General features: G+C 54.2%; 59 protein-coding genes (1 of these 59 cut by a window edge). 31 read left to right on the top strand and 28 right to left on the bottom strand.

The window, feature by feature from the left end; genetic code table 11:
- Positions 1 to 435: 435 nt before the first annotated feature.
- From AC1931_RS05135 to AC1931_RS05190, 12 genes are all read left to right on the top strand, one after another.
- Entirely contained in the window at positions 436 to 2,178 is a 1,743-nt protein-coding gene (locus AC1931_RS05135) for an aldehyde ferredoxin oxidoreductase C-terminal domain-containing protein (RefSeq protein ID WP_483876170.1), read from the top strand.
- 100 nt (positions 2,179 to 2,278) lie between these two features.
- Complete coding sequence (locus AC1931_RS05140; protein WP_483876171.1) at positions 2,279 to 2,926, top strand: hypothetical protein; 648 nt, start codon at positions 2,279 to 2,281, stop codon at positions 2,924 to 2,926.
- Positions 2,923 to 3,150, top strand: a complete 228-nt coding sequence (locus AC1931_RS05145; RefSeq protein WP_483876172.1) for a MoaD/ThiS family protein — start codon at positions 2,923 to 2,925, stop codon at positions 3,148 to 3,150. The genes AC1931_RS05140 and AC1931_RS05145 overlap by 4 nt, the downstream gene beginning before the upstream one ends.
- A 1-nt stretch (position 3,151) precedes the next feature.
- Positions 3,152 to 3,985: a HesA/MoeB/ThiF family protein gene (locus AC1931_RS05150; protein WP_483876173.1), complete on the top strand. Its 834-nt coding sequence runs from the start codon at positions 3,152 to 3,154 to the stop codon at positions 3,983 to 3,985.
- A 61-nt stretch (positions 3,986 to 4,046) separates the two neighbouring features.
- Positions 4,047 to 4,847, top strand: coding sequence for an ABC transporter substrate-binding protein (locus AC1931_RS05155; protein ID WP_483876174.1), 801 nt, complete (start codon positions 4,047 to 4,049; stop codon positions 4,845 to 4,847).
- 9 nt (positions 4,848 to 4,856) lie between these two features.
- Positions 4,857 to 5,543, top strand: a complete 687-nt coding sequence (locus AC1931_RS05160; protein ID WP_483876175.1) for an ABC transporter permease — start codon at positions 4,857 to 4,859, stop codon at positions 5,541 to 5,543.
- Positions 5,544 to 5,547: 4 nt separating this feature from the next.
- Complete coding sequence (locus AC1931_RS05165) at positions 5,548 to 6,207, top strand: ABC transporter ATP-binding protein (RefSeq protein ID WP_483876176.1); 660 nt, start codon at positions 5,548 to 5,550, stop codon at positions 6,205 to 6,207.
- On the top strand, positions 6,195 to 6,593 hold the full coding sequence (locus tag AC1931_RS05170) for a hypothetical protein (RefSeq protein WP_483876177.1): 399 nt from the start codon (positions 6,195 to 6,197) through the stop codon (positions 6,591 to 6,593). Before AC1931_RS05165 ends, AC1931_RS05170 begins: the two co-directional genes overlap by 13 nt.
- A gap of 53 nt (positions 6,594 to 6,646) precedes the next feature.
- Positions 6,647 to 7,306 carry an SDR family oxidoreductase gene (locus tag AC1931_RS05175; protein ID WP_483876178.1) on the top strand — a complete coding sequence of 220 codons (660 nt, stop codon included), beginning with the start codon at positions 6,647 to 6,649 and terminating at the stop codon, positions 7,304 to 7,306.
- Between the two features lie 28 nt (positions 7,307 to 7,334).
- Positions 7,335 to 7,940: a methyltransferase domain-containing protein gene (locus tag AC1931_RS05180; RefSeq protein ID WP_483876179.1), complete on the top strand. Its 606-nt coding sequence runs from the start codon at positions 7,335 to 7,337 to the stop codon at positions 7,938 to 7,940.
- Positions 7,941 to 8,257: 317 nt separating this feature from the next.
- On the top strand, positions 8,258 to 8,743 hold the full coding sequence (locus AC1931_RS05185; RefSeq protein ID WP_483876180.1) for a SixA phosphatase family protein: 486 nt from the start codon (positions 8,258 to 8,260) through the stop codon (positions 8,741 to 8,743).
- Between the two features lie 83 nt (positions 8,744 to 8,826).
- Positions 8,827 to 10,293, top strand: a complete 1,467-nt coding sequence (locus AC1931_RS05190; RefSeq protein ID WP_483876181.1) for an esterase/lipase family protein — start codon at positions 8,827 to 8,829, stop codon at positions 10,291 to 10,293.
- Positions 10,294 to 10,658: 365 nt separating this feature from the next.
- Here AC1931_RS05190 and AC1931_RS05195 read toward each other — a convergent pair whose 3' ends face one another.
- The 4 genes from AC1931_RS05195 to AC1931_RS05210 form a co-directional block, all read right to left on the bottom strand.
- Entirely contained in the window at positions 10,659 to 10,859 is a 201-nt protein-coding gene (locus tag AC1931_RS05195) for a hypothetical protein (RefSeq protein ID WP_483876182.1), read from the bottom strand.
- Between the two features lie 36 nt (positions 10,860 to 10,895).
- Entirely contained in the window at positions 10,896 to 11,108 is a 213-nt protein-coding gene (locus tag AC1931_RS05200; protein ID WP_483876183.1) for a hypothetical protein, read from the bottom strand.
- 419 nt (positions 11,109 to 11,527) lie between these two features.
- Positions 11,528 to 12,022 (bottom strand): class I SAM-dependent methyltransferase, encoded by a 495-nt coding sequence (locus AC1931_RS05205; protein ID WP_483876184.1) that lies wholly within the window; start codon positions 12,020 to 12,022, stop codon positions 11,528 to 11,530.
- A 156-nt stretch (positions 12,023 to 12,178) separates the two neighbouring features.
- Entirely contained in the window at positions 12,179 to 14,608 is a 2,430-nt protein-coding gene (locus tag AC1931_RS05210) for a glycosyltransferase (RefSeq protein ID WP_483876185.1), read from the bottom strand.
- A gap of 293 nt (positions 14,609 to 14,901) precedes the next feature.
- Here AC1931_RS05210 and phnD point away from each other — a divergent pair, with 293 nt between their 5' ends.
- The 6 genes from phnD to AC1931_RS05240 are packed head-to-tail and all read left to right on the top strand — an operon-like array spanning position 14,902 to position 20,057.
- Complete coding sequence (phnD, locus tag AC1931_RS05215; protein WP_483876186.1) at positions 14,902 to 15,876, top strand: phosphate/phosphite/phosphonate ABC transporter substrate-binding protein; 975 nt, start codon at positions 14,902 to 14,904, stop codon at positions 15,874 to 15,876.
- Between the two features lie 3 nt (positions 15,877 to 15,879).
- Positions 15,880 to 16,713, top strand: a complete 834-nt coding sequence (gene phnC / locus AC1931_RS05220; RefSeq protein WP_483876187.1) for a phosphonate ABC transporter ATP-binding protein — start codon at positions 15,880 to 15,882, stop codon at positions 16,711 to 16,713.
- On the top strand, positions 16,710 to 17,528 hold the full coding sequence (gene phnE, locus AC1931_RS05225) for a phosphonate ABC transporter, permease protein PhnE (RefSeq protein ID WP_483876188.1): 819 nt from the start codon (positions 16,710 to 16,712) through the stop codon (positions 17,526 to 17,528). Before phnC ends, phnE (AC1931_RS05225) begins: the two co-directional genes overlap by 4 nt.
- Positions 17,528 to 18,343, top strand: a complete 816-nt coding sequence (phnE, locus tag AC1931_RS05230) for a phosphonate ABC transporter, permease protein PhnE (protein WP_483876189.1) — start codon at positions 17,528 to 17,530, stop codon at positions 18,341 to 18,343. The genes phnE (AC1931_RS05225) and phnE (AC1931_RS05230) overlap by 1 nt, the downstream gene beginning before the upstream one ends.
- A complete protein-coding gene (locus AC1931_RS05235; protein ID WP_483876190.1) occupies positions 18,330 to 19,049 on the top strand; it encodes an HAD family hydrolase in 720 nt (239 codons plus the stop codon). The genes phnE (AC1931_RS05230) and AC1931_RS05235 overlap by 14 nt, the downstream gene beginning before the upstream one ends.
- Positions 19,050 to 19,073: 24 nt before the next feature.
- Positions 19,074 to 20,057 (top strand): 3'(2'),5'-bisphosphate nucleotidase, encoded by a 984-nt coding sequence (locus tag AC1931_RS05240; protein WP_483876191.1) that lies wholly within the window; start codon positions 19,074 to 19,076, stop codon positions 20,055 to 20,057.
- Positions 20,058 to 20,071: 14 nt separating this feature from the next.
- Here the strand turns inward: AC1931_RS05240 and AC1931_RS05245 are convergent, their stop codons facing one another.
- From AC1931_RS05245 to AC1931_RS05255, 3 genes are all read right to left on the bottom strand, one after another.
- On the bottom strand, positions 20,072 to 20,488 hold the full coding sequence (locus AC1931_RS05245; protein ID WP_483876192.1) for a hypothetical protein: 417 nt from the start codon (positions 20,486 to 20,488) through the stop codon (positions 20,072 to 20,074).
- Complete coding sequence (locus AC1931_RS05250; protein ID WP_483876193.1) at positions 20,488 to 20,898, bottom strand: TraR/DksA family transcriptional regulator; 411 nt, start codon at positions 20,896 to 20,898, stop codon at positions 20,488 to 20,490. The genes AC1931_RS05245 and AC1931_RS05250 overlap by 1 nt, the downstream gene beginning before the upstream one ends.
- A gap of 64 nt (positions 20,899 to 20,962) precedes the next feature.
- A complete protein-coding gene (locus AC1931_RS05255; RefSeq protein WP_483876194.1) occupies positions 20,963 to 21,142 on the bottom strand; it encodes an SAP domain-containing protein in 180 nt (59 codons plus the stop codon).
- Between the two features lie 234 nt (positions 21,143 to 21,376).
- On the opposite strand from AC1931_RS05255, the gene AC1931_RS05260 reads away from it, so the two are divergent.
- From AC1931_RS05260 to AC1931_RS05275, 4 genes are all read left to right on the top strand, one after another.
- Positions 21,377 to 21,865 (top strand): gamma-glutamylcyclotransferase family protein, encoded by a 489-nt coding sequence (locus AC1931_RS05260; RefSeq protein ID WP_483876195.1) that lies wholly within the window; start codon positions 21,377 to 21,379, stop codon positions 21,863 to 21,865.
- A gap of 544 nt (positions 21,866 to 22,409) precedes the next feature.
- Positions 22,410 to 23,735, top strand: coding sequence for a serine hydrolase domain-containing protein (locus tag AC1931_RS05265; protein ID WP_483876196.1), 1,326 nt, complete (start codon positions 22,410 to 22,412; stop codon positions 23,733 to 23,735).
- Positions 23,736 to 23,835: 100 nt separating this feature from the next.
- Positions 23,836 to 24,462 carry a DJ-1/PfpI family protein gene (locus AC1931_RS05270; RefSeq protein WP_483876197.1) on the top strand — a complete coding sequence of 209 codons (627 nt, stop codon included), beginning with the start codon at positions 23,836 to 23,838 and terminating at the stop codon, positions 24,460 to 24,462.
- Between the two features lie 130 nt (positions 24,463 to 24,592).
- The gene (locus tag AC1931_RS05275; protein WP_483876198.1) at positions 24,593 to 25,255 is read left to right on the top strand and encodes a class I SAM-dependent methyltransferase; all 663 of its coding nucleotides are present in this window, start codon (positions 24,593 to 24,595) and stop codon (positions 25,253 to 25,255) included.
- A gap of 76 nt (positions 25,256 to 25,331) precedes the next feature.
- Here AC1931_RS05275 and AC1931_RS05280 read toward each other — a convergent pair whose 3' ends face one another.
- From AC1931_RS05280 to AC1931_RS05300, 5 genes are all read right to left on the bottom strand, one after another.
- Entirely contained in the window at positions 25,332 to 26,048 is a 717-nt protein-coding gene (locus tag AC1931_RS05280; protein ID WP_483876199.1) for a YkgJ family cysteine cluster protein, read from the bottom strand.
- The gene (locus AC1931_RS05285; protein WP_483876200.1) at positions 26,048 to 27,004 is read right to left on the bottom strand and encodes a D-2-hydroxyacid dehydrogenase; all 957 of its coding nucleotides are present in this window, start codon (positions 27,002 to 27,004) and stop codon (positions 26,048 to 26,050) included. The genes AC1931_RS05280 and AC1931_RS05285 overlap by 1 nt, the downstream gene beginning before the upstream one ends.
- Before the next feature lie 2 nt (positions 27,005 to 27,006).
- Positions 27,007 to 27,717, bottom strand: coding sequence for a GGDEF domain-containing protein (locus AC1931_RS05290; RefSeq protein ID WP_483876201.1), 711 nt, complete (start codon positions 27,715 to 27,717; stop codon positions 27,007 to 27,009).
- A 37-nt stretch (positions 27,718 to 27,754) separates the two neighbouring features.
- Complete coding sequence (locus AC1931_RS05295; protein ID WP_483876202.1) at positions 27,755 to 28,201, bottom strand: DUF4019 domain-containing protein; 447 nt, start codon at positions 28,199 to 28,201, stop codon at positions 27,755 to 27,757.
- A gap of 92 nt (positions 28,202 to 28,293) precedes the next feature.
- Positions 28,294 to 30,663, bottom strand: coding sequence for a peptidase U32 family protein (locus AC1931_RS05300; RefSeq protein ID WP_483876203.1), 2,370 nt, complete (start codon positions 30,661 to 30,663; stop codon positions 28,294 to 28,296).
- Positions 30,664 to 30,899: 236 nt separating this feature from the next.
- On the opposite strand from AC1931_RS05300, the gene AC1931_RS05305 reads away from it, so the two are divergent.
- Positions 30,900 to 31,931, top strand: coding sequence for a TRAP transporter substrate-binding protein (locus AC1931_RS05305; protein WP_483876204.1), 1,032 nt, complete (start codon positions 30,900 to 30,902; stop codon positions 31,929 to 31,931).
- A gap of 117 nt (positions 31,932 to 32,048) precedes the next feature.
- Here AC1931_RS05305 and AC1931_RS05310 read toward each other — a convergent pair whose 3' ends face one another.
- The 3 genes from AC1931_RS05310 to AC1931_RS05320 are packed head-to-tail and all read right to left on the bottom strand — an operon-like array spanning position 32,049 to position 33,338.
- Positions 32,049 to 32,582 (bottom strand): rhodanese-like domain-containing protein, encoded by a 534-nt coding sequence (locus AC1931_RS05310; RefSeq protein WP_483876205.1) that lies wholly within the window; start codon positions 32,580 to 32,582, stop codon positions 32,049 to 32,051.
- The gene (locus AC1931_RS05315; protein ID WP_483876206.1) at positions 32,572 to 33,114 is read right to left on the bottom strand and encodes a MauE/DoxX family redox-associated membrane protein; all 543 of its coding nucleotides are present in this window, start codon (positions 33,112 to 33,114) and stop codon (positions 32,572 to 32,574) included. Before AC1931_RS05315 ends, AC1931_RS05310 begins: the two co-directional genes overlap by 11 nt.
- Positions 33,111 to 33,338: an FGGY-family carbohydrate kinase gene (locus AC1931_RS05320; protein ID WP_483876924.1), complete on the bottom strand. Its 228-nt coding sequence runs from the start codon at positions 33,336 to 33,338 to the stop codon at positions 33,111 to 33,113. Before AC1931_RS05320 ends, AC1931_RS05315 begins: the two co-directional genes overlap by 4 nt.
- A gap of 374 nt (positions 33,339 to 33,712) precedes the next feature.
- Here AC1931_RS05320 and AC1931_RS05325 point away from each other — a divergent pair, with 374 nt between their 5' ends.
- The 4 genes from AC1931_RS05325 (at position 33,713) to AC1931_RS05340 (ending at position 37,196) form a co-directional block, all read left to right on the top strand.
- Positions 33,713 to 34,747, top strand: coding sequence for a TRAP transporter substrate-binding protein (locus AC1931_RS05325; RefSeq protein ID WP_483876207.1), 1,035 nt, complete (start codon positions 33,713 to 33,715; stop codon positions 34,745 to 34,747).
- A gap of 161 nt (positions 34,748 to 34,908) precedes the next feature.
- Positions 34,909 to 35,418 carry a TRAP transporter small permease gene (locus AC1931_RS05330; protein ID WP_483876208.1) on the top strand — a complete coding sequence of 170 codons (510 nt, stop codon included), beginning with the start codon at positions 34,909 to 34,911 and terminating at the stop codon, positions 35,416 to 35,418.
- A gap of 1 nt (position 35,419) precedes the next feature.
- Positions 35,420 to 36,706, top strand: coding sequence for a TRAP transporter large permease (locus AC1931_RS05335; protein ID WP_483876209.1), 1,287 nt, complete (start codon positions 35,420 to 35,422; stop codon positions 36,704 to 36,706).
- A gap of 64 nt (positions 36,707 to 36,770) precedes the next feature.
- Entirely contained in the window at positions 36,771 to 37,196 is a 426-nt protein-coding gene (locus tag AC1931_RS05340; protein WP_483876210.1) for a universal stress protein, read from the top strand.
- Positions 37,197 to 37,356: 160 nt separating this feature from the next.
- Here the strand turns inward: AC1931_RS05340 and AC1931_RS05345 are convergent, their stop codons facing one another.
- Entirely contained in the window at positions 37,357 to 38,034 is a 678-nt protein-coding gene (locus AC1931_RS05345) for a YceH family protein (RefSeq protein WP_483876211.1), read from the bottom strand.
- Positions 38,035 to 38,244: 210 nt separating this feature from the next.
- Positions 38,245 to 38,820, bottom strand: coding sequence for a Spy/CpxP family protein refolding chaperone (locus tag AC1931_RS05350; protein WP_483876212.1), 576 nt, complete (start codon positions 38,818 to 38,820; stop codon positions 38,245 to 38,247).
- Positions 38,821 to 39,047: 227 nt separating this feature from the next.
- Between AC1931_RS05350 and AC1931_RS05355 the strand changes: the two genes are divergently transcribed.
- Both AC1931_RS05355 and AC1931_RS05360 read left to right on the top strand, forming a co-directional pair.
- Positions 39,048 to 39,761, top strand: a complete 714-nt coding sequence (locus tag AC1931_RS05355) for a response regulator transcription factor (RefSeq protein ID WP_483876213.1) — start codon at positions 39,048 to 39,050, stop codon at positions 39,759 to 39,761.
- Positions 39,761 to 41,134 carry an ATP-binding protein gene (locus tag AC1931_RS05360; RefSeq protein ID WP_483876214.1) on the top strand — a complete coding sequence of 458 codons (1,374 nt, stop codon included), beginning with the start codon at positions 39,761 to 39,763 and terminating at the stop codon, positions 41,132 to 41,134. Before AC1931_RS05355 ends, AC1931_RS05360 begins: the two co-directional genes overlap by 1 nt.
- 360 nt (positions 41,135 to 41,494) lie before the next feature.
- Here AC1931_RS05360 and AC1931_RS05365 read toward each other — a convergent pair whose 3' ends face one another.
- From AC1931_RS05365 to nadA, 11 genes are all read right to left on the bottom strand, one after another.
- Positions 41,495 to 41,974, bottom strand: coding sequence for a DUF1499 domain-containing protein (locus AC1931_RS05365; protein ID WP_483876215.1), 480 nt, complete (start codon positions 41,972 to 41,974; stop codon positions 41,495 to 41,497).
- Positions 41,975 to 41,989: 15 nt separating this feature from the next.
- On the bottom strand, positions 41,990 to 42,172 hold the full coding sequence (gene dmpI, locus AC1931_RS05370) for a 4-oxalocrotonate tautomerase DmpI (protein ID WP_483876216.1): 183 nt from the start codon (positions 42,170 to 42,172) through the stop codon (positions 41,990 to 41,992).
- A gap of 9 nt (positions 42,173 to 42,181) precedes the next feature.
- Complete coding sequence (gene cls / locus AC1931_RS05375) at positions 42,182 to 43,600, bottom strand: cardiolipin synthase (RefSeq protein WP_483876217.1); 1,419 nt, start codon at positions 43,598 to 43,600, stop codon at positions 42,182 to 42,184.
- 115 nt (positions 43,601 to 43,715) lie between these two features.
- Positions 43,716 to 44,060: a hypothetical protein gene (locus AC1931_RS05380; protein ID WP_483876218.1), complete on the bottom strand. Its 345-nt coding sequence runs from the start codon at positions 44,058 to 44,060 to the stop codon at positions 43,716 to 43,718.
- Between the two features lie 110 nt (positions 44,061 to 44,170).
- Positions 44,171 to 46,990: an excinuclease ABC subunit UvrA gene (uvrA, locus tag AC1931_RS05385; RefSeq protein WP_483876219.1), complete on the bottom strand. Its 2,820-nt coding sequence runs from the start codon at positions 46,988 to 46,990 to the stop codon at positions 44,171 to 44,173.
- 116 nt (positions 46,991 to 47,106) lie between these two features.
- Positions 47,107 to 48,111, bottom strand: a complete 1,005-nt coding sequence (pdxA, locus tag AC1931_RS05390) for a 4-hydroxythreonine-4-phosphate dehydrogenase PdxA (RefSeq protein ID WP_483876220.1) — start codon at positions 48,109 to 48,111, stop codon at positions 47,107 to 47,109.
- 106 nt (positions 48,112 to 48,217) lie between these two features.
- On the bottom strand, positions 48,218 to 49,057 hold the full coding sequence (locus AC1931_RS05395; protein WP_483876221.1) for a diguanylate cyclase domain-containing protein: 840 nt from the start codon (positions 49,055 to 49,057) through the stop codon (positions 48,218 to 48,220).
- 24 nt (positions 49,058 to 49,081) lie between these two features.
- On the bottom strand, positions 49,082 to 50,032 hold the full coding sequence (locus AC1931_RS05400) for a SurA N-terminal domain-containing protein (RefSeq protein WP_483876222.1): 951 nt from the start codon (positions 50,030 to 50,032) through the stop codon (positions 49,082 to 49,084).
- A 27-nt stretch (positions 50,033 to 50,059) separates the two neighbouring features.
- Complete coding sequence (locus AC1931_RS05405) at positions 50,060 to 51,067, bottom strand: peptidylprolyl isomerase (protein WP_483876223.1); 1,008 nt, start codon at positions 51,065 to 51,067, stop codon at positions 50,060 to 50,062.
- A 65-nt stretch (positions 51,068 to 51,132) separates the two neighbouring features.
- A complete protein-coding gene (mfd, locus tag AC1931_RS05410; protein ID WP_483876224.1) occupies positions 51,133 to 54,618 on the bottom strand; it encodes a transcription-repair coupling factor in 3,486 nt (1,161 codons plus the stop codon).
- A gap of 84 nt (positions 54,619 to 54,702) precedes the next feature.
- On the bottom strand, positions 54,703 to 55,620 hold the full coding sequence (nadA, locus tag AC1931_RS05415) for a quinolinate synthase NadA (protein ID WP_483876225.1): 918 nt from the start codon (positions 55,618 to 55,620) through the stop codon (positions 54,703 to 54,705).
- A gap of 241 nt (positions 55,621 to 55,861) precedes the next feature.
- On the opposite strand from nadA, the gene tatB reads away from it, so the two are divergent.
- Positions 55,862 to 56,233, top strand: coding sequence for a Sec-independent protein translocase protein TatB (tatB, locus tag AC1931_RS05420; RefSeq protein WP_483876226.1), 372 nt, complete (start codon positions 55,862 to 55,864; stop codon positions 56,231 to 56,233).
- On the top strand, positions 56,226 to 56,266 hold the 5' end (the start) of the coding sequence (tatC, locus tag AC1931_RS05425; protein ID WP_483876227.1) for a twin-arginine translocase subunit TatC. Its footprint extends 727 nt past the window's final position; 41 of the gene's 768 nt are visible here — the first part of the coding sequence; its start codon is at positions 56,226 to 56,228; its stop codon lies beyond the right edge, outside the window. The genes tatB and tatC overlap by 8 nt, the downstream gene beginning before the upstream one ends.

Here is a 56,266-nt window from a genome sequence, read left to right on the forward strand (position 1 = left end):
CTGTTCGGCATGACCAAAGCTGTCGCTCAGGGCTCACGCAAGACGGCTGCCGCTAAAAACTAAAATCAGACTCATCACTGTGCTTGACCTAAACAATGGCAGGTGACCCGCAGGTCACCTGCCATTGCTGTTGGCGCTGGAAAAACCGGCACAAACACTGAAACCTCTTCAACCCCCGGAGGCAGCTAGCGCAGGGTTCCTGATGGCTCTGGCACTCCAGGTCAATCCGGGTGGTTGCGAAAAAGGGTGATTGTAGTTTTTCTGGAAAAGCTGTTGTCACCTGCTACACTCAATACACACGCTTTTAAGTTCCTCTTTGCATCAGTACCGGGCGCTGTTGTGCACACACCCGAGACGCTGATTGAAGTCCTTTTGTCTCTCCCGATGCAGGGAGTTTTCACTTGGGCGGTTACCTACACATAAGGGAGGATGCAAATGGACAAGATTCTGCGTATTAACATGGGAGCATCAGGCGGTCCTTCTCAGAACATTGAAACGGCGGGGGAGTTCAGCGCTCTTGGTGGCAGGGCGACAACGTCAATGATTGTTGCTAAAGAAGTCCCTCCGGATTGCCACCCACTAGGTGCGGAAAACAAACTTGTCATTGCTCCGGGCATGCTCAGCGGAACGACTGCTGCTATGTCCGGCCGGATTTCCGTCGGATGTAAAAGCCCGCTGACCGGTGGCATCAAGGAGTCTAATGCCGGTGGGCAGCCCTCCCAGGTAATGGCCCGACTCGGTTATGCGGCGATTATTATCGAAGGTAAGCCGGCCACCGATGATCTGTACAAAATTCATATCGACAAGGATAGGGTCACCATCAGTATCGATAACAGTTTAAAGCTGATGGATAACTATCCGCTGATTGAAACATTGCGTAAAGAATATGGTGATAATGCTGCCTATATCTCCATCGGCTCAGCCGGAGAACGCAAAATGGCCGCCGCATCCATTGCCTGCACGGATACTGAATTGCGTCCCAGCCGTCACTGTGGCCGGGGCGGTGTCGGTGCGGTCATGGGCGCCAAGCAGGTAAAAGTCATTATTTTTGATGACAGTGGCTGCACCCATCGACAACCGAAAGATCCGGAAAAGTTTAAAACTGCCAACCGTGCCTATATCGAAGGGATTCGCAAGCATGCGGTCTCGGGCGAAGGATTGCCCGCTTACGGAACCAATATCCTTACCAACGTCATTAATGAGGCCGGTGGCTATCCAACCAGAAACTTTAAAACCGGTTTCTTTGAAGGAGGATCCAGCATCAGCGGCGAGACCCAGGCCGAGCTTGAAGTCAAGCGTGGTGGTCTTGCCACCCACGGTTGTCATCGCGGTTGCGTTATCCAGTGCTCAGGGACTTATAACGATAAGGACGGCAAGTTCCTGACCAAACAGCCCGAATACGAAACCGTCTGGTCCCATGGTGGCCATTGTGGTATCGACGATCTTGACACCATCGCTATGCTTGATTATCTGGATGACAATATCGGCGTTGATACCATTGAAATGGGAGTCGCCATCGGTGTCGCCATGGAGGGTGGAGTGATTGCATTCGGCGACCGCGAAGGCGCGATCAGGCTGGTTCGTGACGAAGTCGGCAAGGGAACGCCTCTGGGGCGGATTCTAGGTAATGGTGCCGAAATGACAGGTAAGGCCTTTGGGGTTGAGCGCGTTCCTGTGGTGAAGGGACAGGCACTGCCTGCTTATGACCCGCGCGCCGTACAGGGGATTGGCGTGACCTATGCCACCAGCACCATGGGTGCCGATCATACCGCCGGCTATGCGGTGGCTACCAACATTCTCAAGGTCGGCGGAGACGTTGATCCGCTCAAACCCGAAGGGCAGGTCGACTTGTCCCGCAACCTGCAGATCGCGACAACCGCTATCGATTCCACCGGCATGTGTCTTTTTATCGCCTTCCCGATTCTTGATCAGCCGGAAACCTTTGACGCCCTGCTTGACATGCTGGGGGCCTTTTACGGTATCGAGATGACCGGTGACGATGTCGTCGCGCTGGGTAAAAAGGTTCTTAACATGGAGCGGGAGTTCAACAAAAAAGCCGGTTTTGGAGCCGAAGATGATCGTCTCCCGCGCTTTTTCAAGACCGAACCGCTGGCACCACACAATATCACCTTCGCAGTCAAGGATGAAGAGCTTGACGAGCTTTACAACTGGAGTTGAAATCTGATGCCGATTTAATCCCGGGACCAGGAAGGGTCTCGGGATTGTTAACTGCTGCGGTCAGAGTAGTTTACAGACACTTTTCAACAGAAAGCCGACCATGCGGGCTGTTGCCGATCTGCAATTACAGTTCACCCTGGATGCTGACCTGATCAGCACATTCTACCCGCTGCTGCAACGGGGTGTCTGGTTGCCGGTGACAACCGGCTGCAGCGTCATGAAGCTGCTTAACGACCAGTTAGGTCTTGCTGAAACCTATGTGCAGGATCGGATCACGACCCTGTTTCTCGACGGCAAGCCGCTTGATGATCTGACATCTTCATTGGTGAACAACGGATCAGTCCTGGCCCTTTCAACCGCCATGCCCGGATTGGTCGGCTCGACCATGCGCCGTGGTGGGCACCTGGCTGCCATGCGCGAAGCGATCAGCTATCATCCCCCACCGGTAGTGACGACCGGTTCAGGCACGGTTAAAATCAAGCTGTTCAATATGCTGATGAAAGAGGTCGGCCCCTTGCTGCTGGAGCGAGGCGTTGTTCTTGCGGGGCCTGAGCTGATGACATTGCTGACGGACGGGGCGGCTTTATTCCAGGAGGGATGTGCCTCTGTAACCGTGAATGGCCGGTCTTGCTGCTGTGCTGAATTCATTGAAAGGTTACCGACCATCGTGGCTCCCCAGCAGACAGCTTTAGTAAAGGTAAGATGGAACCAGCCTGGTTGGCACCGGATCGGGGAAGGAGCGTCATGATAAAAATCACCGTCAAGCTGTTTGCCTCATTTCGGATCGGCCGTTTTGATAAGGAGATCAGGGAGTATCCACCAGTAACGACGGTCGGCGATGTTGTTCGTGATCTTAAGATTCCCGAAACCGAGGTTGGCATCCTGTTGCTGAATTTTGTTCATGTGAATTTGCACCGGCAACTGGCTGACGGTGATACCTTGTCGATCTTTCCTCTGGTCGGGGGCGGGTGAGATGAAGCATCTTGACCCGGACCCGCTAAAGGTTTTTTTAGCCGACCACGCCCAGAACGATCTTGTTTCCTGGCAAAATGAACTGAAATTAATGGAGCTTCTCGGGTTAAGCTGCCACGAAGCAGACGAGAAGATCATGGCGTCCGGTTTTCTGCCGGCCCGCTATCAGCGGAACCGTCAGATGATAACAACGGTACAGCAACTCAAGCTATTAAAATCACAGGTGGCTGTGGTCGGTTGCGGCGGCCTGGGAGGCTACGTCATTGAGCAGCTGGCGCGATTGGGGGTCGGTCGGCTGCTGGTGATCGATCCGGATGTTTTTACGGAACACAACCTCAATCGGCAACTGTTTGCCACTATGAACACCCTTGGCACATCCAAGGCTGTTGCCGCGTTTAAACGGGTGCAGGAGATCAATCCTGCGGTTTCTGTCGAGTCCCGGCAGATAACTGTCGGACTTGATAACGGGGTTGATTTGCTGACCGGCATGGATGTCGTTGTTGACGCCATTGACAACATCAATGGTCGTCTGGAACTGGCCCAGCTCTGCAGTCAAATTGGCGTCCCACTGATCCATGGCGCCATTGGCGGCTGGTTTGGACAGGTGGCTTGTATCAAACCCGGCCAATCGACGATGCAGAAGCTCTATCCCAATCCGACAGCAGAGAAAGGGATCGAGTCGAGGTTCGGCAATCCGTCCTTTACTCCAGCGGTTGTGGCAAGTATGCAATCAGCAGCAGTCTGCAAAACCCTTCTGGGACAGGGAGAGGTGCTGGATGAGCGGGTATTGTTAATCGATTTGCTGGAGTTGCAGTTTGATAACATTCCGATGTGATGAATCATGTTAGTCAGTTTGTTCACAGGCAGAAAAAGCTCAAAGTAAACAGGAGGATAAGATGTTCAGGCTGATTTCAATTGGATTAACCATTTTTTTTATGTGTGGTCTTTTCAGTCCGGTCGCGGCGGCTGAACGGTTGCGTCTGGCAACTACCACCTCCACCGAAGCATCCGGCTTACTGGCGGAGTTGCTGCCATCTTTTGAACTGGCCAACGACTGCAAGGTTGACGTGATCGCGGTTGGTACCGGCAAGGCCCTCAAACTGGGAGAGTCCGGCGATGTGGATGTTGTGCTGGTGCACGCCCGCAGCCTGGAAGACGCGTTCATGACCAATGGTTACGGCAGCGAACGGCGCGATGTCATGTACAACGATTTTGTTCTGCTTGGCCCGCCGCATGATCCTGCCGGCGTTCTGGGCAGCAGCGATCTGGCTGCAGTAATGGACAAGATCGCAAGGGCTGGAGTCAGCTTTGTGTCGCGCAGCGATGAGTCCGGCACCCATGTTCGTGAGCGACAGCTCTGGCAGGCTGCCGGCGTGGTTCCTCAGGGAGACTGGTATCTGGAGGCGGGGCGCGGTATGGGAGAAGTCATCATCATGGCGAACGAACGCCAGGGCTACACCCTCAGCGATCGCGGCACTTACCTGGCATTCAAGGACAAGATAGATCTCAAGCTGGTATTTGCCGGTGATCCGCGCCTGTTTAATCCTTACGGGGTGATCATGGTGAATCCGGCCCGGCATCCCCATGTTAAACAGGAACTGGCCGGGAAATTCCTTGACTTCTTGACCTCGGAGGAAGGACAACGCTTGATTAACGGTTTTAAAATGGCCGGAGAACAACTTTTTTATACGCACTAAGAGGTATGCGTGAACTATCTGTCCGACTCGCTGCTGGCCGCTGTTGCATTGATATTCAGTCTTGACCGGGAGGTCCAGCTTGCAGTCTGGACCTCCCTTTATACTGCCGGTGTTGCCATTGTCATTGCCGCTACCCTCGGCGTACCGATCGGTTTGTGGCTCGGATTGAAGCGGTTTCCCGGTCGCAGGGTGATGATAACCCTGCTGAACACCTTGATGGCGTTGCCGACGGTGGTCATCGGCCTGGTCTTGTTTGGTGTCTTCAGTCGGCAGGGTCCGTTGGGCGAGTTCGGGTTGCTGTTTACCCCGGTGGCGATGATTGCCGGACAGACCGTGCTGGCCACCCCGATTGTCGCCAATTACGTTCTCGCCTGTGTCACCGGAGCTGATCATCGGGTGATTGATACCGCCAGGACCTTAGGCGCTACTCAGTTCCAGGCGTCGATCCAGCTGATCAAAGAGATTCGCTTTGGTGTGATGGCCGCGCTGATCGCAGGATTCGGACGGGTGATCGGCGAGGTCGGCGTGGCAATGATGCTGGGCGGCAATATCCGTGGTTCAACCCGCACCATGACAACGGCGATTGCCCTCGAAACCAGCAAAGGAGAGTTTGTTTTTGGCTTGTCTTTAGGCATCGTCCTGCTTAGTGTCGCACTGATTGTCAACCTGTTTCTGAACATTCTGCAACAAAGGTAAGGTCATGGAGCCGGTTGTCTGCTTGAGGCATATTCTCTTTAGTCGCGGTGATTTTCGTTTGTCTGTGAACCTTCTGGAACTTTTTCCCGATAAGGTTTATGCCGTGATCGGGGCAAACGGTGCAGGCAAGAGCACCTTGCTGAGAATCATGGCCCTGCTGATCAACCCGCAACGGGGAGTTGTAGAGTTTCCCGGCTTAACATCCAGGGATCCTGAACAATTGCGCAAAAAGGTCACCTATGTTGAGCAGTCCCCGTATCTGTTTCAGGGGACCGTCAGCGACAACCTTGCCTACGGGCTCAAGTTGCGGGGAGTATCACGCAAGGAGCAGGGACGACGGATGAGGTTAACCCTGTCCATTGTCGGACTCGAAGGTTTTGAACATCGTAAAGCCAGAGAGCTTTCGTCCGGGGAAACCCAGCGCGTGGCATTGGCGCGAGCCCTGGTGTTTAAACCCGATTTGCTGCTGCTGGATGAACCAACAGCAAATATCGACGTTAACAGCCGTCCCGCCTTTGAAGCTCTGCTGGCGAGGTTGGCAAAGTATGGAATTACCGTTGTTTTTTCTACTCACGACCAGTTTCAGGCGCAACGTGTCGGCGCTGAGCTTCTGTCTATCCAGGAGGGTGTGTTACAGGATCCGGGTGCACGATGTCATTTCTGAACAACCTGCCCGATAACAGTGTGCGACGGCTGACCAAGGTTGCCGTCAGGACAATTCACCTGATCGGCATGGCGGGAATGTTCGGTGCCGCCATGTATGGTGCCGCGGAACCGACCTATTTTTATCTGACCATGTTGTCAGGTGTCGTTCTGGTCGCGATGGAGGCCTATTCCGGCTGGATCTGGTGTGTCCAGTTACGGGGTGTTGCCGTCTATCTGAAATTACTGCTGCTGGCGTTATTGCATGTTGCCCTGCAGCACACCATGGTCATCCTGATTGTGATGATTGCCGTCTCCGGTTTTATGTCCCATGCCCCAGGCTGGATTCGCTACTATTCTCTGCTGCATGGAAAGGTTGTATATTCACATAAGGACCTGCTCGGATAAAAACAGCTGAGCAATTTACCGAACAGTTACTATCCAGGCAACAGGAGGCAACAATGAAACATGTCGTTATTACCGGAGCGAACCGGGGCATTGGCCTCGAACTGGCACGTTATTACGAGCGTGAAGGGTGGCAGGTTACCGGTGTCTGTCGTGAATCCTCAACCGATCTGGCAGCCGTGGCCAAGGTCATTGACGGGATCGATGTTACCAGTGCTTCAGATGTGAAGCGTCTTGCCGATATGCTGCACGGTACAACTATTGATCTGCTCATCAACAATGCCGGGCTGTTACAGGACGAAGTGCTTGGCCGGCTTGATGTTGATTCCATCCGTCAGCAGATGGAGATCAATGCCTATGCGCCATTGCGCATCAGCGAAGCCTTGTTGCCGAATCTTGCTGCCGGCAGCAAAATTGCCCTGATTACCAGTCGCATGGGCTCGATTGCCGATAATGATTCCGGGGGACGTTACGGCTACCGTGCTTCCAAGGCGGCCCTCAACGCGTTTGGCAAGTCTCTGGCCGTTGATTTAAAGGATCGTGGCATTGCAGTGGCGCTGTTGCACCCCGGTTATGTTAAAACGCGGATGGTCAATTTCGGCGGCCTGATCTCACCGGAAGAGTCAGCGCTTGGGCTGGCGCAGCGGATTGCCGCGTTGACTCTTGAAAACAGTGGCTCTTTCTGGCACAGCAACGGTGAAGAGCTGCCCTGGTAGGGGGTGCGGCTTTTAATGGCAACATCTGATGGTTACTCTTCTTCATAAAGAACGTCTTGATAGCGTGGTTGATGCTCTCTGTGCCGGTGGTGCCGAATCGGTACTGGATCTGGGCTGCGGACCGGGTGAGTTGCTGTTGCTGCTGGCTCAGCAGCGGCAGTTTCGTAAGATTGTCGGGATTGATACCTCACAGGAGGTATTACAGGAAGCCAGGCATCAACTGGCGGTTCACCAGCATCCGCCGGATGGCCGGCGGTTGTGTCTCTATCAGGCTTCTTTCACTGACTTTATTGAAGATTTAAAGGGGTTTGATGCCGTAGCCCTGGTCGAGACCATCGAGCATATTCCGCCTGGACGTCTGTCTCTGGTGGAGCGCGCGGTGTTTTTTGGCTATGCCCCCCGCACGGTAATCATCACCACCCCCAACAGCGAATATAACCCCCTCCACGGCATGCCACCGGGGCAGTTTCGTCATCCTGATCATCAATTCGAGTGGGATAGACAGAAATTCCGCCGCTGGGCGCAGGGCGTTGCCGGGCGCACAGAGTATCAGGTGGGCTTTACCGATATTGGTGAAGTTGATCCGGTTGTCGGTGGTTCAACGCAGATGGCCGTGTTCAGCCGTATCTGTTAGGAGCGAATTCCATCACTTGGAAGGTTTTTTCTTCTCCTTGACTTTTTTTTCGTCTTTTTTCGACTTTTTTGTCTTTTCTATTTTTTCCGGCTTACAAACATCCCCTTTATCCTGGGTGAAGGCCTCGCATTTTTTGCAGACATACTTTGCCTTGTTTTTTTTGACATCGGATTTACCTTTTAAACAGCTCATCTGCTAACCTTTTAGACAGTCGTTGGGTAGTTGGTAGGTGCAGTCCTGTTAAGGCGTGCCTTGCTATAATCAACCAGAATGGTCAGATATTGCAAGCCATGCCGGCCTCTTGCGGGAGAATGAGAATGAAAAAACTGACCCTGATCCGCCACGCCAAGTCAGACTGGAACAGCGGCGTGGCAAGTGACTTTGATCGTCCCCTGAATCGCCGGGGGAACAAGGCAGCACCGATGATGGCCGCACGTATCCGTGAACGTAAGCGGATCCCCGATCTGCTGGTCAGCAGTCCGGCACAAAGAGCGGTAGAAACAGCCGAGCTGCTGGCACATGAACTGGATCTGCAGCAAGAACAGATTATCTATCAGCGGGATATTTATGCAGCCACCCCCGCCACCCTGGTCGAGATGATTCACCAGCTGCCCGGGGCGGAGCATATCGCGCTGATCGGACATAATCCCGGCATGTCTGAGATGGGCCTGTGGTTATGTCCGCAAGCCCCTGAATGGCTGCCAACCTGTGCGGTGCTGGAACTCGAACTTGCTGCTGATGACTGGTCGGCGGTTTCGGCAAATTGCGCTACCCTGCTTTACTACGATTACCCGAAGAAGTAAGCAGACGTTGCCTGCCATAACGACCGCCCGTCCGGTGAAGTATTCTTCCGTCGGCAACACCTTTGCGAGAGGGAGGTCAAATCATGAAATTACACCCTGGTCGTCACCCCATCATTTATGTCCGTGGCTTCGCTATGCGCGATGCCGATATCGAAGAGACCGTGAATACCCCCTACATGGGCTTTAACCTCGGTTCGACACGGATCAGGCAATCCCATGATCAATCCTTTCTACACTATATCTTCGAGTCCCCGCTGATCCGGTTGATGAAGGAATACGGCTATCAGGACGTCTATCTGGAGGGGAATATCCGCGCTGGTCGCATCCCCCAGCAGAGCATGGTTATCTACCGCTATTATGAACAGGCGCAAACCGGAGAAGGCCGGCGCCCGGGCATTATCGAAGCCGCCAGCGGGCTCAGCGATCTGATTGAGCAGGTACGACATCAAGTGTGCGACGGTGATCCCGAGGCCGAACGCGACTTCAAAGTGTATCTGGTGGCTCATTCCATGGGCGGACTGATCTGCCGCTGCCTGCTGCAGAATGATCAGGTCGGCAGCACAACGGCAAAACGCAGTGTAGATAAAGTCTTTACCTACGGGACCCCCCACAACGGCATCGAGATTGGCGGGATCAATGTCCCGAGGATGCTGGGACTGTGGGACATCAGCAACTTCAACCGCAAGCATATCGCCGAATATCTTGATCTTGCGCCACGTGACGACAAGGTGAATCATCTGAACGGCAAATTTCCCCCGGAACGATTTTTTTGCCTGGTCGGGACCAACCCTCGTGATTACAGCCTTGTTCGCGTGGGTGTCGGTTCGGCCAGCGATGGTCTGGTACGCATTGAAAATGCTTATGTGGAAGGTGCGCCACGCGTCTACTGCCATTTAAGTCACAGCGGTCATTACGGCATGGTGAACTCGCAGGAAGGCTACCAAAATCTGGTGCGCTTTCTGTTCGGTGACCATCGGGTGGTTCTGCGCCTGGTGCCGGAAAAATTACCGCTACCCCCCGCCATCCGGAAGAAATACGAGGCCAATCAGCAGGTGCGCGGATCCTACCTGTTTGAATGCACCATGATGCCGAGGGGGGAGGTTCCGATTCCCCTCACCGACCGCCGCACCGAACATGCCTCGGCGGTTTTTCGAACCTTTGACGAGATGTTTTATCCCCAGCGTGCGCAACTGACACGGCCCAGATACCCCGTGTTAGGCAGCATTTTTCTCGATTCCGCGAAGATCACCTCCGGGAAAACCATGGTATTCACTGTCGACCTTGCTGTACGCAGCACCGATTTCTGGGTTGACGGCATCCTCTCCATCAACAGGCGTATCCCGGATGAAAACCTCTACCGCGATAACATCGTACTCAATGTCGCGTTGAATAATGAGGGGTGGACGCTACGATATGTTGAATCCGATGACAACTGGGGTGAAAACCGGGGCACCGAGCTGAGTCACGATGAGAACGGGCATTATATCCCGCTCAGCAATCGCAAGGGATTTCGCGCGAAACTCTACTTTGATGTGACCTCCTGGGAATGATCAAATCCTGATGTGGGTGGATAATTTGATGGAGGCAATCAGCAATAACGAGTCGGGCAAATTGATGTATGGGGTTTGTCTGTCATCCTGTATAATATACTAAAAACTAACCAGGTCATCCTTGCAAAAGCCATATGCCAATTATCACAGCATCACCATTGGTGTATGGGTTTGCACCATTCAACAGACAGGAAAAGCCCACGATCACGTTACCGAGGGCTTTTCCTGAAATACGCTATAGAATTTTAGCATTTTGTGGCAATGCTGTTTTTTCAATCCGGGACAATCTCAGCCAATCTTTTTGGGGACACTTGATGGGCCGGCAGTCTACATGGCCGCTTTTTTTTGACTCATTTCAATGCAGATCAGCTGTGAACCGGTTCCAGACTGTGGTTCCACTCGAGAATGGCGGCTTCCAGCGTTTCGCCGGTCACCATATGCTCACAGTTGTCATGCGAGCAGTAAAGTCCCCAATGACTGTGGGGAGCAAAATCACTCGGTCCGAAAATTTTCACCTGACCACCACAACGACAAGGTCCCGCGACACTTAATTGATGTGCTTCCATAACATACCTCCATGAAGTTTTCTGCAAACAAAGGGCTCAGGCGGCCCATACATAATCGTCAGCTTCGACACATTCGGTCTGACGCGCCAGGAAACTCTGTGGATGAGCATCGACAACCATTTCTGCATGACCATGATTGATCGACCAGGAGCTGCCGCACACAGCACATTCCACCAATCCTTCAGCAAACTGGTGGGATTGCATCGATAAAACACTTTGTTCATAACTTCCGCACACCGGACAACGCATCTTAATCCTCCATTTCGTTATCTATTATTTTTTACCATAAAAGGTTTTATGTACAAATTGTGAACCCTCACCCCTCTCCTGTCAAGGTTTTATTTTAATTTTTTTCTTGTAAAACAGCATGTTACAGGATTTTCTATTTTACTGGGCAGATCGATAGTTTATTTTTTACTGTTTATGGTTTTAGATCAGTTCAGATTACCTTCTAAGATACTGATTTTATTTGACTATTAGAGTTTAAAATCGAGTTTGAGTTAACCGCTTCAATCTGTTGCCCTTTCATGACGTAGGTTTAAATCTCTCATGTGAACAGTAAAAAAAATTGACGGTGTTTCAGGATAAAATGGTGCCTCGCAGAAACAACTGAAAAAAGGTGACCTTGTTCTCTGGTTTCAGGATGTGCGCTAAATGGTCTATTTCCCTCAGGCATGATTTCGCTGACCGAAGAGGCGTTGATAACCATGGGCGAAAGGTAATTTGATATGCCGTGGCAGCTGCTGGTGCTTCTTTTTGAAGGTAAGGAAAATCCATTTGTGCTCCAGGATATTGAACACAGCCGCAAGGTCATACAGGGGCGGTACAACGAGGGTCACCTGCTTGCCGACACGTTGCAGTTCGCTATAGAAAAGTTCAGGGTCATCCACATGTTCCATCGTGTGTGAACAGAGGACGGTTTCGAAATGATCATTTCCAAAGGGAAGATTGTAGATATCGTTGACCTGGATAAACCGTGGAAGGTTCTGATGTTTGACAATATCAACATTCACCCCGCCGCCGTCGGTTCTGCCACAACAAATATTCAAATCCCATTTGTGACCATTGAGAATTCGTTTCTTTCCCAGAAAATAGCTCACATAGTTTGCCAGCAAAAGATACAGGGCGATGATCAGCGCCAGGATGATTGATTCGGTCAACATATTTCCCTTTCTTTCATGGTAGCCACAACAAATAAAAAAGCCCTTACCCCAAAAGGAGTAAGGGCAAATACAAACCTGAAGGGTCGAAGAAAAGTGACAAGAAGATATGGGGGCGCAATGGTTTAAACCTTGCGGGCAATCAAGGGAATCAACAAGTTAATGTACCATCATGTTGGACGCAAACTTCAGCATCCGCTTGATCGGTGAGGGCTGGCGGTGGCGCAGCGGGTGCATGGACGCAGTTTCCGGGCGCATCATATCCTGCAGGATGGTATTCCAGCTGTAGGTTGACTCGACCCGTTCACGTGCGTTGCGCGCCAGTAACCGGCACAGGCTCCCACCATTTGCCAGATCCGCCAGCATCTCCTCCAGCCGCGTTACCCAACCTTGGGTTGATGATACATCGAGGACGTAACCGGTTTGTCCGTCGCGGACGATCTCGCGTGGTCCACCGATGTCGGAGACCAGTGCCGGCAGACCGCAAGCCTGGGCTTCGAGGACCACCATACCGAAGGTGTCAGTAGTGCTGGGAAACAGAAACAGATCGTGACGATTGTAGAGCTCCGGCAGCTCAGTGTAAGGAACTTTTCCGGCAAAGGTGACATCAGGCAGATCGGTACAACTATTCCGCAAGGTTTCCAGGTAAGGGCCAATACCGACAATGGTCAGCGATATGCCGACATGCTGCCGGAGAATACGGCGATAGACGCCGATAAGAAAATCAAGATTTTTGTCTTTTGAAATACGCCCGACATAGAGCAACCGGGCATTACTGAGTGATTTGCCGATCATGATCGGCTGAGGCTTGAAATGCTCGGTGCGCAACCCACGCCGGAACAGTTCCATATGGCGGTGACGATAGCCACGCTTTTTCAGTAACTCCATGTATTCCGTGGTCGGCACCAACAGGGTGTCGAACTGATTGAAAAACCACTGGCTGTATTTCTCGATCAGTGCCGAAACCTCCGGCTGATCGATGATCGCCTCGGCCTCCATGGTGAAGTCGGTATGGTAGATCCCTTTCACCGGGGTTCCGAGCATCCGTCCGATGAGCACCCCGAGCAGACCGACCGGCCCCGGTGTCGAAACATAGATTTCGTCAGGGTCTTCCTCGTAGACCGCCTTTAGCATCCGCAATACCGACGGCACAGTGACGGTCAACTCCTCATAATGGGGTAGTTTGAAGGAGTGCATCGGTGGAATTACGAGGCTCGCTGCGGGCAGGTTTTCCACCTGCTGCGCTGGAGTCAGGCTCGAGAGGATACGAATGCCGTACCCCTTTTCGTCCGCCAGTCGGCCGATGGTCTGCAGGGTCATGGAGACCCCGTTCAGATCAGTATAGGTGTCGGTCATCCACAGGATTTTCTTGGCCCTGGGGGTCTTCACGTGGCCAAGGCTGGTGACCAGGCTGTTGATCAGCTGGCGATCGCCGAACATATGCTTGAAGGCGGAGAAGAAAGGGACGGAGAGAAAAATTCCCGGAATACTGGAGGAGAGGCCGGCGATAATCCGAATCAGATCCATCTCTTCCAGGTTGGTGGTGAGGGATTCCAGCAGGGAGCGGAAATACTGATCGGAAATATCGCTAAGACAGTCATAGAGCAACTCAAGACGCGTATCAATGTCGTCCTGGTCGAGGGTGCGGCTGGTTTCAATCAGTCGGACAATGCTCTGGTAGATGTGATTATTCTTCTGTGAACGCATACGGTTTAACCGCAGCCGATCCTTGAAGCTGAGCTTTTCTTCGGAGAACAGGTAACGGGTCAAATCGCTTAAGGTCGAGTGGGCAAAAGCGGTACTTTTTTGCTGGGAGAAATCGAAAGCGATCTTGTAGATCGCGAACGTCAGGCCCTGAAAGTTGTTCTGGCGCCCCTGCGGCAGCAAACGACCCAGCTTGATCTGCTCTATGAATTCTGCCGGGGTTTTTGCCACCGCCCTGGTGCTGGTTTTGGCGATAAAAAAACCGGCGTGGTCATCGGAACCGCCGGTTAATCCTTTTTTCCAGGGGCTCTCTCCCCAGGGAGCAATGCCGTGTTTTTGTTCCAGTCGCACGATATCGTTGGCGGTCAGCTGCGACAGAACCATGGATAACGAATCATTGTGCAATGGACTGCGACTGCCGTTACGCCCTTCAAAGTTGTTGAACAGCAGCAGCAGTTTTTCCAGATGATCCAGGGTCAGACGATCATTGACGGCATAGGTGGCATGGGCAACCACACAGGCCAGATCCTGTTGCTGCAGGTAATCGCGTAAATCGTAAAGGTTTTTACGCAACTCCTGAATCCGGGCAAACTGCTCACGATCAAGTCCATAAATCAGGATATGAACCTTGCAGCCATCCTCGGGAAAATAGGCGGTTGCTTCCACCCCGGTGAAGCAATGATCGGGGTGTTTCTCCACCAGTTCGAGGGAGCCCTTGATCCGATTATGATCGGTGATGGTGACAAAGTCCATGCCGCGCTGACGAGCGAGGGAATAAATGGTTTCCGGTTCGGTATAGGATTCTGAAGCGCCAAGCCGCTGCAGAAACCACTCGGAGGGGTGGTTGGAATATTTCGAGTGAACGTGTAAATCGGCCAGTGCCATACTGATTACTCTCCTTTTGTTTTTCACCGATTATCTGCCTCAGCGTTAGCTTTAGATAAGAAAATCATAAGGATTGTATTCAATGTGAGGGAGAACCTATTTGTTCATCAGTCAGCACATCTTTAAAAAACCAAGATCAACTCTGGGTAGACTCATCAATTTCTAACCGAGATCTTGCGTTGTCTTAACCCGCCACATCTAAAAACTCCTGATCAAAGCCTTTTACTGTTACTCCAATGTGTAAGGGCTATTGTTATTCGCGGCTATTCTTACTTTTTAAAGGAGACAACCCCATGACCAGGCACCTGCAAAAACACGCTACAAACTTAACCCTGTTGCTGTTTACCTTATTTCTGTTGATGGTGCTCAGCGCCGGCGCCGCTTCAGCTATGGATCCCCGCTTTAGCGATAAAGACGGCGACCTGGTGGCCGATATTCCCACAGACCCAACGCAGTGGGTCGATCCCGATACCCTGGTGTTTGCCTATACGCCGGTTGAGGACCCGGCCGTTTATGCCAAGGTCTGGGACGGATTCATCAAACATATGGAAAAGGTTACCGGTAAAAAGGTGCAATTCTTTCCGGTTCAGTCAAACGCTGCCCAACTTGAGGCCATGCGTGCCGGGCGTCTGCACGTGGCCGGCTTTAATACCGGATCCAATCCAATTGCGGTTAACTGTGCCGGTTTTCGCTCTTTCGCCATGATGGCACGGGCTGACAACAGCTTCGGATATGAGATGGAGATCATCACCTATCCCGGTTCCGGTATCAGTGAAATTGAGGATATCCGCGGTGGCAAGATGGCCTTTACGTCTCAAACCTCCAATTCCGGCTTTAAAGCCCCTTCAGCACTGCTGGCCGCTGAATACGGACTGGTTGCTGAAAAAGATTATGAGCCGGTATTTTCCGGCAAGCATGACAACTCGATCCTTGGTGTTGCCAATAAGGATTATCCGGTAGCGGCGATTGCCAATTCGGTACTGAATCGCATGCTGTCCCGCGAAGTGGTGAAACCGGAACAGATTAAAACCATTTATAAGTCGCAGACCTTCCCGACCACCGGTTACGGCGTGGCGTACAACCTCCATCCGGAACTGCAGAAAAAAATCCAGGAAGCTTTCTTCAGCTTTCCCTGGGAGGGATCGGCCTTAAAAGAAGAATTCAAGAATTCAGGTGAAGCGAAATTTATTCCTATCACCTACAAAGAGCACTGGGCCGTGGTACGTACCATCGATAAGGCCATGGGTGTCACCTATGATTGTCGTTGATCAATGCTGACCCTCACCCAACTGACAAAACGCTATAAAACCGGAGACCTGGCCCTGCAGGGAGTCACCCTTGAGATCCCTCAGGGGCAGGTGGTCGGCCTGATCGGCCCCTCAGGGGCGGGCAAATCAACCCTGATCCGCTGTATCAACCGCCTGGTGGCCCCGACGGCAGGAACCGTGCAGCTCAAAGAGCTCGAACTGACCGCGCTGAGCCAGTCGGCATTACGGCGTGCCCGGCGGCGCATGGGGATGATTTTTCAGGAATATGCCCTGGTCGAGCGCTTGACGGTGATGGAGAATGTGCTCTCCGGGCAATTGGGCTACGTCAGTTTCTGGCGCAGTCTGTTCCGCCGCTTTCCAGCTCCAGCAGTGCGGCAGGCCTTTGCCGTGCTTGACCGGGTTGGCTTGTTGGATCATGTCGATAAACGGGCTGATGCCCTGTCCGGTGGTCAGCGTCAGCGTGTCGGTATCGCGCGTGCCTTGTTGCAGAATCCGGATTTATTACTGGTTGATGAACCGACCGCGAGCCTCGATCCAAAAACCTCGCGCCAGATTATGCGCCTGATCACCGAGATCTGTGCGGAACGTCAATTAGCGGCGATTATCAACATCCATGATGTTGCCCTGGCGCAATTGTTTGTCCAGCGGATTATCGGGCTGCGTCAGGGGCAAGTGGTTTACGATGGCGCACCTGACGGCCTGACCGCTGAAGTGCTGACTGATATTTACGGCGCCGAGGACTGGAATGCCACTATCCGCAAAGAACCTGCCGAGGAATCCCCCGTGGAGGAGGAAGAAGAGTCACTGACCGAGAAAAAACTGGCGGTTGCCCGATGAATGTTTCAGCTGCCGTTGCCGGTGATTATCCGAGCCACTGGAAAAAGCCCCCATTTATCAGCAATCAGTGGTTGCGCTACGGGCTGTTGCTCGGCATTGTGGCTTATCTTGTTCTTGGCTTGAATTCCATCGAGATCAACTGGTCTCGGGTTTGGGACGGTCTGCCGCGCGGCTGGGCTTTTGTTTCCGGGTTTTTCACCCCCGATTTTCTTTCGCGCGGTGGGGATATCTGGGCGGGTATCGTCGAAAGCCTGACCATGACCCTGACGTCGACCGTCATCGGAGTGCTGATTTCAGTACCTATCGGTGTCGGTGCCGCACGCAATCTTGCCCCGGCACCGGTTTATCTGGTGTGTCGCTCTATCATCGCCCTGTCCCGCAGTTTTCAGGAGGTGATTATCGCCATCCTGTTTGTCGCGATGGTTGGCTTTGGTCCGCTGGCCGGATTTCTGACCCTGGCCTTTGCCACCATCGGCTTTTTATCAAAACTGCTGGCTGAGGATATCGAAGATATCGACGAATCCCAGACCGAAGCGATTCGGGCAACCGGTGCCGGTTGGCTGCAACTGATCAATTACGGCATTCAGCCGCAGGTGATGCCGCGACTGATTGGTCTGTCCCTCTACCGGCTCGACATCAACTTTCGTGAGTCAGCGGTGATCGGCATTGTCGGCGCCGGCGGCATCGGCGCAACCCTGAACACGGCTATTGACCGCTACGAATATTCATCCGCGGCCGCGATCCTGATCATCATTATCGGTATTGTTCTGCTGTCGGAGTATCTTTCCGGCTTTATCCGCAAAAAGGTGCAGTGATGCCGATACTTGATCGGGATGGAAACAACATCTGGCAACATCGCACCAGTCGCAAGCAATGGCTGGCATGGTTCGGCTGGTTGCTGCTGGTAGCCCTGTTCGTATTCTGTTGGCGCCTGATGAATGAAAATACCCTGTGGATTTTTGTCCAGGATGCCCCCCAACAGGTGATGGACATTACTGAGCGGATGACCCCGCCACGCTGGGGGTACATGGAACGCTTGTGGAAGCCACTCTGGGATACCCTCAATATCGCCACCCTGGGAACCCTGCTGGGCATTGTCATGGCCGTCCCGGTTGCCTTTATGGCAGCCCGCAACACCACTCCAAGCGAGCGTTATCTGCGACCTCTGGCGATACTGGTGATCGTCTCCTCGCGCTCCATCAACTCACTGATCTGGGCGCTGCTGCTGGTGTCGATTCTAGGGCCCGGACTACTGGCCGGAATTATCGCCATCGCCCTGCGCTCCATCGGATTTATCGGCAAACTCCTGTATGAAGCCATCGAGGAGATCGATCACTCCCAGGTTGAAGCGGTCCTGGCCACCGGTGCCACCGGATCGCAGGTGCTCGACTATGCCATCGTCCCCCAGATTATGCCGGCTTTTGCCGGGATATCAGTATTCCGCTGGGACATCAATATCCGTGAATCCACGGTTCTCGGCCTGGTGGGTGCCGGCGGCATCGGCCTGGAGCTGTCCCACTCCCTCAATACCCTGGCCTGGCCGCAGGTTAGTTTGATTTTTATCGTCATCCTGGGCACGGTGGTGGTCAGTGAGTGGGTATCCGCACGGGTGCGGCATGCCATTATCTAGAACAGTTAAGCCGCCGCCACAGCTGATCCTGTTTGACCTTGACCACACCCTGCTGGCAGCGGACACAAACAGCCTGTGGCTTGGTTTTCTCGCTGATCAGGGGTATCTTGATAAAGAATGGATCACTCGTGAGCAGCAACGCTGGTATGCCGATTATGTCAATGGTTGCCTGGATTTTTCGGCCTACATGAGGTTTCAGCTGCAGCCGTTATGTGGCATTCCACAAAGGGCACTGATGACGTTGCGAGAGCTGTTTAGTGAAAAAAAACTGGCACCGCATATTGCTCCCGGAGCCACTGACCTGGTCAGTGCGCATCATGATCAGGGGCACATCTGTGCCGTCGTGACGGCGACCCACCATTTTCTGGCCGAACCGGCGGCAAAGCTGGTCAATATCAAGCATCTGATTGCTAGCGAAGCGCAACTGATTGATGGCGTTTTTACCGGATGCCCGGGACAAACGCTCTGCTTTGGCGAGGGTAAAATCATGGCGGTCGAACAATGGCTGGAACGGACTGGAGTGGGACCCGCCCTTCTTGATGGCGCGTCATTCTACAGTGATTCCAGCAATGATTTACCGTTGCTGGAGCGCGTTGCCAACCCCGTTGCCGTTGATCCGGATGAGAAGTTGAGGAATATTGCTACACAACGTGGCTGGCCGGTTATCAGCCTGCTACGCCGATCTTCAACATTCATCAGGCGCTGAACAGCCTGAAATAACAGGAATATCATGTACACCAAGGAGCGTCAGATTGCTGTCGAGGTCATGCGTCAAGCAGCGCAAATGACCAGGCAGATACGGGAAAAATCCGGCAAGCCACAAACGATGCTGAAACCGGATACTTCGCCGGTGACAATTGCCGACTTTGCGGTGCAGGCTTTGGTATGTCACGTGCTTAACCGGGAATTTCCCGAGGATGCGATTGTTGCCGAGGAAGATGCGGGTTCCCTGCGTCAGGCAAATGGAGGTTCGGTCTTGGAGGAGGTGAGCGCATATCTTCAGCCTTATGTCTCCAACGCCGAATCGGAGACTGTGTGTGACTGGGTCGATCTGGGCAACGACGCACCGCAGGGGCGCTTCTGGGTGCTTGATCCGGTTGATGGCACCAGAGGCTTTATCCGTGGAGATCAATATGCCCTTGCGTTAGCGCTGATCGATAAAGGCCGGATTGTTCTCGGCATCCTGGCCTGTCCTGCGCTGATGTTACCGTCAGAAAGGTTGGCGGGGCAACTGTTCTATGCTGTTCGTGGTAGCGGGGCCTTTATGACGGCTCAGGATAGCGGTCCGGCGATCAGGCTTGGACTGACTGAATCTGTTGAGTCGGATCGTTATCGACTGCTGGAAAGTGTCGAGACGGACCATAACGATCGCCCCCGCCAGGAAGCCATCGCCCGATCGCTGGGAATGACTCTGCCTCCCATGCGGGTCGACAGCCAGGCAAAATATGCCCTGCTGGCCACAGGGATGGGGGCACTTTATTTACGTCTGCCGCAACAAGAGGCTGTCAGCCGGCACGAAAAAATCTGGGATCATGCCGCAGGTGTGCTGATCGTCGAGGAAGCCGGTGGCCTGGTCACGGATCTGGATGGTCAACCCCTGGATTTTTCAGTTGGCGCCCTGCTCGCTGCCAACCGGGGAATTGTTGCCGGTGTGACTTCGGCTCACGCTGAGGCAATCCGTGCTCTGTCGATCAATGGAAAACGGCCGGATTGATCAAGTCCGATCACTCACCACGGGACGGAAAGATCTGACCTGTCCGCTTCTTGCAATAACGCCTTGACCTTTCCCCGGATTCTACTGCTGCCGGCATGCAGCAGGGTTTCCGCACAGACCAGCGCCAGCGAGCGCTCCGGTTCATCAGGGGCCGGACAGGTGATACGATGATGACCCCGGTGGATCACCTTCACCGGCTCGGACAACAGCCAGCTCAGCTGAAACTCGTTGTCATAGGCGTCAAGAACGGTTGCCAACGACAGCTGCGGAATCGTTCTGGAGATCAGTTTGACACCGGATTTTTCTGCAAACTCAAGAAGATCAAAAAGTCTCTGCCGGTCAAGACGATGAACCAGTGACGGGCTCACCTCCTGCTCATCAGATTCATCAAGCAGCAGGCCGGAGGATGAACAGTGGTAGTTTTTCAGCATTACATATTCCAATGGCGCCGCCGTTCTACCAGTTCCTGTGACTCAACCGACAGGGTCGCGATGGGATAAGAGCGCAGCCGTTCAACTCCGATCTCTTCCTCAGTCATCAAGCAATAGCCGTAAGTACCGTCACTGATCCGTTGCAAGGCGGCCTCGACCTGGACGAGAAGGGAACGTTTACGGCGATAATTAATCATTTCCATGGTGGTTCCGCTTTCCTTGATACTCTGATCGACAATGTCGCCAACCCGCTCATCCTGAAGACGGATGCGCTGGCGAGATTCGTTGTACTCAATCTGTAAGCGCTTTCGCCAATCCGTTAAGATCATTAGAAAATAATCGAGCTGATCATTGTTCAGATAATGATCCTGGTTCCTCAATGGCAGTGCGATATTCTGTTGCATACTCATCGATTCCCTCCCGGCTGTGAATTTACGATGTTTTCATTTTTATTCCCGTTAACAGGCGGTGTACCTAACGACAGTCGGGACGCCACAGACAGCAGGTTTCTTCACAGTTATCTGCCTGATCAGTCATAAAGCACACCGGGTTCTTTTCCGCCGACTGGATCGACCGGATCAGCTCTGTTTTTCTCAATCGTCCTATCTGGACACCCTTTTGTGCTGCCAGTTTTTTTATTTCTTTCACGTTCATGAACTGCTCTCCTTTGCTTGTACCCTTCGGTCTGACAGGATTTTCGAACTTTTTAGCGCTAAATTATTAGGAAACGACCAGAAAGGGGTGATTTTTGTGTGAGAACCTGCCAGTTAGGCTCTGAATCGGCAGTGCACCGGTTACGTTGGTCGGTGGGTGCCTGTTGCGTGTATTGACTCCTGACAGGTTGCCGGGCACACTTGGACAAGGATTCGTAGCTCAGGGTTAAAAGACTTGAAGCAGCCTGAAGCAGCACGCAACCAGACCATCTATCGGATATCCTTTCCTCCACTGAAACTGGACAAATCAATGCATCTTTTTGCCTACGGAACACTTATGTGTCCGGACATTATGACAGAAGTATCGGGGCTGCAGCGGTCGGTTACCTTCGCGACTCTGCGTGGTTACCGGCGCTTGCGGGTCAAAGGCGAGGATTATCCCGCCCTGGTGCCGGACACGGCCGGTTTAGTTACAGGGGTGATTTACCGGGATATCACGGAGGCAGCCTGGACCCTGCTGGACCGGTTTGAGGGTGAAATGTACGCGCGTCTGGGCGCGCAGGTTGAACTCGCTGACGGCACCGTTGCGGCGGTGCAAACCTACGTTGTTAATGGAGGTTTCGGTACTTGCCTGGAGGAGGTTGAGTGGGATTTTGCAGAATTCCTGGGCAGCGGCAAAGAAAGGTTTCGCACGTCCTACAAGGGGTACCTGGAACTGTCCTGAACAATCTATCCTGATTAGTCCAGATCAAAAACCAGATCAAGGCCGCCGGTGCGCGGCCCCGCCCGCCGCCATCCTTTTATATCTTGCCACAAAAGAGGATGCGGAAAAAGGCGCCCATACTCCTGGTCCGCTGACGCGGATAGCGGTCAGCAAGCCGATTGCATGACGGGTCGGCAAAACCCGGCTCTTGCCTCAAACTGTTGCTTCCCTGTACCCGCCACCCAAGCACTCTCGTGCCCGCTGCGTCACAATGGGGAAGAAGGTCAAGTGCAACTGTAGGCGCGCGATTCATTGCGCCCTGTTTCCCTGGCATAAATTGACAACACCTCACTAATGGGGTATCAAGAAAATAGGTACATTTTCAGGGGGGCTGAGGATGAGGAACACCACACTGAAGATCAAACGCCACCGCGTCGGCATTATGCCGGTCGGTGGCGTTTGATACTGACAAGGGCCCTTCAATAGGCATTGTTGTACGGGTCCGTCTATATACAAGTTCGCCCTAAATTGTCGTCTCTGCTATGGCGCGCAAGGAGGAACAGCCATGCCGGATTCAGTACGCAGTGCATTCGTGATGATCATAGGCATACTTGTCTTGCTTGGCGGTTTTGAGCACGCTGCTGCGCAATCTGTCAGCCCATTGAGCGCTGAAAATTCAGACCCAAGGAAGTTGGGTTGGATGGCGGGTTTTCCCCCTCCGCCTGAAAAGCTGATTATGCAGCCGGAATCCGATTTCTTTAGCTTCCCTAAGTTGCGCTGGACGGTATGCCACATTCGGGAACTGATGCCGACAAAGCAAGTGAATAGAGGCATCGACGCGCCAGGCCGGCTGGATTACGCAGTTAAAGAAGGTATTGACGCCGTAACCTTCACACCTATGGGTGGAGGGAAATCGATGACATGGAAGGGGTCGCTTTCGGCCAACTACACCGATGGCGTGCTCATCCTTCACAGGGGCCGGATTGTTTACGAAAAGTACTTCGGTTGTCTCAACGAGATGGGCAAGCATGCCGCTATGTCGATGACCAAATCCATTACGGGACTCTTGGCCGAGATCCTGGTGGTTGAGGGACGGCTCGACGATACGGCAAAGGTCTCTTCAATTATCCCGGAACTTAAGGAAAGCGCGTTTGGTAGCGCGACTGTGCGTCAAGTCATGGATATGACCACGGCGCTTGACTACAGCGAGGACTACTCCGACCCAAAAGCGGATATCTGGGTCTATTCAATGGCAGCAAGCCCACTTCCGAAACCAAAGGATTATGAAGGCCCAAACGGCTATTTTGAGTATCTGCAATCCGTTAAGCAGGACGGCGTCCACGGTGAGGTATTCGGCTACAGAACCGTCAACACGGACGCATTGGGTTGGCTTGTATCGCGGGTCACGGGCAAAGACCTTGCGCACTTGCTGTCGGAGCGTATCTGGAGCAGGATGGGTGCAGAGCAAGATGGATATATGACTGTAGATGCTAAGGGAACGCCTTTCGCCGGCGGCGGACTCAGTGCCGGTCTGCGAGACCTGGGGCGCATTGGGCTTTTAATGCTTAACGGCGGAGAGATTAACGGGCATCGCCTGTTCCCGAAAGCCGTCGTAGAGAACATTCGAGGCGGTGGCGATAGGAACGCTTTTGCCAAGGCTGATTACAAAACGCTTAAAGGCGGTAGTTACCGTAGTATGTGGTGGATGCTTCATGATGAACATGGTGCTTTCGCTGCCCGGGGTGTTCACGGACAAACCATCTATATAGACCCAACCGCCGAGATGGTCATCGTTCGGCTTGCATCTTTTCCCACCGCTAAGAACGCACATATTGACCCAACCTCGTTGCCTGCCTATCAAGCCGTAGCTAAGTATTTGATGAAACAGTGACGGGCACATAGATATGGGTAAACAAGGCGTTCCAACGGACGGCAATGCTGCTACGCTATTTTGTCGCTGGTGTGCTAGACGTTATGCCTAGGAGATATTCATGAATTTTGGCATTCTTGTATTCGATCAGGTCGAAGAACTCGATTTTGTCGGGCCGTGGGAAATGCTCACCATGTGGAAAAAGCACGCCGATGGCCCTGAAAACTGCATTATTGTTAGCGAAAGGCTTGAGCCAGTCATTTGTGCAAAGGGGCTGTCGATCAACCCGCACGCTTCATTTACGTCTTGCCCTGTTCTTGACTATCTGCTCATTCCGGGAGGCCAAGGGACACGCACAGAGGTTGACAACCCGGTGCTCATTGATTTTGTTGTCAATCAAGCTAAGAACTGCAAGGCTGTTCTGTCGGTCTGTACCGGTTCCTTTGTGCTGCATGCCGCAGGGCTGTTATCCGGCAGGAAGGCAACAACGCATTGGGGGTCTTTGGAACGATTACGAGCACTCGGTGACGTAACGGTTGTTGAACAGCGCTATGTTCAGGACGGTAACCTATGGTCTTCTGCCGGGGTTTCTGCCGGCACGGATTTAATGCTCGCTTTCATTGCAAGTGTTGCCGGTGAAACAGCTGCCGGTAAAATACAGTTTGCAGCAGAATATTACCCCTCTTTGGTCAGGTACGGTGGCTTTGAAAACCACGCCGAAGCCCCTGCATATGTAAAAAATACCTGACAAAACGTGGATGACAGATAAGCCCCTGCAATGTTGCAAATAACAAAACCAGGTGCGGTGGGTTGCAAGCATCGTTTCACCCGCCGGTTATCGTTGAGCGCTTGTCAGCGCGCGAAGCTACCCACAAAAAATGGATAAAACAGCCGTTACAATCAGTGCCTACAATGAATCAGCGGAAAAATTCGCTGCGAAATTTATGGATTTTGCTCCGTATAAAAGCAGAATTCTGCATTTCCAGAAAAAGTACGCTTCTCAAGCTACATCAGTAATCGATCTGGGTTGCGGCCCTGGGAATGTAGCAAAAATTTTCTGCGACCAAAAGCCGGACTACGAGATAACAGGCATTGATCTATCTGAAGAAATGGTGAGGCTTGCAAGGTTAAATGTCCCAAACGGGGAGTTTCATGTCGGGGACCTGAGGTGCATTGACCTGCAAAACACCTACGACATCGCCATTGCATCATTTTGCATTGTCCATCTTTCAAACGAAGAAACCGAACAATTCATTCAACGTCTGAGCAACATCGTCAACCCCAATGGTTACCTCTACCTTTCCTTCATGGAAGGAAACGCAGCTCACTACGAATCAACAGGTTTTTCGCAAAAACACATCTATTTCAATTATTTTAAACGAGCATCGATAATCAAACTGCTGGGATCGGCGGGTTTTGAAATAAAAGAAATAACGGAACAGAACTACGAAGAAAACGACGGTGAAATCACAAAAGACCTTTTCGTTATTGCCCAGAAAAACACTCTGATGTCAACGCGGACGGGAAATACGTCAGCGTAATCTCGAACAACAAAACCAGGTGTGGTCGTGGCTGAACCGTTGCACCGCCGCCTTGACCTTCCCCTAGCGCAGATCGTCAAATAATCGCCGTTACCTGCAGCAGATACGGGTACCGCTGCTGCTGCTCCAGCAACCATTCAACAAGCCCCTGTTCCCGTTGCGCCAACCGCTCACTTACCTGTGAATTGAGCTCCAGTCCGAGGAGCCAGGTCAGGTTGCCGGTGATTTTTACCTGAGATTGGGCGGCGAAGTCGTCATCCAGGGATTTTTCCAGCGCTGCTGCAAGTTCCAGTGGCCGTGCCAGATAATGACTGGGATATGCGACAAGATTTTTATCGAGGCTGCTTAAAAAAGCCTGCTTTTCGTGGGGGTGAAGGGTCGAGAAGTCAACGCCGCACCAGGCCGGCGGACGCGTTGATAACAAAGCCCGGCACGACAACGGGCGTTCGCTGTAACTGGAACAGTTCTGCTGAGGATCGAGCAGGGGGCACCCGCCCCCCTGCTGACGGTAGGAGTGGAGAAATTCCTTGAGATCTCCGGCTTTGGTACACAGCTGTGCCAATACCGGCAAGCGGTCGTTGATTCGGTTGCGTTGTGCGACTGACAGGCCGGTTGCCAGCAGCACCGCTTCCGGGTAGCTGCAATGGACCGCCAGGGTGCAGCAGTTACCACACCCTGACCGGCAGTAAAGATCCCGTCCCTGATCCCGGCAGGAGTGCCGGATGTCGGCAATGGCGTCATCCAGCTGTTGGCGCGCAGATAGCAGCTGATGCCGGAGCCTGTTGTCGTGCATCAGGCTACCCGGTTGCGGGGTTCTCCCTGCAAAAAGGCGGTGATGTTGTCGACCACCATAGCCAGCAGGCGGCTGCGCGCTTCGGTGGTAGCCCAGGCGATGTGCGGGGTGATGATGCAGTGGGGGGCATTCAGCAGTGGATTGTCCGGATGCGGCGGCTCTGTCGCCAGGACATCGGTAGCATAACCGCCAAGATAGCCGTCTTCGAGGGCTGCAGCGACGGCCGCCTCATTCACCAGCTGGCCACGGCCGGTGTTGATCAGCAGGGCCCCTTGTTTGACCCGGGCCAGATGCGCGGTGTTGACCAGCTGGTCGGTTTCCGGGGTCAGCGGGCAGTTCAGGCTGATCACATCACTGTCGGTAAACAGCTGGTCAACATCGACAAAGGTGACCCCCTGCTCATTTTTATATTTTTCCGGGTGAGCGGTCTGGACCAGCACCTGCATACCAAAAGCGCGGGCAATGGTCGCCACCCGTCGGCCGATCTCGCCATAACCGACAACCCCCATGGTTTTGCCGGCCAGTTCGCACAGGGGGAGATCGCGGAAACTGAAATCCTTGCAGCTGACCCAGGCCCCTTCCGCCACCATTCGGGCATGATGACCAACCTGTTGCGCCATTTCCAGCAGTAGCGCAAAGACCATCTGGGCAACCGAGTCAGTACTGTAGCCGGGAGCGTTGGTGACCACAATTCCCCGATCCCCGGCAGCGTCAAGGTCGACCAGGTTGACCCCGGTAGCCAGCACGCCGATGTAACGCAGATTGGGAAGGGCGGCCATGGTTTCAGCGCTGATTGGCACCTTGTTGGTAAGGACGATTTCGGCATCCAGCGCTCGTTCAATAATCTGATCAGTGTCGGTGCGTGGATGGATAATACAGGTTCCCAGGGCTTTGAGAGGGGCCCAGTCAAGATCGCCACTGTTCAGGGTATGGCCATCAAGAACAACAATTTTCATACTCAATCCTTTTGGTTTGCGTCGCGCCCGAACAACTTGAGGAGGCTTTGCTTCTCCTCATTGCTGATACTTTCGGGTTGGGGCACGTCGGTATGGCAGAGTCGATTTCTACCACCCTGTTTGGCTTCATAGAGGTAGTGGTCTGCCTGAGAGATCAGCTCTGCTGCGGAGCTTAAGGAATAAGGCCGGTAGGTTGCCAGTCCGAGGCTGGCGGTTAATTTAAGCTGTAACCCGTCTTGTTGCAGGGGGGTTCCGGCAAGGGCCAGGCGGATGCGCTCGGCCACGGGAATAGCAGCATGAAGGTCGGTTTCAGGTAAAACGACAGCGAATTCTTCGCCACCGTAACGACAGACAAGATCGAGCTTGCGTACCTGTGTGGTGATCACCCTGGCGACATGAACCAGTGCCTGATTGCCGATATCATGGCCGTGGAGATCGTTAACCTTTTTAAAGTGATCGATGTCGATCATCAGCAGGCTGGTTGGGCGTCCGTTGCGGCTTGAGCGTTCGATTTCAAGTTCCAGCGTCTCAATAAAGGACCGATAATTGGCGACCCCGGTCAGGGCATCGGTACGCACCTGGAGACTGAGGTGATCAAGTTCCTGCTGCAGATCCGTCAATGCGTCAGGAAATGGGCACCAGAGCGCGCCAACAGGGCAGGTTGCGCGGGGTGGTTGTGCGGGTGATGCGGCTGAAGGATCGCTAGCGGTCATTGTTCTCTTCGCTTCATTGGTGGGTAATATTCAGGGATCACTCAATGAAATAACCTGCAACACGCCAGGATGTGGCGGCTTCATGGTACAGGGTGACCCGTTCGCGGGCCGTGTTGTGATGATCAAACCGGCTGGAGTAGAAAAAAGAGATATATTCCCCTTCAGGAATTCCTTCTATTGGTTCTTTCGTATAGTTGACGTCGGACTGGTTGCGTTCGCGCAAGGCTCCAACCTGGCTACGAACCTGATTAAGCTGCGCAAGCCAGGTTTCAAGCGGGATATCTTCGCGCATGAAGGTGGCACTCTGGATCCAGGCTTCTTCAAAACTGCCCTTGTCAAGGAGGTTAAGGAAGGCTACCGCTGCCGCAGAAGCCTGCTCTACCTTTTCCGGATCCGGCTTATTACTGAAATAAGGATAGATAATAATCATCAGGGCAACTATGGCCAGAGACACGTGAATCATTGAGCGGCGCTGCAGCATCATCTCCTCCATCGAGAAATTTCACAGTCAGGTACTATAGTCGGGTTTAGCGGTCAGGGCAATGTCGATCTGCCAGGTCCGCAGGACCGGAGGTGTCACTCCAGCCCGGCCTCGAAATTGAATTTGCTGCACTGTGCCGGGTCGCTGCCACGGCTTAAAGCTTCCAACACCAGCTTGCCACTGGTGCTGGAAGCACCACAATGTGATAGATCGATGATAAAACCGGAGCACCCGAGCTGCTCCAGTTCCTTGATGTTGCTTATAAATGAAAAGGGTGTTTCGCTGAACAGCCAGGTCAGCCCCTGACGTTGTTGAACCCGGTATGTATCATCACGGTCTGACAGAACTGGACCGTCGCTGCGCAACTGGCGCACGCGGATACGCGAGGTCAGCAACGGAACCCGACCGTATACCATCAAGCTGGCAGGCACCGGCAGTTGCCGGGAGAGGATAGCTGCCAAGTTGTGGCGGTCGTCCTCAATATAGAGTTCGACATCGGCGATGTGCAGTTCGCTTAAAGCGGCGACCGCCTGACTGTTAAGAGCAAACAGGCGATAACTGCTGTAAAGCTTGAGGCCGGTGAGTCCGTCAAACAGAGGGAAGTGACCGAGATTGCTCAGACGAAACTGGTGAAAACCCGCTTGTACCAGGGTGCGGATCGCCGTTTGATGTTCCTGCCAGTCCTGGTCAAAAAGGACGAAGGGCAGATCCCAGATGATGTTCGCGGCACGGCGGCATAATTTGTCGGCTTGCTGCAGGCTGTGACGGTTGATGGGAAGTAACAGGGTATTGACCCGCGCGTTATTGAGCAGGTGTTGCTCGCGGGTATCGCCGAGCACCACCCGCAAGTCGGGCACCTGACGAGAACTGCTGCCGACCGGTAGCAGGGAAGCGATGGCGGTCTCGCGTTGATCGCGGCGGCGCTGCTGCAGCTGCAGCTGGCGCGCCAGGCGTAGTTCGCGATAAAAGGTGCGGCGGATCTGCTTGAGCTGTTTGGGGGGGATAACAATCGCCGGCAGATCACCACAGGTCAATGATCCAAGCACGAAGGGTTCATCGGCAACAGCTGCGAAAACCTGTTCAAGTACTGCCGGGTCGAGGGGTTGACTGGTGGCAGCGAAGCTGGTGATGGGATAGGCAAAATCCAGATTCCGGCCGCTTACGATAGCAGTAAGGGCGATGCTGGTAGGGGTGACCTTGATGTCCAGGTCAACAATCTCTCCTCCAGTCCGGCGGTGTTCCAGTTTGCGGCGGGCGGCACTATCACTTAAGGTAAAGGCGTCGGCGCTGGCAACCATGAAGACGCTGTCGCCGGGAGTGAAGCGCTGGTCAAAGGGCGAGATGACAGTCACCTGTTTGCCGCCGGGAGATTTTTTTACCTGGTATGTCCCGCTGAACAGTTGGCGCAGGGTAAACGCACTGCCGCTTTTGTCGTTGGCAGGCTGAATTCGCAAGCGGTCGCCTACATGCAACGGCAGTGAGGAGGTAAAGCTCAAGCGACTGCCCTGAACCTGACGGATTTTACCGATAAAACGCCCGGTTGCCCCTTTTTGCGAGGGGATGGCGATATCATCCGGTTGACTGCCGGAGAGAAAGCCGCGGGTCGGCTGGCGGCCGAAGCTCTCCTTGAGCTGTTGTTTGGCCCCTGCAAGAACCTGTTTGCGCTCAGCATCAGAAGCATCCATGACCCGCCGGTAGGCACCGACCACTTTGTGTACGTATTCGGCGCTTTTCATCCGTCCTTCGATCTTGAAACTGCAGATTCCCGCGCTGGCAAGTTGCGGCAGCAGGTCGATTGCCGACAGGTCGTTGGGGGAGAAGAAAAACCCTTGCTGTTGATGATGGCGGTAATTGCGCCGACAGGGTTGGGTACAGCGTCCGCGGTTGCCGCTTTTACCACCCAGAAACGATGAGAAGTAGCACTGGCCGCTGAAGGAAAAACACAGGGCCCCATGAATGAAATGTTCGAGCTCCAGGCGGGTCCGGCTGCGGATATAAGAGATCTCTGCCAGGGTCAGTTCCCGCGCCAGCACCGCGCGCGTGAAACCGAGTCGCTCCAGCATGTTAACACCGGCGACATTGTGGATCGTCATCTGCGTTGATGCGTGGACTTCGAGACTGGGAAAATGCTCCCTGACGAGTTTCCAGATGGCGAGATCCTGAATAATAACAGCATCGACCGCAAAGGACTCCAGTGCTGACAGGGTGTCGATCAGGTGGGATAGTTCATTTTCGCGGATCAGGGTGTTGAGGGTGACGTAGAGGCGCTTGCCGTCGGCATGCAGGTAGCCGGCCATGCGCTCGATGTCGGCAAGGCTGAAATTCTTGGCCTTGGCGCGGGCGGAAAAGTCTTTCAAGCCGGTATAAACAGCATCGGCGCCGGCATCAACAGCGGCAAAAAAGGCCTCGAGGCTACCGGCCGGTGCGAGCAGCTCGGGCTTTCCAGATGTATCAGCTTGCGGCATAAGGTGCTTATCTCCACGATGTATGTGAGTCAGGTTACCATTAACACAGAGACTGGTACGGATGCAGCTGTTTTTCAGTTTGCCGGTTCACCACAGCTGAGTCAGTTGCCGCGATCAGATCGCCCCAAAAGCCCCTATCAGATCCCGGTATAGCGATCTAACTTATTGTTTCTAAGGCGAGATTATGTTCTACTGCGCCATTGATGTGGTGCTGATATCTAACAAGGAGAGAGACAATGAAACGAAAATTGACGGCAATTCTGTTTGTGGCTTGTTTGTTGCTGCCCGGTCCGGTGCTGGCGAATGATCCCATGGCCGAGTGGCAGCCCAAATTTGACCCTCGTGGAGCGGAACACACCTATCTGCTCTCCTGTGTCGGCCATCCGGCGATAGAAGGTGTTCGTGTCGGTTTTCGCATCCGCGACCGGGTGTGGGAAGAGACAAAGGGTCGCCTGTTCGTTGATTATCGTCCCATGTCCCAGCTTGGCGGCGAGATGGATGTGATCGGTAAGCTGAGGATGGGTGCCATCCATGGAATGATGAGCTCTTCGGTGGCTGCGCCCAACGTATCACCGCGCCTGGGACTCGTGAATTTACCATTTCTGGTCGGCAGTTTTGATCAACTGCAGCAGTTTCGTAACGATGCAGGGCTGTTCGAAGAGTACGGCGCCGAGGCGTTGCGCTCCGGTATCCGGGTTGTTGATTTTACCGCCTATGGTGGTTACGGCTGGGCGACCCGCAGCCCGGTGACCAGTCTTGAGCAGGCGCAAGGCGTGATCTTTCGGATTGCGCAAGCGCCGGTAAATATTGATATGTACCGTGCCTGGGGTTTGCAGTTCACGGTGATGCCCTGGCCCGATGTCCCCCAGGCCCTGCAGACCGGGGTTATTACCGGTCTTGACCATACCCCGACGGTGACCGGTACCGCTAACTTTTTTAATACCGCCAAACACTACACCCAGATTGACTATGCTCAGGGGCTTTACATCCACTTAATCAACGAACGCTGGCTGCAGCGCTTACCGGAAGACTTGCGGGAAACTCTGCTGCGCATTATCACCGAAGAAAGTCACAAGGCCCGGCTCGCCGGCCAGGAGCAGGATCAGCGGGAAATGGCCAAGGCCCGGGCCGCCGGCGTGTCTTTTTATCGCTTGCCGGAGCAGGATCTGGCTGCCATGAAAGATCAGGTTCAACCGGTGATCAAGCAGTGGGAGGATCGTATCGGTGCTGATTTCCTGAAACAGGTACAGCAGCGCTTGAATCATTAATTACCGGAAATGACAACTGAAAAGCGCCCCTTCGGAAAGTTTGCTCCGAAGGGGCGCCTGGTTTTCAGAGACCGGCTGCGTTGCCTACGAGGTGAACGGTCTTGCTGGTGTTTTCAGTTATTTCACACTACCAACCGGATAACCGGCACCTTTCCAGGCAAACACGCCCCCGGGGTAGCGAAAAACGTTATTGTACCCGAGTTTCTTTGCCCAGACCGCTCCGTTGTGGCTACGTGTACATGCGACAAATCCGCAATAAATGACGATCAGGCGATCTTTGTCCGAGCCCAGAAGGGCTTCATATTCTTCCTGAGTTTTGCCGGCGGTTTCGTTGTTGTTCCATTCGTTCATGTCCGGAATGGGAAACAGGAATTGGACCGCGCCGGGAACATGTGCTTTTTTATAACTGTCTTCAAGAGGCATGGTATCGATGATGAGCATGTTTCGTCCCTCATCCTGCCATTGTTTCAGCTCGGCAGTAGTGACCACGTCGTACCCCCCTCGTTGAACTTCCCGAGTCAGTTTAACAGCCTGTTTTTCAGCCTTTACCTCTTTTTCAAATTTGTTTTCAAAAAAACTGTGCGCCGGAAAACTAAATAGAAAAGATACGGCAATCAGAGTCAGCAGGATGGTAAAGCGCTTAACAAACATTTTTTTCCTCCTTGGGAGATGGACACCGCGACCACCAGGGTCGAGGCGTCAGCTGGTTAAAAAAACGCCACAGGTAGAGATACCCGATGGTCAGCAACAACAGAAGATCGCGATACAGAGCCGCCTGTAAATTATGGAAGGCATCCGCTTCCGGATCCTCGGGGCCAAAACAACCGCAATCAATATCCAAACCAAGAGCAATTCCATAGCCAAGAACAGCGATAAATAACAAGGTCATCAGTGCAATCACTGATAATGCACCGGTTTTTTCAAACAACAGTCCGACCGCCGCAATGATTTCTGCCAAAATCAGGACAATGGCGGCAACGCCCGTCAGCATGTCCGGAACCAGCCCATAAGCACCGATAATAGTTGCGAAATCAGCGGGGTTCAGCGCTTTAGTCACGCCCGACCAGAGAAAAACACCTGCCGTGAACAGTCGGCAGAGGTGGTAAAGACCTCGCGCCGGCGTTGAGGTGAACAGCACCCTGGTTGCTCCTGTCGGCTTATGAACGTGGGATACCATCTTCATTTTGGTTGCTTTGTCGGGATCGCCGCCAGGCGGAGGGCTGCACCGTAAGCACCGATAATTTCGGGAGACTCAGGTACATGAACCGGTCGCCCCAGTCGTTGCGCGAGAAGCTTTACCAGCACCTGGTTACGAGCGACTCCGCCACTGAACACCAGTTTCCCTTGCAGTCCGATCGGTTCCAACATGCTGCTCAAACGGTCGATAACTTTTATAGCGCTCACCATCCATTTCAAATTTTGCCCAGAGCTCATGATCAGCTTTGACGGAAAAATTTTCCTGCATAAAGTTCTCCGATAAATAAAAAGAAATAGCACGGTTATTTTGGTGGTATTGACCGGATGAATAGTCCGAACATCACGTCAAGTCAAATGGATAATATCTATTTGATGAATGCGGCATATCGGTAAAGCAGATACCTTGGGCCCTGTTACAGGGGATAGAAAAGCAGAACGCATCAGAAAGAATGATAATTGTTCTTGACCGGAGAGTAGTTCAGAGGTATACAGTCAACTTCTAACTAGTTGAATTTACTTATAATTAACTTTTTTTTGTGAAGATCAAACAAGGTTTGATCAATTTTATTCTTTCAGGAGGTTTCATGATGAAAAAAATGCTTGTAGCGGTATTGATGGTATTGATCATTCTGGCAGGCCAGGGTTGGGCGAATGATGATCCTCTGGCAAACTGGCAACCCAAGTTTGATCCCAGTGGGGCAAAGTATACCTACATTTTGTCGAATATCTCACATCCGGTTATTGAGGGGGTTGCTGCCGGCTATCACATCCGCGATGCGGTCTGGGAGCGCACCAATGGTCAGATCTATGTCGACTATCGTCCCCTGGCACAACTGGGGGGAGAGCGTGATGTAATCAGCAAGCTCCGCCTTGGTGCTGTCCACGGCATGCTCAGCTCTTCGGTTGCCGCGGCCAATGTGGCCGACACCCTGGGGATTGTCAATCTGCCCTATGTTGTTGATACCTTCGATAAACTCGATACTTTCAGATCGGATCCGGAAATCTGGCAACCTTTTGCCGACAGTGCTCTGGCCGGGGGCATTTATGTTGCCGATATTACCAACTATGGTCCTTACGGTTGGGCCACCACGGTCCCGGTAGACAGCCTTGAGGCCGCCAAAAGCGTCAATTTCCGGATTGCTGAAGCACCAGTCAATACCGATGCTTATCGTGCCTGGGGGTTGAAATTCACGGTGATGCCCTGGCCCGATGTGCCTCAGGCGCTGCAGACCGGGGTTATTACCGGTCTTGACCATACCGCGATTGTCTGCAATATCACGAAAAAGTTTACCGTTGCCAAGCATTTCACCGAGCTGAACTACGCTCAGGGGCTGTTCGTTCATCTGGTCAACAAGCGCTGGCTCGATCGTCTGCCGGAGGATCTGCGCACCATCTTCCTGGAGGTGGTCAGGGAGGAAAGTGCCAAATCGCGGGAAGCTACCCGCCGTCAACATGACGAGCAACTCGCGGCTGCTCAAGCCGCAGGGGTACAGATTCACCAGTTGTCGGAAGCTGATCTGAACCAGTTGAAAAAACTGTCCGAGCCAATTTTAGAGCGCTGGAGTGAGCGTATCGGAGTAGAATACCTGGAGTTGGTCCGGGCAAAGCTTGGCAGTTAGAGATAATCTCTGTATAATCGCCCTCGCCATGACGGGGCCGGAGAGGATCCCTCTCCGGCCCCGTCTTTCGTTTGCCCACCAAAAAGCGCAGGGACGATCTTCACCTTGACACCACCTTTAGCAGTGGAGATGGCAAGAGTGGGCGGAGCCGGACACGGACGATGCTGAAAAAAATTTTCAAAAAAATTGATCGAACATTTCTGTTTGTCGAAGAATGGTCCCTGTTTATTGCAGTCAGCGCCGCGCTGTTTGCGGCCATGGCCAATGTCATCCTGCGCAAGAGCGGGGGGGATATCAATATCTTCTGGTCGGATGAAGTGGTTCGTAAGGTCATCTTTTTTTCTACTTATATCGGCGCGGTAACGGCGATCCGCAGTCGTTCGTTGATCCGTATCGATGCCTTGCCGCAGATTTTCCCCGTGCTCAAGCGGCCCCTGAACCTGATCTCCCACGTTGCTGTTTTGTTTTTTTCCGGGGTGATGATCAAGCTGGGGTGGACGATGACAGTGATGATGTATCATGACCCCTTTGCCCGTACCAGCACCCTGCAGATCCCGGAATGGTATTTTTACGCGGTGCTGCCGATCATGGGGGTAATGATGTTTTTCCGTAGCCTGGTCGTGATGGTTGAAGACTGGCGCGGTATCCAGGATGTGACCGGGGAGAAATGACATGGAATTAAGCTATCTGTTGATTCTCGCCCTGTTGCTTGGTTGCCTGGCGGCCACCGTACCGGTGTTTATGGCGCTGTTTTTTACCGGCACTTTCGGGCTGGTATTTCTTCTCGATATCGATCCGCGCATCGTTATTGAGGTGCTGTATCGCAGCATGGACAAGTTTGCTCTGGTCGTCGTCATGTTTTTTGTTCTCTGCGGCAACATCATGACCACCGGAACCATTGTCAAAAAATTGATCAATACCGCTAATGTCCTGGTGGGTTTTCTGCCTGGCGGGCTGGCCATGGCGGGAATTCTTGCCTGCGGTTTTTTCGGCGCTATCTCAGGTTCCACCGTAGCGACCGTGGTGGCCATTGGTGGTTTTATGATCCCGGCGCTGATCAAGAATGATTATGATGAAAAGTTCTCGGTCGGAGTGATGACCACAGCGCCGATTCTTGGCGTTATTATCCCTCCGTCTATTGCCATGATCCTCTACGCCATGGTCAGCAATGACCCCCTCGAGGCCTTGTTTCTAACCGGTTTTATCCCCGGTTTGTTGATTATGATAGCCATGAGTGTCTACGCTTATATTGTTTGTAAAAAACAGGGTTTACAGACCCTTGAGCGTCCGACTTTCAGGGAAGCGGTCAAGGTTATCCGTGAAAGTATCTGGGCATTGCTGTTGCCGGTGCTGATTTTTGGCGGCATCTACTCCGGCCTTTTTACCGCCAATGAAGCCGCGGTGGTGGCCTGCTTTTACGCCTTCTTTGTCGAAATTGTTATTCATCGTGATCTGAAAGTGCGTGACGTCAAACGGATCGTGGTGTCTTCGGCGGTCACCTCCGCCACCCTGCTGATCATTGTTGCCGGAGCGTCGGTATTCGGTGAATACCTCACCTTTGAACAGATCCCCAACAAGATTGCCAACGCCGTCGTCAGCAGTATCGATTCGCCGTGGGTGTTTCTGCTGGCGGTTAATATTCTGCTGCTGGTCATTGGCATGTTCATGGATATTATTTCCGCCACCCTGATCCTGACCCCGATATTTCTGCCCTTATTGAGTCAGTTCGGTATTGATACCATGCACTTTGGCTTGTTGATGACCATTAATCTGGGGATCGGCTACTGTACTCCGCCGTTGGGCGTCAGCCTGTATATTTCCGGGGCGACGGTCAACCGGGATCTGGTCTATGTGTCGAAGGCGGTCCTGCCTTTCTTGCTGATCCAGTTTGCGATTCTGCTGCTTTTGACCTTCTGGCCGGATCTGGTGCTGTTTTTACCCCGCCTGGTGTATGGTTGATACGCCATTGCCAGAGTTCAGCGAACCGGTTTTCGTCATTGATGATGGTCCACAGGAGTAACCGATGAAACCTAAAATACTGATTCCGATTAATGACTCTCCGACGACCCACAAGACCATTGATGACATCATCAGTCAGCGTGAGCAGTTTCGCGCCCATCTGGTGCTACTGCACGTGATCAACGATCAGCTGGCCTATCGCATGATCCCCGATTTTCAGATTGAGATGGTGCGGGAAAATGCCATGCAGGCGGCAACCCAGCGGATGGAAAAGCTGGCCGACAGATTGCGTGTTGCCGACCTGGAGGTTGAACTGCGGATTGAATTTGGTATGCCGCGGCGGCTGATTCCGCAGATCGCTAACAACGAGGATTTTCAGCTGCTGGTGCTGGGGCGCCGTAGTGGCCGCGGCGAGATTCGTGATGTGCTGTTCGGCTCCGTTGCCAACTACGTATTGCACAATGTGCGTTGTCCGGTGCTGCTGTTCTAGTATCCTGTAACTCATAAAAAATCGCAAAGATTGCACCGGACTTTGGCACATCAACAAGGCATGATCGATGCTGCCTGGCCATAGCTAATAAGCGTTGGTCATAACGCAGTTGACGCGTCAAAAGACGAGCAAGATGCGATAGATTATGGGGTAGAGGGTACTATTCAAACTGTGACTTGAACTCGTCAAACTGGTTGAGAATACTGATCGTCTCCTCCTGCAGGCGGGAAAGCTTCTGCTCGAGCAGCGAGACTTTTTCCTCCAGGAGGGTAAGACGATCACTGCTGGCGACCTGTCCTTCCCGCTGTTCCGACATTGTCCCTTCCGTTTCCTCTGCAGCCGTGGTCTCAGCGCGCAACAGATCAATATAGCGGCTCTCCTTGCGGCCCGGCTGGCGGGGTAGCTGCGTGACCAGGGGCGGTTCCGCCGCCCTCAAAGTGTTAAGCACGGCTTCCACTTCGGCAAGGTCAGTAAAGGCATGCATCCGTTCACAACGGGTGCGGACTTCACCTATCGTTTGGGGTCCACGCAGCAGCAGGATCGCCAGCACCGCCAGTTCGGGGCGGTCCAGATGCAAGGTTCCTTCAAGATGATGACAATAGCGCAGGGTCCGTACCCCTTCAGCGGAACGATAAATCAGTTGCCGGCGCCGCAGATCATCGAGTCCTTGGGCAACCTCTTCTTCTGTCAGCGCCATGACCGGATCCCGATTTGATTTCTGGTTACAGGCATTGGTGAGGGCATTGAGACTCAACGGATAATATTCCGGCGTTGCCAGCTCTTTTTCGACCAGACAGCCGAGAATACGGATTGCAACGGGTGACAGTGGTTGATCCATGGTGACTCTTTCTAGCAAGTGGAGAGGTTTTTTGAATTTTAGACAGGATAGATGCTTTTGCAAAAAGTATCAATTTGGATGGAATACAACATAAACAGCCGGGGGTTGGCAACTGTTGAATACCGTCTGAACAGGTACAAAAATAACAGGCGATTACCACAATGGTCAATCGCCTGTTATTGAGCCCCAGCTGAAGTTGCTGATGATTGTCTAGATGCGTGGACCTTGACCACCGCGGCATCCTGATCTTTCACCGGGGGTGCAGTCACCGGCACCGCAATGTTTGAATTGCCCATGCTTGCTGCAGGAATTGTCGCCCTTGAGTTCACGCAGTTGCTCCAGCTTCTGCTGTTGCTCCGGGGTCAGCAAGGAAGCTACCTGCTGGCGGTGTTTGGCGCCAGCCACCATCATCCGGGTTTTCAATTCGGCGTGTTCCTGCACGGCGGCACGGATGCCGGCTTCATCAGCGTCATTGGCTCTGGCTACGTCACGCAGCTGCTCGCGGCTGGCCTGCATTTCGGTGCGCAGGGCCTGCTGTTGCTGCTGGTGCTGTTCGCGCAGGGCCTGCAGCTGTTGCTGTTGTTCTTCGCTTAAGTCCAGGATGACCGCCATTTTTTGTTGTTGCTGTTCCTGGTGCTGCCGGCGATGTTCGCCCATCATACCTTGCGTCGCCCGCTGGCCGTCTTGACAGTCGCGCATTCCCGTACCACCGGACCAGCCAAAGACATGGGTTCCGGCCAGCAGCACACCAACGATCAGCAAACTGAATATCATTGTTCTTTTCATGGTTTTCTCCTTTTATCTGTGAGTTAGAAGCGTCTGTTGGGCTTTGATGGTTGGACTATAATCAAAATAACGGTAAATGTGGGTTAAGAGCTGTGCGTTCTAGGTAAAGTTAGGTAAAGCTGTTGCGCCTGATGGGCTTTACATTTCTTTACAGCGCAGGAAATGGTCAGCAGGTATGATACGAAATGTATCAAAAAAGTCGAAGTCCAGGGCTTACAGGAGTCACTATGGAACGGATTCTGGTGATCGATGATGACACGGAGTTATGCGAACTGCTCCAGGATTATCTAGGTGGTGAAGGCTTTCAGGTTGACGGGGTTCATCGTGGCGATCAGGGTGCCGAGGTGGCGACCGGTCAGGCGTATGATCTGGTGGTGCTGGATGTTATGCTGCCCGGGCTGAATGGTTTTGATGTGCTGCGCAGGATTCGCGCCAACAGCCGCGTTCCGGTGATCATGCTGACGGCCCGTGGTGACGATGTTGATCGGATTGTCGGGCTCGAACTGGGCGCCGATGATTATCTCCCGAAACCATTCAACCCCCGTGAGCTGGTAGCACGTATCCGGGCAATCCAGCGGCGCCTTGAGGGCGCTCTGGGGGGCTTCAGCTCCAGATCCAGGGTGCAGACAGAATACCGGATCGGAGATCTGCTACTGAATGCGACCAACCGTACTGTCAAACAGAATGGCCAGGGGGTGGAACTGACCTCGGTGGAATTCAGCCTGCTCGAAGCGCTGCTTGCCCATGCCGGTGAAATTGTCAGCCGTGAAGATCTGGTGGAACAGGTTTTGGGACGGCAGCTTTCGGCCTATGATCGCAGTGTCGATGTCCATGTCAGTGCCCTGCGCAAAAAGCTTGGCCACAGCTACGGGCAGACCGAACGGATCCGTACCGTGCGCGGGGTCGGATATCTGTATTCCCTGCCGGAGAATGAATCCTGATGCGCAGTCTGTTTTTAAAGATATTTCTCTACTTTCTCCTGATTATTGTGCTGGTTACCGCGTCGGTGGTGGTGTTGACCTATTTTCGGGATCAGGAGTTTCCGCCCCTGGCGCATCAGAGCTTTAGCCGGCGCGCGATCACCGAATATGGCCGTGAAGCGATCCGTGCTTTCGAAACCGCGGGAGTTCCGGCAGTGGATCAGTATACGGAGCGTTTGCTGCGCGAATCAGGAATCGAGCTGATTCTTTTCGACCAGCAGGTGCAGCTGTTAAGCCGCCGTACGATCCATCGTCGGGCGCAACACATGGCATTACGCGCCCTGCGCAGTGGTGAAGTCGTGCTGCCGATGCAGGGAACCCGAAATGGGATTGCTGCCACGGTTAAGGGCGGCAGTGGCCATGACTATGTTGTTGTTATCACCCTGCCGGAGCGACCAGCCCCGCGCGATTTCTTCAAGATGATAACCCGTGGTTTTCTCGGCGTGCAGCTAATGCTGCTGCTTGCTATCACCGCCCTGGTCTGCTTTGTTCTGGCCCGCTCTCTGGCGGCACCGATCAGTCGTCTGCGCCATGCTACCCATCGTTTCGCCGCCGGTGATCTGGCAACCCGCATTGGTGACGAGATTAATGCCAAAAATGAACTCGGCGGTCTGGCACACGATTTCGATTATATGGCAGCTAAAATTCAAACCCTGATCTCCGATCAACAGCAATTGCTGCGTGATCTTTCCCATGAGTTACGCTCACCCCTGGCGCGCCTGAATGTTGCCCTCGAGTTGGCGCGTCAGCAATCAAGCAGCGATGCCGGGACAAAAGCCCTGGAACGGATCGGCCTTGAAGCACAACGGATGAATGAGATGATCGGCCAGCTGCTGGGGTTAACACGTATGACCAGCGGCCTCAATGAGCAAGGTTTTAGCCCCCTTGATCTACAGGCATTACTTGAAAAGTTGGTCCAGGACGCTGACTTTGAGGCGGCGGCGCGTCAGTGCCGGGTTGTTTTTGAATCACCAGGACCGGCAGCGATAACCGGCTCAGAAGATTTACTGGCACAGGCATTGGAGAATGTTATCCGTAATGCCGTTAAATATACCGTCGAAGCCGGAGAAGTTCGGGTTTCCCTGGGGTCGCAAGGGCGTTTCTGGGAGGTCAGGGTTTCCGACCGGGGCCCTGGTGTCCCCGCTGCCTCCCTGGAAAAGATCTTCGAGCCTTTTTACCGGGTTGCCGATGCTCGTGATCGCCTGAGCGGCGGCACCGGTATCGGTCTGGCCATCGCCAAAAGTGCCATTGCCCTGCACGGCGGCAGCATCCGGGCGGAGAATCAGCGGCAGGGAGGGCTGCTGGTCACGATCCTTATCCCCAAAAACATATAGATATATGAATATTTGACTTTATCTTGGGTTTAGTCTAAGATTGGTCTAACTGCAAACAAAGGAGTCAAGAGATGGAATGGACGCTTATCCTCGGCATCGTTGCCGTCTGGTTTATTTTGAATCGCTGGATTCTGCCGCGTCTGGGAATTCAGACCTGAATGTCCGACAGTTGTCAGCTTCCGCGTGACGGAAGCAAAAAGACCGATTCAACCGACGGTAAGTCCGCTGACGGCCAATAACAGGGGATCGCGACGGTCACGAAACACGCAAATAACATGTACCAATACAGCCCACGGGATATTTATCCTGTGGGCTGTTCATTTTTTTTCAGCGGCTGAGCCGATGGGGGTGATTCCCCTGTCAATGCACGATACCACGTGCCTGCAATGCTGAGCGCAGGGTCTCGATGCGTTTGCGATTGACACCGAAATCGTAATAACCCAGGCGCGCAGCGGAGCGCACGGCGATGATGCCCTTTTCCGGGCGCAGATGCCATTCCAGATCATCGACAAAACCAAAAACCGCGCTTCGGCATTCGGTATGGAGATAATTGTCACTGGCAGAAATAATCCGGGTGCGTGGTAGCGCGGTTATCTGTTCATAAACTGCCTCCCAGGCCTGCTGCGCCGAAGCGACAAGGATAAACGGGGCAATCTGGTGTCTGGCCGAGTCACAATCGCTGCAGACACAGTTGGGCGAAGCAGGGCAGGGGGATAGTTTGTCCGCCACAACACCAAGGTCGGTCGGGCGATTGCCGGCACAGGATAACAGGCACAGGCTCAGGGACAACAGCAGTGGGAAGGCTTTGAGGGGTAGTCGTCTGTCAGTAAAACGGGTCATGGTTTCCTCCGGCCGTCAGCGATCAGCAATCAGGGTGCCACCGACAGCAACCTGATCTGGAGCATTATCGCGCAACATGATGATCATCGTCGATTCGGGCAGATCATATGCCTTGGCCGCCAGGCTGGTCAGCTCTTTCGCCAGGGTACGCTTTTTTTCCAGGCTCAAGGGCGGGCCTTCAAGGGTGATAATCGGCATGCTTGTCTCCTAGAGATAAGGTGAAAAAAGCTTAAAGAAGGAGTCACGCAAACGTGTGGCCAGAGGACGGCTGTCTACATCCTTCAGGGTCATCTGACGGGATCGATCACGGGAGCGGTCGAAGTGTTCGCTGAGTTCGGCGACAGTCTGTTGATCAAACACCTCAACATTAAACTCAAAATTCAGCCGCAGGCTGCGCGGGTCGATGTTAGCGGAGCCGATCAGAGCATATTTATCATCAATCAGCAGCAGCTTGCTGTGGACAAATGGTGGAGGATGGAAATAGACACGGGCATCGTGTTCCAGCACCTCAAACAGGTAGGCGTTGGCGGCCCAGCCGACAAAGGGGAGGTTGTTCTGCGCCGGGAGAATAATCTCCACCCGTACACCACGCAGGGCGGCGACGTTGATAGCTGCCAGTTGCGCCCGTGAGGGAATAAAGTAGGGGGTCATGATGCGAATGTGGGATGTGGCACAGGACAGAGCGCCGATAATAATCCAGTTGAGTTTTTCGTGAGGTTCGTTAGGTCCGGCACTGATGCCGCGACAACAGGCATCGCCCATGGTTGCAGGCCGTGGCCATTGGCGCGGCTTGCGTTTTTCCTTGGTGGCATAGTGCCAGTCCTCCATGAAGGCATCCCGCAGTTGCTCGCAGACCGGTCCCTGCAGCCGGAAATGGATGTCGATAACCCGGATGGAGTCCTGTGCTGCTGCGACCAGATGGCGCTCCCGGATATTGATGCCGCCGGTAAAGCCGATGCGGTTATCAATCACCAACAGCTTGCGGTGGTTACGCAGGTTGAAATAGAGGCTGTGCAGCAAGCGTGGCGGCAGAAAAGAGACGACCTTCACCTTGGTGCCACGTAAATGGCGTCGCACCCTGCCACGTGAGTAGAACTCGCCAAAGGCATCGATCAGGATACGCACATCGACACCGCGGTCGGCAGCGCTAATCAGTTCACGGACAAATTGCATTCCCAGGCTGTCAGGCGCGAAGATATAGCTGGAGAGAAAGACCGATTCGCGGGCATTGCGGATCGCATCGAGCATGGCCGGATAGGCCTGTTCACCGTTGTGGAGGATCTCGACCCGGTTGCCGCTGACCAGCGGTCGGCGGGTGACGGCATCGGAAAGGGTGATCAGGGCACGGCTGGTATCGTCGCTCGGGTAACAGGCAATATCCTGCGCCGTCGGGGGGACGTTGACATGGAGCCAGGGCATCCCTTCTCCCTGTTCCTGCAGTTCACGAGCCCGCGTACGGATACGGTTGACGCCGAGGAGCCAGTAGCACAGAGCTCCCACTCCGGGCATGGCAAGACAGGTGACAATCCAGCCAAGAGCGGCGCGCGGATCACGCTTGGTGAGCAGCGCATGTCCGGCTGAGCCGACGGAGAAAGCCCAAAGGATGGCCACCAGTAAGGTCAGCATTGACGCTCCGGCAGTGAAAGGGAGTAATAGTTACGGCACGTTAGCAGTTATTATTAGAGAAGTCCAGAACGCTGTTTGAAAAGAAACCAGCACCAGTCGCTGCCGGATCTGGGTGTCAGCGCAAGGACGTGCCGCAGCGTGGGCACGTCAGGACAGTGTTGGTGGAGACCTTGTCACCACAGGTGGGGCAATTGAACCAGTGGCGGCAGAAGCGGCATTGATGTTCGGAAAGTCCCTGTTTTTTTTTGCACTTGGGGCAGCGCCGGTACATTTTACGTTGGGACAGATAATCTTCAAAGAACAGCCCGCAACGGCCACACTCCTGCGCCCCCGGTTTGACGGTTGCCTCACAGCCGGGGATCGGGCACTTGAATACGGCTTTACACTCCTTACACCAATACCCGCCGGTTAACAGGGCACCACATTGACTGCACTTCTTGTTGCCGATTTTGCTGCTCATTCCTCACTCCACAGGGACTAATTGTCAGCCCAAGGTTATAAAATTGAAACACCATCATAGTTGAGATCAGCAGGAATGCCAAGGGAAAGAAACCGGAACCGCGTATGTCCTCAGCCGGTCGCCTTCAGGCTGTCACGCAGATAGCGTCCGGTAAAGGAGGCGTCGCAGGCGGCAACCTCTTCCGGGGTTCCGGTGGCGATGATCCGACCACCCCGGCTCCCACCTTCGGGGCCGAGGTCAATGATATAGTCGGCGGTTTTGATGACATCGAGATTGTGTTCAATCACCACCACGGTGTTGCCGGTTTCAATCAGACGGCTGAGCACCTCAAGGAGTTTGTGGATGTCAGCAAAATGCAGTCCGGTCGTCGGTTCATCGAGGATGTAGATCGTTTTCCCTGTCGCCCGTTTACCGAGTTCGCGTGCCAGCTTGACCCGTTGGGCCTCACCACCGGAGAGGGTGGTGGCACTCTGGCCAAGCTTGATGTAGCCGAGACCGACATCCCTGATGGTCTGCAGCTTGTTGTGAATCCGGGGAATATTCTCAAGAAACTGACTGGCCTGGTTGACGGTCATGGCGAGGACATCGGCGATACTTTTCCCCTTGTATTTGACCTCTAGGGTTTCGCGATTATAGCGCGCCCCCTTGCAGACGTCGCACTGCACGTAGACATCGGGGAGAAAATGCATTTCGATTTTAATGATGCCGTCGCCACTGCAGGCTTCGCAGCGCCCCCCCTTGACATTAAAGGAAAACCGTCCCGGTTTGTAGCCGCGAATTTTGGCCTCAGGCAGTTGCGCGAACAGATCGCGGATATCGGTAAAGACCCCGGTGTAGGTGGCAGGGTTGGAGCGGGGTGTGCGGCCGATGGGGGACTGGTCAATATCGATGACCTTGTCGAGTTGCTCGAGCCCGCTGATTTTCTTGACCGGACCGGCTTTTTCCCGCGCTCGGTGCAGGTACTGGGCCAGGGCTTTGTAGAGGGTTTCGATAACCAGTGAGGATTTACCCGAACCGGAGACACCGGTAAAGCAGGTCAATACCCCCAGGGGGATGCGGACATCAACATCCTGCAGATTGTTGGCGCGAGCCCCTTTGATCTCGATCCAGCGCTCACTGTTGCGACGCTCGGCAGGGATCATGATCCGCCGCCGACCGGACAAGTAGTCGGCGGTCAGCGATTCGGGACAGGCGATAATCTCCGTGGGTGTTCCCTGGGCAACAACGCGGCCGCCATTGACTCCGGCTGCCGGTCCCATATCGATCACATGGTCAGCAGCACAGATGGTTTCCTCATCGTGTTCGACGACCAGGACCGTATTGCCGAGATCGCGCAGGCGCTTGAGGGTCGTCAACAGGCGCTGGTTATCGCGCTGATGCAGGCCGATGGAGGGTTCATCAAGGATATAGAGTACCCCGGTCAGGGACGAACCGATCTGGGTTGCCAGGCGGATACGCTGCCCTTCACCGCCGGACAGGGTACCGGCACTGCGATCCAGGGTCAGATAATCAAGCCCGACATGGGAGAGAAAGGAGAGACGTTCGCGGATCTCCTTGAGGATGCGGCGGGCAATCTCCATCTCCTTTGGAGGCAATGTGAGCTGCAGAAAAAACGCCTCGGCGTCCGCAATGGACATGGCGGTGGTCTGCTGGATGTTCTTGTCGCCGATGGTAATATGGAGGGCCTCAGGGCGGAGCCGGGCGCCATGACAGGTCTGGCAGGGGATGACATTCATAAAACGTTCGAGATTTTCCCTGACGCCGTCAGAATCGGTTTCATGGTAGCGGCGCTCAAGGTTGGGGATCACTCCTTCAAAGGGTTTTTCATAAAAATGGCGCTTTTCTCCCTGATCGTAAAAAAAACGGATGTTCTTGCCGCCGGAACCGTAAAGGATGACGTCCTGCATGCTCTGGCTCAGCTGATCAAAAGGGGTGCGCATATCGAACTGGTAATGCAGAGCCAGTGCCTCCAGCAGGGCCTGATAATAGAAGCCGGTGCGGCTGTCCCACGGCACCACGGCGCCGTCACGCAGGGACAATTGGGTATTGGGAACCACCTGCTCGCGGTCAAAGAGCATCCGCGTGCCGAGCCCGCTGCAGTCAGGGCAGGCACCGTGAGGATTGTTGAAGGAAAACATGCGCGGAGTGATTTCCGGGTAGGACAGCCCACACTCGATACAGGCATGCCGCGCTGAAAAAAGCATGCTGTCACCATCGGGGATCTCCACCCGTACCAGACCGTCGGCGAGCTGTACCGCGGTTTCGATTGATTCGGCCAGACGGGAGGTGATGTCAGCTTTGATCACCAGCCGATCAACCACAACCTCCAGGGTATGTTTCTTGTTCTTGTCGAGGCTGATGGGGTCGCCCAGCTCGTGCATTTCGCCGTCAATGCGCATGCGTACATAACCGGCGGCCTGCAGCTGCGCCAGTTCCTTGCGATATTCCCCCTTGCGCTCGCGGACGATGGGGGCCATCACCATCAGGCGGGTCGTTTCCGGCAGCAGCATGATCTGGTCGACCATCTGTTCCACTGTCTGTGCGGCAATTTTATGACCGCAGCGATGGCAGAGGATGACGCCGACCCGGGCATAGAGCAGGCGCAGGTAATCGTAAATTTCGGTTACTGTACCAACGGTGGAGCGGGGGTTTTTTGAGGTTGTCTTCTGCTCGATGGAGATGGCCGGGGAGAGGCCGTCGATCTGGTCGACGTCGGGTTTTTCCATCTGCTCGAGGAACTGACGGGCATAGGCTGACAGGCTTTCCACGTAGCGGCGCTGGCCTTCGGCGTAGATCGTGTCAAAGGCCAGGGTACTTTTCCCCGACCCGGAAACCCCGGTAATCACCACCAGCTGATCGCGTGGGATGTCGATATCGATATTTTTCAGGTTGTGCTCGCGGGCACCACGGATACGGATATGATCAATCATGAATTTCTGTCGGTTTCGTTAAAGGGTTGAGGTGCTGTAACTGTTGAGCAGGATCTTATAACTCCCAATCCAAGGGACGCGGCTGTTTCACGTGGGGCCATGGGAACGACGAACCCCTACCCATTATCAGATGTTTTCATCGCCGCCGCCATGCGCAGGGCAGCACACAGGCTGGCGGTGCTGGCTCTGCCGCTGCCGGCCAGGTCGTAGGCGGTGCCGTGGTCGACGCTGGTGCGGATGATCGGCAACCCCAGGGTGACGTTAACGGCGTCGTCAAAGTGCAGCAGCTTCAGCGGGATCAGACCCTGGTCGTGATACATGCAGATAACCGCATCGGCGGTATCTTTGTGTACGGCAAAATGGAACAGGGTATCGGCACTGTGCGGGCCGCTGGCGGCAATCCCTTCAGCGCAAGCAGCGTTAACCGCCGGCACAATCAGGCGTTGCTCCTCATCACCAAACAAGCCGTTCTCTCCGGCATGGGGATTCAGGGCAAGAACCGCAAGGCGCGGCCGGTGCAGGGCAAACTGATGCTGCAACGAGGCATGGGTGATGCGCAGGGTGGTGAGGATTGTCTCCACCGAGAGTTGGTGTGTCACCGTCGCTAAAGGGAGGTGGGTGGTTACCAGGCAGACCTTAAGGCGGGCACCGGCAAGCATCATCACCACCTGTTTGACCCCACAACGGGTGGCGAGAAATTCCGTATGACCGGGGAAATTGAATCCGGCGGCGTTAATCGCTTTCTTGTTGATCGGACAAGTGACCATGGCATGGGCGCTGCCGCTCAGGCACAGATGGGCGGCCCGGTCAATGTAAGCGGCCATGGCCCGCCCACAGGCCTGATCGGGCTGGCCGTAATTCAGGTTGGCCGGGGTCAAGCGTGAGCAGGCTTCCACTTCGAGCCAATGACCGTTGAAATCGAGACGAACGGTTGGACCTGCTTCTTCAGTCTCTCTGGCAACGATTCCGAAAACCTGCCCGGCCTTTTTCAGGGCCGCGATATCGCCAATGACCCGCACCGGCGCCGGCAGGGATGTCAGGTCGCCAGCGAGCAGGGTTTTGACAATCAACTCCGGGCCGATCCCGGTCGGGTCGCCCATGGTGATTAACAAGGGTCGCATCTTACATTCCTTGGTCAGGTTGCAACGTAATTGTTCAATATAACGGAAGCACCGGGGCGGAAACAAGGCGGGATGCAGAAAAGCCGGGTGGTCTTGTTTTGCAGGGTCAGAACCTCGGCTGTGACCGTTCAAGTTGGGTAACCGCCTGCTGCATCAGGCTGTGGGGATTCTCCGGATCGCTTGGGGTGGGGCAGACAATGGCTGTCGTCCACGGGATGCGTTGCTCGGGGAAGTTGCTGCGCACACCGACTAAAATCCGCTCAAGCAGCTCTGTAGCGCGCTCACACGGGGTTTCCGGCAACAGAATGGCAAGCCGCTGGCGCTGGTAACGGCAGAGCAGATCGGACGATCTGATCTGGTTCTTGATTGCCCGGGTAACCCGAACCAGAAATGGTTCCAGGAGCTGTTGATCCTTCTGGTGGTGCTGGGTCAGATGGGGTTCAAGCAGCAGCAGGCTGACCGGACGTCCCGTCAGCTTGCTGCGCGACAGTTCTTTGCCCAAAAAGGTATCAAAGTAAAAACGACTGTATACCTTCTGTTCCGCCATCACCTGCTCATTGATGCCGGTAGCAGGCGGTGGTGGGCTCTGTAAAGGGGCCTCAAGCTGGGACTGAACGACCTCTTTCAGGCTGGAAGCATCAATCTGGTTGTCGACATAACCACTCCCGGTAGGTAGACGCAGGCGGATTGGGGAGTGTTTATCGGTAAAGCACAGAACCCGGCAGAACCCTTTACGGATCAGATCAGCCCAGGGCGGCAACCGGTCGACTGGTGCGTCAAGTTCGCAGCAGATCAGATCTGCCGAGGTGTTTTTGACCAACCGGTGCAGTTCCTCCGCAGTGGCAGAAAAATAGAGTTGATCAAACAGCTGCAGATCACTGATGCGCTGCGCCAGACGCTGACGGTGATTTTCTTCCAGAGCAAAAATGATGGCAGATTTCGGCATAGTGGATGACCCGGTAGGTTGATGTTACAGGCGACGGTCGATATAGGCGTTGCTGCGCAGTTCTTCTTCCCACTCGATGAAGCGCTCCTCGGTTTTCTCGCGTCTGAGGCGCTCTTCAATGCTGTCTTTAGCCTGCTCGAAGGCTAACTCTTCACCGGACCGGCGTTCGTTGATAATAAACAGGTGGAGTTGCTGGTTTAATTCCGTCGGAACACTGATATCACCGGTAGTCAGATTTTGCAGCGCCTGTTGCAGCGGGGCGGCAAGGTCACTCAATACCAGTTCTCCCATAATACCACCCTCTGCCATGTCGCCTGCTTCGGCAAGCACCGTATCAAAAGGTGCGCCGTCAAGCAGCCGTTGGCGACTTGTGTTGGCTTGCTCTTCGATGCGTGCTGCCTCGCCGCTGCTGAGGTCAGCAGGAAGGGCAAAGCTGATGCGGCTGACAAACAGCCGGGTCTGGGTGTCGAACTGGTCGATATTTTCTTCAAAATAGCGGCGGACATCACCACTGGTGACCCGGGCGCGATAATTGACCTCCTGGGACATCAGCTTGTAGCGTAGAATTTCGTCACGGATCTGCTGGCGATAAGATTCCAGGGTCATCCCCTCGGCGGCCAGGGCCGCTTCTAGAGTGCTGGCATCCAGATTGTTGTTGGTCATCACGTCGTCAACTGCTGCATCGATTTCCTGGGAAGTGACCGCCAGGCCGAGTTCCTTGCTGCGCTGTTGCAGCAGCAGATCATTAATCAGCTGCTCAAGAACTTCCTGACGCAGTTTCAGCAACTCCTGGTCGCTGGGGGTACTGGACGGGTTCTGGTTTGTTACTAGCCTCTCGACGGCACGATCAAGCTGATAGCTGGTAATGACATCCGCGTTAACCACAGCAGCAACGCTGGAGATGGTTTGCGCCGTCAGGGGAGCTGCCGGCGCTAACAGCACCATGAGCAGAAAACCAAAAGTGAATCTCTTCATCGTCTATCTTCCTTAAACGCTATCCCTTTAACGGGGCGAATGTGGGAGAATCTGCTCCCAGTCAACCTTAACTTCGGCATTTTCACGCAGTTCCTTCAGCCATTGTTGCAGCAACACTTCTTCCTGCTTTTGGTAGAGCAGTTCTTTGATTTCATCCGCAACCGCTTCAAAAGGACGCTGTCCGGCGTTACGTTTGCGGTCGACCATCAGCAGATGAAAGCCGTAAGGGCTTGCTACCGGATCACTGATCTGGCGCAGGGGCAGTGAGAAAATCACCGCATCAAATTCCGGTGGTAGCGCCCCCGCAGAAAAATAACCCAGAAGGCCTCCCTCTTCACTGTCAGGTGACAGGGAATGCTGCCTGGCAAGGGTGGCGAAATCTGCGCCATCCTGCAAGTGTTTTTTTACCTCCAGAGCGGCTTCACGGGTCGCCAGCAGCATCTGATGAACGCGAACCTCTTGCGGGCGCTGGAAGTCTTCGCGATGGTCGTGATAGTAGGCCTCCATGTCGGCTTGTGAAATCTCAATGCGAGGGCTGACTATCGTCTGTGTTATTTTGCTGATCAGCAGACGAAAACGCAAGGATTCGCGCCACAGTTCCGGGCTGATGCCTGCGTCACGCAGATTCTGCTCAAATTCCTCACTATTGTGAATACCACGGATGCCGGTCAGGGCGGCATCGAATTCATCAGGAGACAAGCGTACATCGAGGCGCGCAGCTTCCATGTGGATCAGTTCGCGATCGATGAGCTGGGTGGCTATCTGCCTCTGTAGGCGAATTCGTTCATGTGCAGGAAGATCATCAATATGTGGATAGTTCATCCGTACTTGACGGTTAAACTGCTCAAGACTGACGGTGCGCGATTCAACCGCGATCAGGGGCGCGGCGGCCACGGGTTGTTGCGGTACGGCTGTTGGTGCCGGTTTTTCCTGGCAGGCCAGTAAGTTGGCGGCGAGAAAGAACAGGAGCAGGTAGCGGATAGTGATGGTCAGGGTGATCCTCCATAGGGGCAAACCAGTGTCTGAAATTAACACGATTATCTTTGAAAATCAGCTGGTTTGTCACCGGTTTCCATTTCTGTTTGAACGCTGTTCTGCGATCAGATGAGTTGCTGCAGCTCCTTGCGGGAGAGGCTGATCAGTTCGCCCGGGCTGTGGCGACCGATCTCAATGGTGAGGCGATAATCGCTACCAAGACGATAGCGCTGCGCCTGATCGGTGACCAGACGGCGGATCTGCTCGGGGGAGACCGGAGTGGAAGCATGAAACAACAGGCTTAGCTGCTTGCCATCGTATTCCAGTAGTTCAATCCACAGGCGTTTGAGCAGGATGCGGATGCGCATGGAGCCGATCAGGGTTTCGGCGACGACCGGGAGTTCACCAAAGCGGTCACGCAGTTCATCAACCAGGTCGAACAGCTGCTCATCTTCATCGGTCGCGGCCATGCGCTGATAGAGCTGCAAACGCTGATTGGGGTCGGGTACATAGGCTTCCGGCAGGAAAGCGGAGAGGCCGAGACGAATTTCCGGGTCGATACGCTCCTGGCGCTCATTGCCACGCAAGCGGTCAATGGTCTCTTCAAGCAGTTCGCTGTACATTTCAAAACCGATGGCAGCGATCGGTCCCGATTGTTTGCCACCAAGCAGGTCACCCGCCCCGCGCAGTTCAAGATCGTGGCTGGCAATGCGAAAGCCGGCACCGAGTTCAGTCAATTCCTGCAGGATTCGCAGGCGTTCACGCGCTTCTCGGGTCAGGGCCGCCTCCCCGGGGATGAGCAGATAGGCGTAGGCGCGGCGGTCGCTGCGCCCTACCCGGCCACGCAGCTGGTAAAGCTGGGAAAGACCGAAATGATCGGCGTGATTGATGATCATGGTGTTGGCGCGGGGAATATCGAGGCCGTTTTCGATGATGGTCGAGGCGACCAGCAGGTTGGTTTTGCCACCAACAAAGTCGTGCATCACCTGCTCCAGCTGTTTTTCCGCCATCTGGCCGTGGCCGACCGCAATGGTTGCTTCGGGAACAATCTGACGCAACTGCTCAGCCATGGCATCAATGGTCTGAACCCGATTGTGAACAAAGTAGACCTGGCCACCGCGGCGGAGTTCGCGCAGGATTGCCTGGCGGATCAATTCCTCATCAAAGCGGGTCACGTAGGTGCGGATAGCAAGGCGATCGACCGGCGCGGTTTCGATGACCGACAGGTCGCGCAGGCCACTCATGCTCATGTGCAGGGTGCGCGGAATCGGCGTGGCGGTCAGGGTGAGGATGTCGACTTCAGCGCGTAACTGCTTGAGCTTCTCTTTGTGGGCCACGCCAAAACGCTGCTCTTCATCGACAATCAGCAGGCCAAGATCGTTGAAGCGGACATCCCGCTGCAGCAGGCGATGGGTTCCGATCAGGATATCGATCTTGCCGGCAGCCGCTGCTTCCAGGGTGGCGCGGTTCTCGGCGGGGCTGCGGAAGCGCGAGATCATGTCGACCCGAATGGGAAAATCCTCCAGCCGCTGACTGAAGCTCTGCCAGTGCTGGCGGGCGAGGACAGTGGTCGGTACCAATACCGCCACCTGTTTGTTATCCAGGACCGCCTTGACTGCGGCGCGCATGGCAACTTCGGTTTTGCCGTAGCCGACATCACCGCAGATCAGCCGGTCCATCGGCCTCGGGGACTGCATATCCTTCAAGGTCTCACTGATTGCCTGGAGTTGATCGCCGGTCTCCTCGTGGGGGAAGGTTGCTTCAAATTCGCGATAAAGGTTGTCCGGGGGGGAAAAGGCAAAACCCTCGCGCAGTTCACGTCTGGCATAGACTTCCAGCAGCTGGCGGGCCAGTTCTTCGACCGCAGCACGCGCCCTGATTTTAGCTTTTTCCCAGCCTTGACCGCCCATCTTGTCGAGTTTCGGGCTCTGTCCTTCGGCGCTCACATACTTTTGAATCTTTTCGATGCGCTCAATCGGCAGATAGAGGGTATCGCTACCGGCGTACTGGAGGTGGAGAAAATCCCCTTCAATGTCACCAGTTTTCAGATGAGTGAGACCACGATAGCGAGCGACACCGTGGTCGGTATGGACGATGTAGTCATTTTCCCTGAGTTCGGCGAGGCTGCCCAGCAACTGGCGGGCACGGCGGGTGCCACTCTGGCGGCGATGGCTGCGGCGGCCAAAGATGTCCTCTTCACTGATGACGATGAGTTTGTCGTCGGGCAGGCTGAAGCCGGCACTGATGGTGCCGATAGCCAGGCGTGCTTGTCCCGGACGCAGTCCGCTTAGGCGCTCATCGGTTTCAATGTCGAGGTGGATGTTATGGCCAAAGAGAAGTTCCTGCAGACGCTCGGCCTGGCTGCGCTGACGACAGACCAGCAGGGTGCGCCAGTTATCCTGACGGGACTGGTGTAAACGTTCGACGAGGGGTTCAAGGCCGTCCTGATCGCTGGTGGGTTTAGCCCGCAAGTTATCATTACCGAAACAGTTGAAAAAGAAGCGTTGGCGCTGATCGTCCAGTTGCAGCAGATGCAGCCGGGAAAATTCGATCCGATTCCTCGCATTGATCAACTGACCGACGTGCGCCGGATCAAGATAGAGAGACTGGCGGTCGGCATGAGGTAGCCGTTCGCTCATCATGCGCTCTGCGCCGCGGCGGATGTCCTGATCGAACTGATCAACTTCTCGTTCCAGCGCCGGCGGCTCGATCAACACCAGGCGATGCTGGTCAAAGTAAGCGGTAAGAGGATCCAGTTCCGGGTAGTTCAACGGCAGTAAAAAAGAGCGACCGGGGGAGAGAATCCCTTCGCGCAGTTCGGTCATGATAGCTTCGCGCTCAGCGCGGGGGATTGAGAGCTGATCACAGCGCTGTTTAAGTTTGTGTGCCAGGGTTTCCAGAAAAGGGCCATGAAGGATCATTTCCCGGGCCGGGATCAGGGTCACCCCCGCCAGGGTGGATTTTTCCGAACGCTGGGTGGCGGGATCAAAGGGTCGGATCTTTTCGATATAATCCCCATAAAAATCGATGCGGACAGGGCTGCTGGCAGCGGCCGGAAAAATATCAACCAGATCACCACGCACAGCGAAGGTGCCACGATCTTCGACCAGGGAGACCGGCTGGTAGCCGAGCTGCAGTAAGGAGTCGAGCAGCGGCTGTCGCGGATATTCTTCGTCGGCGAGCAGAGGTAATGCCACCTGATCGAGAATCCGGCGGGGGATAACCCGTTGCATCAGCGAACGGATCGGCAGGACCAGGACTTTCAGGCGACTTCCGGACAGGGCTGCCAGGGTCGCCAGGCGGGTGGCCTCGAGTTCCGGGTGGGGAGTCAGGGGATCGTAAGGGTTCATCTCCCAGTGAGGGAGCAGACCGATCTGTTCGGCGCGGGGGTGAAAAAGACAGAGGTCGCTAACCAGCTGGCGAGCCTGTTCCTGATTAGGACAGAGGACAACCGTGAGACCCTGCTGCTCATTCAGCAGGCGTGCCAGTAATAAAGCTTCGGCACCGTCCCGCAGCCCGACAATGTCGATGGTCTGCGACGGTTCAGCGATGGCATCAAGGCAGGAGCGCAGGGTGGCGTGGCGGATATGAGCGGGGTCAGTTTCGTTCATGTGCTGCTGTCATTCTTGAAAAAGCAACGGGCGCACCATCGGCGCGCCCGACCATCTCGTGTCTTTCGGCCGCATCGATTCTCGCTAGTCGCGTGGGACGGCCAGCATTCTTTCCAGGGCCGTCAATGCCCGTAAGCGGATCGGCTCAGGGACGGTAATGCGCGGCTCCAGGGTTTCCAGGCTCTTGAGAATATCCTCCAGGCTGGTCAGCTTCATGTTCGGACAAATCAGCCCGCGGCTGGGAATGATAAAGGTTTTGTCCGGGTTTTCCTTGCGCAGGCGCCAGAGGATTCCCTCTTCGGTGCCGACAATAAAGGTGGTTGCCGGATTGCTGCGGGCAAAATCGTACATGCCGCTGGTTGAGCAGATGTGGTCAGCCAGATCAAGGATTTCCGGACGGCATTCCGGGTGCGCCATAAACAGGGCGCCGGGATGATCGGCCTTGGCCTTGATGATCTCTTCGGTTTTAAGGCGGTCGTGGGTGGGACAATAGCCCTCCCAGAAGATGTAGTCCTTTTCCGGAACCTGGCGGGCAATATAGCGTCCCAGGTTGCGATCGGGAACCATCAGCAGTTTTTTCGCCGGCAGGGAGCGGGCGACACTGATGGCGTTGGAGCTGGTGCAACAGATGTCGCTTTCGGCCTTTACCGCAGCGCTGGAGTTGACGTAGGTGACTACGGTGGCATCCGGATGCTCTGCTTTCAGTGCTTTCAGACTTTCGGCCGTTACCATATCGGCCATTGGACAACCTGAGTCGGGTCGTGGCAGCAGCACGGTCTTCGTTGGTGCGAGAATAGCAGCGCTCTCCGCCATAAAATGAACACCGCAGAATACGATCACGGTACGGTCGGTGCTGGCGGCTTCCATCGACAGGGCCAGGGAATCGCCGGTGATGTCGGCAACCGCCTGAACCTCATCACGCTGATAATTATGGGCGATCAGCAGGGCATTGCGTTCACGCGCCAACTGCCGGATACGTTGCTGCAAAGCATCTTGATTCATTGCCTTTTTACCTTTTGTGAAGGGCCTTAAAGTGACCGGGATAATAGATCAAACCCCCTGATATGTCAATTGTTTCACCTCTTTGCAGGGTGCTTGACAGGTGGGTCGCAAGGGGATATTCTCGCCCCAATACCAGCGGACGCAAGCGCTGGCATTGAGCCCTTTTTCCTTTGATAACAGTAACCTGCACTGCTCCAATAGCTATATGTCGGGTGCTGCAGCGACGAAAGGTCGAAAAACTATGTTCGGAATCGGGATGACGGAAATGCTGATTATCGCCGCCCTGGCGCTGGTTGTCCTGGGTCCGAAAAAACTCCCTGATCTGGCGCGTTCCGTGGGTAAGGGCTTCGCCGAATTCAAGCGGGCCACCAACGAACTCAAGAGTGCCATCGATCTTGAAAGCAAAGCAGAAGAGGATCGTTACAAGGAAGAATTGCGCGAAAAGTATAAGCAAGAGGCGACCAGGTTGCAGGCAGAAAAGGCAGCAGAGGTCGTCACTGCCGAAGCGCAAGTTGAACAATCGGGGGTGGAATCGTCGGAGCTGGAACAAACGGATCCGGCTTCTTCTGAAACCGTAGCCGAGCAGGGTAAGGAGACCACTCCCCATGTCTGATGGAATGGCAATTACCGATCATCTGGCCGAGCT

It is taken from the genome of Pelovirga sp. C15f, from assembly GCF_057178085.1.

Coding starts and splice junctions, on each gene's coding strand:
- AC1931_RS05135 (WP_483876170.1), top strand. CDS start 436: ATGGACAAGATTCTGCGTATTAACATGGGAGCATCAGGCGGTCCTTCT.
- AC1931_RS05140 (WP_483876171.1), top strand. CDS start 2,279: ATGCGGGCTGTTGCCGATCTGCAATTACAGTTCACCCTGGATGCTGAC.
- AC1931_RS05145 (WP_483876172.1), top strand. CDS start 2,923: ATGATAAAAATCACCGTCAAGCTGTTTGCCTCATTTCGGATCGGCCGT.
- AC1931_RS05150 (WP_483876173.1), top strand. CDS start 3,152: ATGAAGCATCTTGACCCGGACCCGCTAAAGGTTTTTTTAGCCGACCAC.
- AC1931_RS05155 (WP_483876174.1), top strand. CDS start 4,047: ATGTTCAGGCTGATTTCAATTGGATTAACCATTTTTTTTATGTGTGGT.
- AC1931_RS05165 (WP_483876176.1), top strand. CDS start 5,548: ATGGAGCCGGTTGTCTGCTTGAGGCATATTCTCTTTAGTCGCGGTGAT.
- AC1931_RS05170 (WP_483876177.1), top strand. CDS start 6,195: ATGTCATTTCTGAACAACCTGCCCGATAACAGTGTGCGACGGCTGACC.
- AC1931_RS05175 (WP_483876178.1), top strand. CDS start 6,647: ATGAAACATGTCGTTATTACCGGAGCGAACCGGGGCATTGGCCTCGAA.
- AC1931_RS05180 (WP_483876179.1), top strand. CDS start 7,335: ATGGTTACTCTTCTTCATAAAGAACGTCTTGATAGCGTGGTTGATGCT.
- AC1931_RS05185 (WP_483876180.1), top strand. CDS start 8,258: ATGAAAAAACTGACCCTGATCCGCCACGCCAAGTCAGACTGGAACAGC.
- AC1931_RS05190 (WP_483876181.1), top strand. CDS start 8,827: ATGAAATTACACCCTGGTCGTCACCCCATCATTTATGTCCGTGGCTTC.
- AC1931_RS05195 (WP_483876182.1), bottom strand. CDS start 10,859: ATGGAAGCACATCAATTAAGTGTCGCGGGACCTTGTCGTTGTGGTGGT.
- AC1931_RS05200 (WP_483876183.1), bottom strand. CDS start 11,108: ATGCGTTGTCCGGTGTGCGGAAGTTATGAACAAAGTGTTTTATCGATG.
- AC1931_RS05205 (WP_483876184.1), bottom strand. CDS start 12,022: ATGTTGACCGAATCAATCATCCTGGCGCTGATCATCGCCCTGTATCTT.
- AC1931_RS05210 (WP_483876185.1), bottom strand. CDS start 14,608: ATGGCACTGGCCGATTTACACGTTCACTCGAAATATTCCAACCACCCC.
- phnD (WP_483876186.1), top strand. CDS start 14,902: ATGACCAGGCACCTGCAAAAACACGCTACAAACTTAACCCTGTTGCTG.
- phnC (WP_483876187.1), top strand. CDS start 15,880: ATGCTGACCCTCACCCAACTGACAAAACGCTATAAAACCGGAGACCTG.
- phnE (WP_483876188.1), top strand. CDS start 16,710: ATGAATGTTTCAGCTGCCGTTGCCGGTGATTATCCGAGCCACTGGAAA.
- phnE (WP_483876189.1), top strand. CDS start 17,528: ATGCCGATACTTGATCGGGATGGAAACAACATCTGGCAACATCGCACC.
- AC1931_RS05235 (WP_483876190.1), top strand. CDS start 18,330: ATGCCATTATCTAGAACAGTTAAGCCGCCGCCACAGCTGATCCTGTTT.
- AC1931_RS05240 (WP_483876191.1), top strand. CDS start 19,074: ATGTACACCAAGGAGCGTCAGATTGCTGTCGAGGTCATGCGTCAAGCA.
- AC1931_RS05245 (WP_483876192.1), bottom strand. CDS start 20,488: ATGCTGAAAAACTACCACTGTTCATCCTCCGGCCTGCTGCTTGATGAA.
- AC1931_RS05250 (WP_483876193.1), bottom strand. CDS start 20,898: ATGAGTATGCAACAGAATATCGCACTGCCATTGAGGAACCAGGATCAT.
- AC1931_RS05255 (WP_483876194.1), bottom strand. CDS start 21,142: ATGAACGTGAAAGAAATAAAAAAACTGGCAGCACAAAAGGGTGTCCAG.
- AC1931_RS05265 (WP_483876196.1), top strand. CDS start 22,410: ATGCCGGATTCAGTACGCAGTGCATTCGTGATGATCATAGGCATACTT.
- AC1931_RS05270 (WP_483876197.1), top strand. CDS start 23,836: ATGAATTTTGGCATTCTTGTATTCGATCAGGTCGAAGAACTCGATTTT.
- AC1931_RS05275 (WP_483876198.1), top strand. CDS start 24,593: ATGGATAAAACAGCCGTTACAATCAGTGCCTACAATGAATCAGCGGAA.
- AC1931_RS05280 (WP_483876199.1), bottom strand. CDS start 26,048: ATGCACGACAACAGGCTCCGGCATCAGCTGCTATCTGCGCGCCAACAG.
- AC1931_RS05285 (WP_483876200.1), bottom strand. CDS start 27,004: ATGAAAATTGTTGTTCTTGATGGCCATACCCTGAACAGTGGCGATCTT.
- AC1931_RS05290 (WP_483876201.1), bottom strand. CDS start 27,717: ATGACCGCTAGCGATCCTTCAGCCGCATCACCCGCACAACCACCCCGC.
- AC1931_RS05295 (WP_483876202.1), bottom strand. CDS start 28,201: ATGATGCTGCAGCGCCGCTCAATGATTCACGTGTCTCTGGCCATAGTT.
- AC1931_RS05300 (WP_483876203.1), bottom strand. CDS start 30,663: ATGCCGCAAGCTGATACATCTGGAAAGCCCGAGCTGCTCGCACCGGCC.
- AC1931_RS05305 (WP_483876204.1), top strand. CDS start 30,900: ATGAAACGAAAATTGACGGCAATTCTGTTTGTGGCTTGTTTGTTGCTG.
- AC1931_RS05310 (WP_483876205.1), bottom strand. CDS start 32,582: ATGTTTGTTAAGCGCTTTACCATCCTGCTGACTCTGATTGCCGTATCT.
- AC1931_RS05315 (WP_483876206.1), bottom strand. CDS start 33,114: ATGAAGATGGTATCCCACGTTCATAAGCCGACAGGAGCAACCAGGGTG.
- AC1931_RS05320 (WP_483876924.1), bottom strand. CDS start 33,338: ATGGTGAGCGCTATAAAAGTTATCGACCGTTTGAGCAGCATGTTGGAA.
- AC1931_RS05325 (WP_483876207.1), top strand. CDS start 33,713: ATGATGAAAAAAATGCTTGTAGCGGTATTGATGGTATTGATCATTCTG.
- AC1931_RS05330 (WP_483876208.1), top strand. CDS start 34,909: ATGCTGAAAAAAATTTTCAAAAAAATTGATCGAACATTTCTGTTTGTC.
- AC1931_RS05335 (WP_483876209.1), top strand. CDS start 35,420: ATGGAATTAAGCTATCTGTTGATTCTCGCCCTGTTGCTTGGTTGCCTG.
- AC1931_RS05340 (WP_483876210.1), top strand. CDS start 36,771: ATGAAACCTAAAATACTGATTCCGATTAATGACTCTCCGACGACCCAC.
- AC1931_RS05345 (WP_483876211.1), bottom strand. CDS start 38,034: ATGGATCAACCACTGTCACCCGTTGCAATCCGTATTCTCGGCTGTCTG.
- AC1931_RS05350 (WP_483876212.1), bottom strand. CDS start 38,820: ATGAAAAGAACAATGATATTCAGTTTGCTGATCGTTGGTGTGCTGCTG.
- AC1931_RS05355 (WP_483876213.1), top strand. CDS start 39,048: ATGGAACGGATTCTGGTGATCGATGATGACACGGAGTTATGCGAACTG.
- AC1931_RS05360 (WP_483876214.1), top strand. CDS start 39,761: ATGCGCAGTCTGTTTTTAAAGATATTTCTCTACTTTCTCCTGATTATT.
- AC1931_RS05365 (WP_483876215.1), bottom strand. CDS start 41,974: ATGACCCGTTTTACTGACAGACGACTACCCCTCAAAGCCTTCCCACTG.
- dmpI (WP_483876216.1), bottom strand. CDS start 42,172: ATGCCGATTATCACCCTTGAAGGCCCGCCCTTGAGCCTGGAAAAAAAG.
- cls (WP_483876217.1), bottom strand. CDS start 43,600: ATGCTGACCTTACTGGTGGCCATCCTTTGGGCTTTCTCCGTCGGCTCA.
- AC1931_RS05380 (WP_483876218.1), bottom strand. CDS start 44,060: ATGAGCAGCAAAATCGGCAACAAGAAGTGCAGTCAATGTGGTGCCCTG.
- uvrA (WP_483876219.1), bottom strand. CDS start 46,990: ATGATTGATCATATCCGTATCCGTGGTGCCCGCGAGCACAACCTGAAA.
- pdxA (WP_483876220.1), bottom strand. CDS start 48,111: ATGCGACCCTTGTTAATCACCATGGGCGACCCGACCGGGATCGGCCCG.
- AC1931_RS05395 (WP_483876221.1), bottom strand. CDS start 49,057: ATGCCGAAATCTGCCATCATTTTTGCTCTGGAAGAAAATCACCGTCAG.
- AC1931_RS05400 (WP_483876222.1), bottom strand. CDS start 50,032: ATGAAGAGATTCACTTTTGGTTTTCTGCTCATGGTGCTGTTAGCGCCG.
- mfd (WP_483876224.1), bottom strand. CDS start 54,618: ATGAACGAAACTGACCCCGCTCATATCCGCCACGCCACCCTGCGCTCC.
- nadA (WP_483876225.1), bottom strand. CDS start 55,620: ATGAATCAAGATGCTTTGCAGCAACGTATCCGGCAGTTGGCGCGTGAA.
- tatB (WP_483876226.1), top strand. CDS start 55,862: ATGTTCGGAATCGGGATGACGGAAATGCTGATTATCGCCGCCCTGGCG.